This window comes from Paenibacillus dendritiformis, from assembly GCF_021654795.1.
Lineage (GTDB): Bacteria > Bacillota > Bacilli > Paenibacillales > Paenibacillaceae > Paenibacillus_B.
This window is the reverse complement of the sequence record NZ_AP025344.1, coordinates 115,343-173,013: the sequence shown is the minus strand read 5'-3', so window position 1 is coordinate 173,013 and position 57,671 is coordinate 115,343. Positions and strand designations below refer to the sequence as shown.

Below are 57,671 nucleotides of genomic sequence, written 5' to 3'. Positions count from 1 at the left end.
TTGGAAGCGTACCATTCGTTGGCGGCCTTCACCATCGCTTCGCCCCCCTGGGCACGCCATTCCGCGAGGAATTGATCATAATTGTCCAGCGGGTCCGCCCCGCTGATGAAGTTGATGAACGTGTCCTCCTGGAATTTGTTCAGCCGCTGCAGGTTTTTGGAGATGTCCGGAATCGGCGGCGCCGAGCTCATCGGATCGATAACGATCAAGCCCTCCGCATTTTTCTTGAAGGTGGCGAAATAGTTTTCCACAACCGGATTTTTCTTGAGGCGCGCCTGCCAATACGTCGGATAATTGGTCTCGTCCACGCCCGTCAGGAAGGCGCTTGCATTGCTGCGCTCGTCCGCGAACTTCGGCATAATCGGCGTGTACACCCCGTTCTCGAACGTATGGTGAACTCCTTCTTCCCCGATGGCAATGCCTTTGAAGATATCCTTATCGAACTTCAGATCGAGCCACTTGACGGCTTCTTCCTTATTCTTCGAAAACTTCGGCACCGCGATATAATAGTTGGTCGTATTGCCGGCCGATCCTACCCGCGCCACGCCCGCTTTGTCTTTCAGGACGGGCATGATCTCCAGCTTCGCCTCCGGGAAGTTTTTGGCCAGGGCGTTCACGAGATTCGGAGCGACCCACCATCCCGGGCTGTACATGGCCGCCTTCCCGCTCGCCATCTTCTCGATGGATTTGTCTGCCGTGTTGATGCCCCATTCCGAGTCGATCAGCCCCTCTTGGTACAGCTTGCTCATGAAGGCCAGGTACTCCTTCATCTCCGGCGCTTCGACGGAATGGATGATTTTGCCGTCCCGTTCCAACCAGGCTGTCGTCAAGCCGAATACGCTGGCGATGTCCGGATTCACGGGAGCTTTGCCGCCCGTCAGCGGGATCACATTCTTCTTCTCCTTGAATGCCTTCAGCACCGTGACGAGCTCGTCAAGATTGGTCGGCACCTTCAGATTCAGCTCATCGAGCCAATCCTTGCGCACGACGAGCGCATACGATGCCGCGCCATTGCCGCCGCCGGTCTCCGGGATGGCATACGTTTTGCCTTCATATTGCGCGCTGACCCACGAATCCGGCCCGATCACCTGCTTCATGTTCGTGCCGTACTTCTCGATCAGATCATCGAGCGGCTCCAGCGCTCCGGAAGACACGAGCTGGTAATATTGCGCGGGTGCCAGCTTCAAAATGTCGTACGACTCCTTGTTCGCCATAAGCAGGTTCAGCTTCTCGTCGGCGTTCTCCGCCGGCAGCATTTCGTATTTGACCGTATAGCCGGTCTTCTCCTTCAAATACTGGGCGACCGGGTCCCCGTTCGGCTCGAACCGATCGAAGGGCATCAGCTGGCGGAGCTGCTTGCCGTCCCCTTCCCCGCTTTCTGTCCCTTGGCCCGACTTGGCGCCGCTGCAGCCGATAAGCGACAATGCAGTGATGACCGCCACGGCCGAAATCCAAATCCGTTGACGCCGCATGAACATTCCCCCGTTCTTTTTTGTTCTTTTGCGCACGCATACGTGCCTAGACGTTCATTAACGCGGTTAACCTTTAACGGACCCAATTAACACCCCTTTCACGAAGTATTTCTGCAGAAATGGATAGACGAGCAGGATCGGCAAGGTCGCGACCAGAATCGAAGCGGCTTGAATCGCCTGCGGCGTCGAGTTCATGACAGCATCGATATTCGGCACATGTCCTCCATCCTGATAGGTGATGTTGGAGTGAATCAGCAGTTCCTTCAAGTAAAGCTGAAGCGGTTTCAAATCCGGAGAATTGATGTAAATCATGGAAGCGAAATAATCGTTCCAGAAGCCGACCGCATAAAAGAGCGCTATCGTGGCGAACACCGGCAAGGACAAAGGAACGGTAATGCGGAATAAGATCGTCAGATTCGATGCTCCGTCCATCTTGGCCGACTCTTCCAGTTCGTCGGGAAGCGATTCGAAGTAATTTTTAATGATTAACATGTTGAACACGCTGATCATGCTCGGCAGAAAAAGCACCCACAGCGTATCGATCAAGTTAAGCCGGTGCATAAGCAGATAGGTTGGAATAAGACCGCCGCTGAATAGCATCGTGAATACGTACATAAGAATGAAAATCTTCCGTCCGCGCAGCCGCGGCTTGGACAGAGGATAGGCGGCGATCGCTGTCATGACGAGCCCCAGAGCGGTTCCCGCCACCGTGATGATGACGGATACCATGAAGGCATTCATGAATTTGGAGTCGCTTAATACGTACGCATACGTGCCGAATTGAATATCGACCGGGAATAATGACACCCGTCCCGCCAGCACGGCCTCTTCGCCGCTCAGCGATTTGGCGAGCAGGTTGAGGAACGGGAACAGCGTCGTCCAGGACACGATGGCAAAAAAGAAATAGTTCAGCGCCTGAAAGATGCGCTCTCCCGCCGACATGCGTATCGCCGTCCGCACCCCTTTCGTCTTTCGTCCGGTTTTCATGCCAGGCCTCCTTTCTTCGTCAGTCGTCCCGCTGCGGCTGCCTTCCGCTCGGGCGCTCAGCCGTACCATCCGCCAGCGTGGCGCTCTACCAGATGCCGCGGTTCAGCAGGCGCCGGCTAAGAGAATTCCCGCCGACAATCAGAATGAAGCCGACAATGGAATCGAACAGTCCTACCGCGGCCGAGAAGCTGTAATTTTGTTCGCCGAGCCCGGTGCGGTACACATACGTCCCGATGACATCCGAGACATTATAGACGACCGGATTGTACATCACGAGAATCTGCTCGGTGCCGGCCTCCAGCATATGGCCGAGCCGCAGGATGAACATCAGCAAAATGACCGGGACCAGACCCGGCAGCGTTATATGCCAGATTTGGCGGAACTTGTTCGCCCCGTCGATTTTGGCTGCCTCGTACAACTGCGGATCGATGGAGCTCAGCGCCGCCAAATAGACGATCGTGCCCCAGCCCGCCTCCTTCCAGCCGGCCGTGCCGACGAGCAGCCAGCGAAAGACGCTGTTGTCGAGGAAAAATTTGATCGGCTCCCCGCCGAACCATTCAATCATCCGGTTGACAAGCCCTCCGTTGATGGACAGCAGATCCATGAACATCCCGCTGACGATAACCCAGGACAGGAAGTGAGGCATGTAAATAATCGTCTGCACCGGGCGTTTGAACCACATTTTCGTCAGCTCGTTCAGCAGGATGGCCAGCACGATCGGGAGCGGGAACAGAAGCACGATCTTCATCACCGAAATGATGAGCGTATTCCAGAACACCTGCGCAAACTTCGGCGACTGGAACAACCGCTCGAAATGCTGCAGCCCGACCCACGGACTGTCCGCGATGCCGCTAAAAATGTTGAAATCTTGAAAGGCAATGACGACGCCGTACATCGGGGTGTACTTGAACAAGAGCAAAAAAGCGATGCCCGGCAAAAGGGCGATATACAAGTCCCAGTCCTTGCGCACGTCGCTCCCCAGCTTGCGCCAGTAACGCTTCCTCTGCGGACGCGGAGCGGCGCCGATATCCGCGTTTCTTATCTCCATCCGGCTCCCTCCTTTCTTCCGGGCCCGTGCCCTATATCGACTGCGATGCATTCCTGTAATACTAGCGTAAGGGACGGCCGCCATCAGGAAAACGGGAAAGCCATGACTTCTTCTGGTAAATTGATGGCTATGCGCCGGGAGTGCCGCCTTGCCCGTTCCCCCGATGGCATTCTCCTCTATCCCCGCTTCCATTCACTCGGCGTGACTCCCCAATATTTGCGGAACACCTTCGTAAAATAACTGACATCGCGGAAGCCGGCAGCTTGAGCGGCATCATACACCCGCTTCCCTTGAAAGAGCGCCTCCTTGGCCCGCTCCATGCGGCGCTCCAGCACATAGGCGGAGAACGGCTGCTCCATCTCCTGCTTGAACAGCCTGCTCAAGTAAGAGGCGTTAATGAACAGCCGATCCGCCACCCCTTGCAGCGACAGCTCGCCGTGAAGCTCCCGCTCGATCAACTCCTTCACTTCCGCCACGAGCCGATTGCCGCCGCTCCGCCTGACCAGGCAGGATTGCGCGCCGATGCGCCGAATCGCACGCCGCATCCAGCCGCTCCATTCCTGCTTCGTACGAAGCTCCGATGCATGGTGGAACCATGCTGCGTCCTCCTGCATCACCTCATGGAGCGACCACCCCTGCTTGTGCATCCACGTAACGATCCACGACTGCAGCAGCAACATCTGCTCCTTGAGCGCCTCGGCCTGCTCGATGGCGCACACCTCGCCGATCCAGGCCCCCGCTGCCGCTGACGCCTGCTGCTCGTCGCCGATGCTCCATGCGATATCCAATTCGCGCATCCAGCGTTCGCCCTGGACTGCTGCCGCATCCGGCGGCGGAGTGAACCCGCCTTCGCGATACGGGATGACGAGGTCGCCCCCGTGCACGAGCCGTTGGCCCAGCGCGAACATCGCCTCCTTGTATAAGCGGGGCGCATCCTTCAACCCTCCATGCGCAGAGCTGATGCCAGCGCTGGCCGTCAGCTTGAGCGATGTCTTGATATGCTCCAGCATCGCGCCCGCTATGGCATGGATAGCGATGACCGCGTCCCCGTCCGCCGTGACGCCATCGCCGGGAGCATGCCGGAACAGAATGGCGATCGGCTTATCGACATCACGGCAGATCAAGGCCGAGCGGGCTCCCATCGAGCGGAGCGTCTCTTCGGCCACCTGGCCGACAGCAAAGTGAATCAACGCGGTATCCTCTCCGAATGCCCGCACCCGCTCAGGGGGCACGGGATCGGGCTCCATCACCATCACGGCATAGCGCTCGTCCGCAGAGAGCACGATGCCCAGCTCCGCCATCCGCAGGCGGAAGGCTTCGGCAGGCAGGCCGCCCTCCAGGCCCAGGCGCAGCGTGCGCTGCTGCAGCGCCGGCAGATGGGCCTGCCATTGCTGGCGCAGCGAGGCATAGTCATGCTTGCGCTGAATCTCCCGGCGGCGTTCCGCGACCGCTTCCGCGACCGCCCGCACAATCGCATCCTGGCCCGCCGGCTTGAGCAAATATTGCTTGACGCCCAGGGCAAGCGCTTCCTGCGCGTACGGAAAGTGATCATGGCCGCTCAAAATAATGGCCTTCACCTCGGCATTCCAGGCCATTGCCTGCCGCGCCAGATCAAGGCCGTTCCCGTCCGGCAGCTGAATATCGACCAGCAAAATGTCCGGACGCTTCACCTGCAGCCACCGCTTCCCTTCTTCCGCCGTCGCGGCCGCCGTCACGCCGGTTATGCCGGCCTGCTCCCATGGCATCAACTCCGTCAAGCTGTGGCGAAGCCGCGGTTCATCCTCGATGATTAACAAATTCATGCTGCTCCCTCCTGTCTTTCCCTCAAAATCCAAATCGCGAACGCTTATCCCCGCCGCTCAGGTGAAATGCGATTGCATTCTTCAGAACACCTTGCCGGCGATGCCGGGATCTTCCAGAACCCCGGGTCCAACAACCAGGCAGCAAGTCTTATCCCGTGCGCAGCTCCGTCTCGTCCGGCGCTCCCAGCGGCAGGACGAGCGTGACTGCCGTCCCCTCTCCAGGAGCGCTGTCTATCCGAATCTCGGCTTGCGGGCCGTAATTGAGGCGCATGCGCGCCGCGACGTTCCTTAGCCCATACCCTGCGCCCGCGTGCCCATCCGGCTGCGCCTGATGCCGATCGGGCTGCCGCAGCACCTCCGACAGCTCCCGCTGCAGCCGTTCCCGCGCCGCGGCCGTCATCCCCGCGCCCGAGTCGGTTACCGCAATGACCAGCGCCGGCCGCGAACCGGTATCCTCCAGCCGCGCCGCAATGCGCAGCACCGCCTCCCGCCCCGATTTCTCCACGCCGTGAATAATCGCATTCTCGACGACTGGCTGCACGAGCAGCTTGACGACGGGCAGCGCCTCCGTCCGCGGATCGATGTCGTACTCGACCCGAAATTGATCCATGAACCGCAGCTGCTGAATGCGGATATACACATGCAGATGCTCCAGGCTCTCCTTGACGGTGAGCACATCCTTGCCCTTACTGAGACTGAGCCGGAAAAAGCGGGACAGATTCAGCACCATCTCCGCGATATCCTCCGCCTCCGATTGCTGCGCCATCCAATAGATAGAATCCAATGTGTTGTACAGGAAATGGGGATGAATCTGCGACTGGAGCAGCTTCAATTCGGTATTGGCCAGTCTCAGGCTCTGCTCATAATGGTCCCGAATGAGATGCTGCTGCTTCGAGGCCATCTGATTGAACAGATCCGTCACAACGCCGAACTCGTCCCGCCGATCCGATTCGAGCCGCACGTCCAGATTGCCGCCGGTTATCGCCCGCATGCCGCGGGCAAGCTTCCGCAGCGGCGCGGCGATTCCGGTATAAATGCTGAAAGCCATAAGAACCGCAAGCACGATGCTGAGCGCGATGATGAACACGGCATAATGCTCCAGCCGGTAAGATTGCGCGAAGATTTCGCTTTTGGGCTGGGCCAGCGTCAGAATCCAGCCGTAATAGGGCGATACCGCGCGGATCAGCACTTGATCGCGCGCCTCGGCATGCGTGGCGTAGCTGTCAACCGATTCAGGCTGCCGGCTTGTCCCCGCAACCCATTTTCCATCGGCCGTATACAGATGCAGCTCGGACCGGGGCGAGGGGAGTAGAGAGCGGATATATTGCTGCAAGCGCGCCGTATTCAGGCTAATAATGAGCGCATGCCGCTCCCGGTCCGGATTATAAATATCCATCGATCGCACCACGGCCAGACTGTCGACGCCGAAGACTTGACCGAACGGCTTCCCTCCGCCGATGCGTTCGTCCGGCTGCATGAATACAATGCCCGTCCCCATTCCGTTCAGCGTCTGCCGCAGCCAGATGCGCTCATTCGCCCGATCGACAGGGAGAACGCCATGCGCCGTAGAGATGACGGCATTGGAATGGTCATGGTAGACGGCAATCTGGGAGAACATCGGATGAATGGACAGGAAATCGGAGAACTGGCGCTTCATGCGGGCGAAGGCCATCACCTCCCGCGGTCCCAGCACGCGATCGGCATGATTCAGCGCCGCGACGATCTCCGGATCGGTCGACAGCATGGCCGACACTTCCTCCACGTTTTGCAGCACGAGCTCGATATTGTCCATCAGCGCGTGCATGGCGCTCTCCGTCCGCGCCGTCGTCTCGGACAGCAGCAATTGCTGCGAGCGTTCATTCGAGAACCACCCGGTAAGCGTGAGCGGAACGAGAATGAGCACAAAATAAACGGTCAAGCGCCACTGAATGCGTTGGCGGAACCGACTAGAAAGCTCCCGGAGCATGAGTGCCACTCCCTTCCCGCAAAGGACCGGGCACATCGCCCACCGCTTCGCGGGCCGCCTGATTCCGGCTGAACTGGTACCACGCATTCGCCTCGCGCGTCATCTCTTCCCCGCCTTCGGCCAGCCACTCGGCCGCATACGCATCGAAATCGTCCAGCGGCCGCTCGCCAAGCACAATCTCGAGCAGCCGATCATTCTTCTTCGCCAGAAGCGGGGCATAGCGAGTCATCGCCGGAGTCGGAAGCGACCGAAACGCGTTCGGCATCACATGAGGGGCTATATGCCGAAGGTTATCGTACAAGCGATAATGCATGCCCAGCGAATCCAGCCGGCTTCGGATGTATCCGCTCTCGGGAATATCGGCCAGATTGGCGTACAGCCCCCGGTATTGATCCCGGTTATGCAGGCCCATATCCGTCACCCGCCTGCCATTCTTCCATGCCCACACTTCTCCTTCGAAGCCGAACTTCAGCGTGTCCCTCCCCTCGCCGGCGATGAAATTCAACAGCTGCAGCACCTCCACCGCGTGCGGACTCGCGGCCGGGATCACTTGGTAGGAACGCACCGTCGGCAGCCCATACGTACCGGCCCCGCCGGGTCCCTGCGGATACGGGAGCGCGATCCATTCCGCTCGCGGATCGCGCGCCTCGCTTTTCTCCAGCACGCCGCGAGTGTCATACCATGTCCCGGTGAATAACCCAATCCGTCCGTCTGCCACCTGCCGTTCCAGCCCGCGCTGCGTCTGAATCGGGAACAGCGGATCGACGATCCCCTCCGCCACCAGTCCGCGCATAAAGGCAAGGGCGTCTTTCATCTCCGGCAAAATATTGGAGTAGACCAGCTTGCCGTCACGTTCTACCCATTGATTCAGCTGCACGCCGAAGGCGCCGAACCACGGGGAGGATCGCCCGAAATCCTCAATAAAGCTGGTGCCGTATATATTGCGAATCCCGTTGCCCTCCGGATCGAATGCGGCAAAAGCCCGCATCACGGCGACTATCTCGTCAAGCGTCTTGGGCGGCGCGAGGCCAAGACGGTCCAGCCAATCTTTGCGGATGTACATCATCTCCAATCCTTTCGCTTCATTCAGACTCGGAATGGCATACACTTGCCCGTTGAAGGATACCTGCTCCCACACTTCGGCGGGAATTCGCTTTTTCAGCTGCGGAGCATAGCGTTCAATCAAATGATCGAGCGGAGCCAGCATCTGCTTGCGCGCATAATGCGAGACCCAATTCGGATCGGAAATGCTGATTAGATCGGGCGTGTGGCTCGACATCATCATCGCGCCGACCCGATCCTCGTAGCGATGCCACGGAGGGATAACGACCTCCACCTGGAGCCCCGTCTCGTCCTCGATATACGACAAATACGGGTTATCATTCTCTGTCCACGGCTCGGGGAACTTGATCCCGAGACTGTTCATCACGATGGTGATCGAGGGCCCTGTTCGATCCTGCCCGGGCTTCATCCACTCCACGTGGGAAGGATGGCAGCCGGCGAGCGACAGCGCCACCGAACAGCATATCCCGGCTGCCAAGATGAGCTTCCATCTCGCGCACATCGGCACCACCACCACCATTGTAAGCGCATTCAACACTTTTGCCATCGTGGTTCCCTTATACTCTTGCACTCCTCTCTCTCCTTTCTTATTGCTTAGATTCCCGGCCTCAATGCCGAAATATATACAAAAAGGGCCTATCAGTATGTATTTTCTGATAGACCCTTGTCCAAAGCTTATTCTACTCTTCTTCCGCCAACCGTTTCAAGCAGCAGGCTTGCTTGGTGGAAATGATACATCCTCTGCGATCCCGCTATTTGCAACTTTACATTTGTCAAGAATGTAAAGTTAAATTATACTAATACTATACACTTTACAGTACGAAACTAGGAGCAACCAACACGAAGCGGAGCGATGAACCCATGTCACATAAAACGAAAGTTACTCAGCAGCATATCGCCGACGCCCTGGGCCTGTCCCGGAATACCGTATCCAAGGCGCTGAACAACGATCCCGGTCTGCGCGAAGACACGAAGCGGCGCGTCCTGCAAAAGGCGGTCGAGCTCGGTTATATGAAGATTCATCATGAGTTGGCCTCCTCCGAGGCTTACGCCGCGGAGAATCGGCTTGTCGCGCTGCTGACCCATTCGGACTATATGGGCAATCCTTACTGGATGTCCTTCCTGAAGGGACTGAACGCGACGCTGAAGGAAGCAGGCTGCACGTTGACGATGACCATCGTCGATATGGAGGAAGAACGCCAGCTTCTCCTTCCGGGACTCTTCCACCAGCAGAAGCCGGCGGGAGTCATCACGATCGGGCCGTTCCTTCCCGAATACTACGAAATGATCGCATCTACCGGAACGGCATCCCTGTTCATCGATACCCATGCCGACTATAAGCCCGGCGACTTGAAATGCGATATTTTGCTGGCCGACAATAAGCATAGCGTGCATAAGCTGACGAGCAAGCTTATCGAGAAGGGCCACCGGAATATCGGCTTCGTGGGAGATATCGGCTCGTGCCTAAGCTACCGCGAGCGCTGGGAAGGCTTCCAGCTCGCGTTGCGAGAGCACGGGATGGAAGCGGATGAGGAATGCTGCATCATCAACCGCATGCAGCGCCATTATTACACCGAGGAGGAGCTGCGGGAAGCCTTCCGCGCCATGAAGCGGAAGCCGACGGCCTTCGTCTGCGTGAACGACGCTATCGCGCTGGAGATAATGACGGTCATACGCCAATCGGGGCTCAGCATCCCGGGTGATATCGCGTTGACCGGCTTCGACAATATCGCGGAATCGATCCTGGTGCAGCCGTCCCTGACGACCGTGCATGTCCCCAAGGAGGAAATGGGCATGCGGGCCGGCGACCAGATCGTATGGAGAATGGATCATCCGAAGCGGCCGCACGAGATGATTCGGCTCGACGTCGAGTTGATATGGCGGGAGTCGTAGGCTCCCCCTCTCCGAATATCAGTGCCGGCCTCCTCTCTCTCCGCATGCTTTGAAATGTAAACTTACATTCAATTCAAAATGTAAGTTAAATCAGATGGTTTTGTAGGATTTTTGATACAAAATGCACATTATCAACTTGACATTATGCCAAGTCTGGATTACTCTGAATGTAGGAAAAGGTTGTTTGCCCTGTGCCGTTTTCCGGCGCGGCGGCATACGCCGGCAGCAGGTGGTGACCGCCCAGGTCTATGATGGGTCCTTCCTGCCCAGACTGTAAGGGAGGGGCTGGAGAGCTTCGCCGGCCTGAAGGTGCATGTCTATCCACGCTGTACCATATTTCATCATGACATTATTTGCAAAGTGAGGAGTCACATCATGAGCCAATTGAAGATTCTCGGTCCGGATATCCCGAACATGCCGTGGGAAGAGCGGCCAGCAGGCCATAAAGAGGTGTTGTGGCGCTACAGCAACAACCCGGTCATCCCGCGTGATTTGCTGCCTAATTCCAACAGTATTTTCAACAGCGCCGTCGTTCCTTTCGAGGGCGGATTCGCAGGCGTCTTCCGCTGCGATGACAAATGCCGTTACATGCGGCTTCATGCCGGCTTCAGCAAAGACGGCCTGAACTGGGACATCAACCCGGAACCAATCAAGTTCCAATGTGACGATCCGGAGATCGGCAACTTCATCGAAGGTTACGATCCGCGCGTGTGCTGGATCGAAGACCGCTTCTATGTCACCTGGTGCAACATTTACCACGGGCCGACCATCGGAGTCGCTTACACATATGATTTCAAGACATTCCATCAGCTTGAAAATGCATTCTTGCCATACAACCGCAACGGGGTCATGTTCCCGCGCAAAATTAACGGCAAATACGCCATGCTGAGCCGTCCATCCGATACGGGCCATACTCCATTCGGCGATATCTTCTACAGCGAAAGCCCGGATATGGAGCATTGGGGACATCACCGCCATGTCATGGCGCCAATGGGCGGATGGCAGAGCAAGAAGATTGGCGCTGGCCCAATCCCAATCGAGACAAGCGAAGGCTGGCTGATGATTTATCACGGCGTGCTCAACTCATGCAACGGCTTTGTGTACGCATTTGGCGCCGCGCTGCTTGATTTGGAGCAACCATGGAAAGTCCTGTACCGCAGCGAGCCATACCTGCTGCAGCCGTCCACCCTGTACGAATGCGTCGGCGACGTTCCGAACGTTGCATTCCCATGCGCTTCGCTCGTGGATGCCGCTACCGGCCGCATTGCGATTTACTATGGCGCAGCCGATACAGTAACAGCAATAGCCTTCGGCTACGTAGACGAAATCATCGACTTCGTAAAAAACAACTCCCGCGTGGAGTAATCACGAAGCCATAACCAACTGCAACCGCAAAGATGCAATTGAACCTATGGTTCTGCCGCTTTCTTTGTAACCCCTATAAGACGCCCCCTGCGCGACGGTAACCGTCATGCAGGGGGCGTCTATTATTTCCTCAATTCAGTTGACCGAATCCGAAATCCAGCAGCTTGTGCGAATCCTTCCATACCTTATCGGTTGTGGAATGGAGCACGACGGCGATCAGATGGCGGCCATCCCGTACCGCCGACGACACGAGACAGTACCCCGCCTCATCCGTGAAGCCGGTTTTTATCCCCGTCGCTCCTTCATAATAATACTCGCTTCCTTTTTGAAGCAATTGATTCCGGTTGACCAATCCCGACACTTCGCCCTGCGCTCCTGCCAAGGCAGGGGTGACCTCCGCATACGTCGTGCGGACAATCGCGGCGAACTGCTTGTTCTTCATCGCCTCTTGGGCGATAAGCGCCAAATCATACGCCGAGCTATAATGATCGGGATCGTTCAGACCGTGCGGGTTGCTGAAATGAGTATTCCGCAGCCCCAGTTCACCGGCCCGTTCATTCATCAAGCCGACGAACACTTCCATCGCTTCATCGACGCTCATCTCCGGATCGCCGCTTGCCTCGCGTCCGATCTGAACCGCGATTGTTCGGGCCGCATCATTGCCGGAGGGAAGCATCAGCGCTTCAATCAACTGATACCAGGTAATCTGCTGACCGGGCTGCAATCCGGCCGTGCTCTCCCCCGGCTCCTTCAGGAGGACCTCCCTGCCCACTTCCACCGTCTCATTGCCCTGCTTTCGTTCCAAACCAAGCAGCGCCGTCATCATTTTCGTCGTGCTGGCAGGCGCCTTCCGTTCCTGATCATTTTTGAAAAAGAGCACCTTCCCCGTATCCTGATCAATCACGATCGCCGCCTCAGCTCCCAAATCATAATTCGCGAACAACCGGTACTCCGTTTCCGGACGCAATTCAGCCAGAGCGCTTTTCAAAAATTGCTTCACCCCCAAAGCCGCCGGCTGCGCCCAAAACCACACCCCTACAGCCATAACCGCTCCCAACAGCATCAACCGCTTCTTCTCAACTGCTTTCATGATTTATCTCACCTTCGCTCATTATCGTTCTTCGAATGATCCTCATTCTATAGAACGCCGCTTAACATAGTTGTAAGCAATAATGAACAAAACATAAGAAACTATGAAGAAAACATGAAGCCCTCCCCTCCGCGCCCTCAAAAGGGAGACATTTTCATGCAGACTCGGCCAGGATTACTTTTCTCGAAACTCCCAACCACTCAGGTTGCCCTCGCACGCCCAGTCGGTCAGGGGGCCGTTGCGGACCCTTATGGCCAATATCCCAGCCGCTCAGGGGCCATTGCAACTCCTTACGGTGAATATCCCAGCCGCTCAGGGGGCTAGTTGCAGCTCCTTATAGCGAATATCCCAGCCGCTCAGGGGGCCGTTGCGGACCTTATGGCGAATATCCCACCCGTTCAGGGGCCATTGCAACTCCTTACGGTGAATATCCCAGCCAGTCAGGGGGCTAGTTGCAGCTCCTTATAGCGAATATCCCAGTCGGTCAGGGATCCAGTTGCAGCTTCCTTATGGCCAATATCCTACCCGTTCAGGGCGCCGTTGCAGCTCCTTATGCTTAGTGTCCCAACCATTCAGGGTCATTTCCCCTTTTTGATGAACCTCCCAACTTCTCAGGCAAGGATGGTTAAACCAATGGTTTGCAAAAACAGGTCCCCGTTGTAGTTTTCTTCCGTTATGCCAAGAATCCCCTTGACATGGAAACATATGTTTGGTAGAGTCTAATTAGGAACATATGTTTGTTTTTTAGAATGTAAGTTTAGGAGGGAAAGGGATGAAAGCCTGGAGAAACGTGGGTTCGTTGGAGGAGTTGTTGGATCGGTTCCCTACCGATCATTCATGTATTCCTGCACTGTTCGAGCTGAAATGGCCTCATGGCTATCGCTGCCCGAACTGCCGGCATACCCGAGCCTATGTCATCCGGACGCGCCGCCTCCCATTGTACGAATGCAGCGCTTGCCAGCACCAGACTTCCCTGACTGCGGGCACGATTCTGGAAAGCAGCAGAACCTCTCTGCGGAAGTGGATCGTTGCGATATGGCTCGTCTCACGTCGAGATGCAGGAATCAACGCGGTCAGACTAAGCTCTCTTATTGAAGTTACCTACAAAACGGCATGGGCGATGCTCCATAAGATTCGAACTGCGATTAGCTGTGCTGATGAACAAGAACAGCTCGAATATAACGTTCATGGCTTTATCGCCTATTACGGAAGCAGCCGCCATTATTCCTGTTTCGAACTGACGGCACAGGAATATCCCCTGATCGTGGCAGCCGCCCTGGACTCCGATGATAAGGAGCAGAAATATAAAATGAAGATGGTCAACCGGCAGCACATGTCCGGCAAGCTATTGCTTCCTACAGGGTGCGATGAATTTACTGAACAACACGTATGTCCCCTGGCCGCCGCAGTTTCTATTATCCGTCAGCGGTTTCGGGTCAAGCACAATAGCCCCCTTTATACGGTATTCCGGCGAGCAAAACGTTGGCTGTGCGATACGTTCCGCGGGATAAGCGGGAAGTACCTGCAGCGCTACTTGGATGAATTTTGTTACCGGGAAAATGCAGCCGCCCGCCACGCAACCGGATGGGGCACTTTAGGCGAGATATGCTTTGCCAGGAACGGGGCGAGGGAACGTTATCTGAATCGGACGACCACATTACGGGGCCAATCTCATTATATGGCCGCTGCATAATTGATTCTCAAGGAAAGGGAAATCATGCTTCCAATTTTTCATAAAAGTTATTGGCTCTCCAGATCCGAAACGCAGTTGAAATCGGTATTTAGCATGGAAAATAATTCATGGGATGTAGTATCGTGATATATTTCGTTTTGCGGCTTTTGAGATGTTACTGGATTCTCCATTCTTCCTAAGGAGGCTGCGGTCCTGTTCACGTCTGGCACAGTGCCCGTTCCTTGCTATTTTGAATCACCAAAATTAAATGGCCTATTTTTTCCTGTCGTTCACACATACATACTCGCACATACTTTATCGATACTCGTTTTGCTTTTTCTAGGTAAGCTTTCCTTTCCCAAGCGACTTTTTCTTGACCGAGCTTTTTCTTGAACGACTTTTCCTGAGCGACGGGGATACCGATCAAAAGAAACGGAACACCGATCATCGATCAAAAGAAACCAATCATCGCTCAAAAAAAACGGATCACCGTTCATCGATCAAAAGAAACGGATCACCGATCAAAAGAGCATAGAAGCGATTCGTAGAAGCCATGAAGCTAAGGCACAATCAATGCCTCTCCATCTACACAAGTACGAACGCCCCCAAATCAATCAAAACAAAAAAGCAGCGCCCGCCGGCACTGCTGTGACCACACCTCGATCATCTTAGTCAGGTACATTAATTGCTCCTCCTTGCCCGGACAAGCCGTCTGCTTGGCTCTTATAAGCAGGAGCAGGCGGAGCGATTCGCGGAAGCTCGATAATGAACAGCGTTGCCTGAGGCGAGCTCTCGGCGCGGATAGTTCCGCCGTGAAGCTCGATAATCGTCTTGGCAATCGCTAGGCCGAGTCCGGAGCCGCCGGTTTTCTCGGATCGTGATTTTTCGACCCGATAGAAGCGCTCGAAGATATGCGGCAAATCTTGGCTCGGGATAGGGTCACCCGCATTTTTGACGGTAATCTCCACCTTGTCTTCATCTTGGCGAAGATGAAGCTCCACGACGCTGCCGCTGTATGCATAGTGCATCGCATTGGACAACAGGTTGTCGAACACGCGCACCAGCTTGTCGGGATCGGCGTTAACCCAGCATTTGTCCGTATTGCTGCTCATTTGAAGGGTCAGTCCGGCCTGCTCCATCGGGTAGCGGTAGTGAACGCACAACTGGCCAGCCATCTCAGACACGTTCATCGGCTTGGTCCGTAAAGTCATCCCGCCATTCATCCGCGTATATTCGAACAGATCGTTAATCATGACATTCAGCCTCTCGGCCTTCTCATAGGCAATATGAATATAATGCCGAAGCTCCACTTCATCGCGGTAACGGTCCTGCTCGACGAGCCCCAAATAACCGAGAATTGATGTAAGCGGCGTCCGCAAATCATGGGATACGCTCGTAATCAGCTCATTCTTCGTCCGTTCCGCCAGCCGTTCTTCCTCAATAGAGTTCTTCAATTGGTAGACCATGATATCAATGTTTTTGGCCAGACGCCCAATCTCGTCATCGGTCGTAATATTGCACCTCTGATCGAAATCCCCATCCGCAATATGCTGCACCGTCTCTGTAATCCGCTCGAGACTGCCGATCAGCTGGCGATTCAGAAGCACATAAAAGAGGATAAAGAGGATGATGCCCGCAATCACCATCGTCGGCACGACGCCCACCTCAAACGCCAAGAAATTGATGATGCGGTATGTGACAGGCTCCTTCAGCTCCCGTATCACGCCGGCGGCGAACATGAGCAATACAAGGCTCATAAAGGTAAGAAGCAGGGTCAGCGCAAACCTGAAGAGGAGCTTCCAACGGATGCTTTTAGCCCAATGCTTGTTCAATCTTATACCCTACTCCCCATACGGTCTGTATATATTTCTCGCCGTGGGCCTCCAGCTTGTCCCGCAGCTTGCTGATATGCACCGCTACTGTATTGTGGGAGCCGTTGAAGCTCTCCTGCCATACCCGTTCGTACAGTTCTTCCGCGCTGTATACTCTTCCTGGATTGCTTGCCATTACATAGAGGATCTCGAATTCCATCGAGGTTAAATGGATGGGCTGCCCGTTCACCCGGACGGAATGCGTCGCCTTGTTAATCTCAAGATCCTGGATGCGAATGACCCCGGCAGGCTCGGAGCCTGCCTGGATATGAGCGTTCAACTGATAAGTGCGGCGAAGAAGCGATTTGACGCGGGCCACCAGCTCCAACGGATTGAACGGCTTCACCATATAATCGTCCGCGCCGGTCATCAGCCCCATAATTTTGTCCATATCCTCCGCCTTGGCGCTCAGCATAAGGACCGGTATCGCCTGCTTTTCCCGAATCTTCAGGCAGACGGACATCCCGTCCAGCTTCGGCATCATGATATCCAAAATAACCAGATCCACCGGATCCCGCTCCAGCACCGACAAAGCCTCAACCCCGTCATGGGCCTTGAACAATTGGTAGCCTTCGTTCCGTAAATATATTTCGATTAAATCGGCAATTTCTTTATCGTCATCCACAATTAAAATGCGGGTCACGTTCGAACCTCCTCGCTATATTCGTGAACCTTTCGGCTTTAGCATAACAACATCAGAGGGCTGAATTCAAGCGTACCCGTGATTTGCCACAGCCCAATTGTATCTGTTCTTCGCTCCTTGGGAGCTTCGCTGCAGCGGATCAGTGATCCGGTACGCCCGTGAGACCGGCATCGTCAAGACGGAGCAATGGAGAGCCGCGTGGGCCTTGCACAAAAAAATCCCGTGTCACGCAAAGGGCGACACAGGATGGCGCTTCCAGACTCTTGTTTATGTCTTATTTTGCCGGAGCGCCTACCGCTTCCAGCCAAGCCTTCGCGATCAGCGCGTGGCCAGCCGGCGTCGGATGAACGCCGTCCGGAGCCCAGAATTGCGCTTCGCGACGGGCGGCCGCCTGCGCGAACAGACCGTCCAACGGCACATAGTAAGCGCCGTATTCCCGAGCAAGCCCGCGCACGATATGAATTTTCGGATCCAGATCCTCCCGCCATTGCGTCCGATCGGCCGCCACCGGCAGCACGAACGGCTCGACGAGCACGAGCTGCGCTTCCAACTCCTTCAAGGTTCGTTCAATAATATCGCGATACCCCGTCTCGAATTGCTCGGCTGTCGTCTCCTCCTGACGGGTATAGCGCCTCCAGCAATCGTTAATTCCGATGTAAATGCTGACCCATGTCGGCTTCAGCTTCAGGCAGTCTTCCTCCCAGCGCGCCTGCAGATCGCGGACCCGATCCCCGCTGATTCCCCGGTTCAGGAAAGAGACATCGAGCTGCGGGTACATGCTCTGGAACAGACCGGCCGCCATGAAGGCATAGCCTGTGCCCAGATGGGAGGACAATTCCCGCTGACGGCCCGCATCCGTGATGCTGTCGCCTTGAAAAAGAACCACATCTCCATCTTGAATCGTTCGCTTCGGTACTGAGCTACTCATCGAATCCCTCCATCGATTGGAATGACCATGTTCCACCGATGATGCGCATGATGGAACCCGCCCGTTCCGTCCTTGGCAATCATCATATACCCTACCTCCCCGTCTGTCCATACAAAAGGATCCACGAAATGTACGAATTCGGGAAAAATCGGTGCCTCCGAACGGCAAGCGGGAGCGGCCTTCCATGCGGAAGAGGGCGAGGACGAGCGCCATTCTGCTCGGGTGTATATAAGCCGTATCCTTCCTGCTCCTCTCAATAGCTTGGATGGCATCGAATCCGGCGCATTCTGCATACTATATTTTCAAGCCTAATTGCTGCGTCAGAGTAAAGCAATGGAGTTCTTGAGGTGCATTCATATGACAGGCTTACACAAAGGGGTGATAATGCGAATTTAACGCCTATAGAAGGAAAGAATGAATAATTCAGACACGGAATAACAAAAAATAATCACCACAATAAAAAAAATCATTTCCATTATAATAGGGCACATTTTAGGATAGAAGAACAGCACTCCGCATTCCGTTATGCCGGTTCGCCGGGTGAAGAGAGGTCCCTCGTTCATTTTCCATAAAACACGAACGTCCTCCTGACAAAGACAAAGCTCAAAAAACGAAAACACGTGCTGTCATTAGGATTAGGCCACGTCAGCTTTCCCTTCCTTACTTCTTCCATCGCCCAAATGTCCACATCTCGAAGACGAAAAAAGTGCGTATAATTGACAAATATTTTCTATAAAAAGGTTTTATAGCCATAAAAGAATAAATTAATGTAATGAAAATTTACACTAAGCGTCATATAATCTTTAACTATTTTATGAATTTCACAACGTTTGCTATTTCAAAATCCGCACATTCTCAGTATAATGTTTGAAAAGTGTTCCTATAACGCTTGAAAGGATGGGTGATGAGCCTTGGAAATGTTACAACGTGAACAAGCAGAAGTGCTAAACCCGTACGAAATCGTACAAAAGCAAATCGATGCGGCTGCGGCAAAATTACAGTTACCCGAGCATGTTACTGAACTATTGAAAAAACCGAAACGGGTATTATCGGTAAGCTTCCCTGTACGGATGGACGACGGTACGGTACGGATTTTTGACGGATATCGTTCCCAGCACAACGATGCTATCGGACCAACAAAAGGCGGCATCCGATTCCATCCGGACGTGACGCTGGACGAAGTCAAAGCATTATCGATGTGGATGACGTTCAAATGCGGCGTCGTTGGCCTGCCTTACGGCGGGGGCAAGGGCGGCGTCATTTGCGACCCTCGCCAAATGAGCAAAGGGGAAATTGAACGGGTCAGCCGCGCTTTCATGGAAGCCATCTCGGATATTGTAGGACCTGAACGGGACATTCCGGCTCCAGACGTATACACCACACCGCAGATTATGGGCTGGATGATGGATACCTACAGCAAGCTGCGCGGACATTATACGCCGGGCGTCATTACAGGCAAACCGATTATTATCGGAGGCTCCCAAGGACGAAATGCAGCGACGGCCCAAGGCTGTGTATATACGATTCAATCGGCGCTTCAGGACATCGGCCGTCCGATGGAGAAGGCGACGGTAGCCATTCAAGGCTTCGGCAACGCCGGTCGCATTGCGGCTCGCCTGCTGACCGACCTCGGCGCGACTATCGTAGCCGTAAGCGATTCCCGCGGAGGAATCTACGATCCGAACGGACTCGATCTCGACCGCGTCGAGCAGCTGAAGGACGAAGCGACGATTCTGGAATATGGTCAAGATTTCCACGTTTCGAACGAGAAACTGCTTGAACTGGACGTTGACATCCTCATTCCGGCAGCATTGGAAAATGTCATCACGAAGGAAAATGCCCCTCGTATCAAAGCCCGCATCGTGGCGGAAGCAGCGAACGGCCCGACGACACCGGAGGCGGACGCCATCCTGAATCAAAAAGGCTGCATCGTCATTCCTGATATTTTGGCAAATGCCGGCGGCGTAACCGTATCCTACTTCGAATGGGTACAGAACTTGATGAACTACTACTGGAGCGAAGAGGAGGTCCTCGACAAGCTGCAGACGAATATGGTCAAGTCGTACGAAGCGGTACGCGACATGGCCAATGAATACAATACGGACCTGCGTACGGCCGCATACATGATCTCGCTTCAACGCGTTACTGAAGCTATGCGCGCTCGCGGCTGGGTGTAATATATTGAACCGGCGCACGAAAGAGCTATCTTGCTGCAGAAATCGATCTGCCGCAGGGTAGCTTTTTTGCTGCCTCGCACTACTTTTCGGAGGCCGGAACGTCCATCCCGCTTGCCGGGGCTTGCATCTCCAATTTTCGGGTTTTCGGGCACATTTGGCACGCGGGAGCTATTTTCCTATAATAGGTTATACCGCATGAAGGATGACGCGCTTCAGGCTGCGTCGAATTGTGGTACATTCTCATCAAAAGGAAACGTATTCAACATGAACACCATGAAACTACGGACGCGGCGTCCGTTTCAAATGATTCGCGGGGTGCTTCAGGTCTGGAAATACGCCTATCGGCCCTTTCTTCTTTTTGAGCTGTTCTACAAACTGATGACAATCGGGTTGTTCATCCCGTTCCTGTCGATCGTGTTCAACAAAATATTGGAGATCGGCGGCTTCGGCGCCGCCGCTAATCACGATCTGCTGCGCTTCGTTCTGAGCCGGTACGGTATGCTCAGTCTCGTCCTGCTCGCTCCGGTGGCCATGATGCTGATTTATACCGAATTCGCCGTTCTTATTTACATCGCATATTACGGGATGCAAGGCAAAACGGTCCGGCTGCGCGCCGTCGTGCTCAAGGCTTTGTCCCGCCTTCCCGGGCTGTGGCGCATCGGGATATTCGGGTTGGCGATGTATCTGCTTCTGCTGTTCCCGCTGCTGAATATGGGCTTTGGCTCCTCGCTGCTGCCGAATGTCACGATCCCGAATTTCATTACCGGCGAGCTGATGAAGACCGGCACCGGGACGGCGGCGTTTGTCTTGTTTTTCACGTTCGTCGCCATTCTGAACCTGCTCTGCATCTATGCGCTGCCCATTCTTGTGCTGGAGGAATCGAACCGGTTCTGGCGCGCCTTCGCCAAGAGCGCACGCCTGTTCTGGAAGAGCAAATGGTCGATTCTCCGGGCCGTCGGCGAATGGGTGCTCGTATTCGCGCTGATCGTCGCCGTCTTCATCGCCCTCATCGCCGCGGGGATTGCCGTCCTTCCGGAGAGTCTGCCCGAGACGGCCATCGTGACGGTCGGCTTCGTCATCAGCTTCGGCATCTACGTGATGACGCTAGTAATGACGCCCCTGTTCATCACCGTCGTCACGCGGCTCTATGTCCGCTATGCCGGGAAGAAGCACATTTCCCTGGAGTCGGGGGAGCTGGATATTACTAAGGGCCACACCCGGGCGGAGAGACGTCTCTTCGCATCGCGGCATCGTCCGAAGCTGGCCCTGTTCGGCCTGCTGATGCTCATTGCGATCGGCTGGGGCGTCACCGTGCTGCTGACCGACTGGGGCGAGGCGAAGGATGAGTTCGTTATTATCGCCCACCGCGGAAATGTGAATACAGGAGTCGAGAATACGCTCGATGCATTCGAGGGGGCAGTCCAGGCCGGGGCCGATTATATCGAGCTCGATATTTTGCAGACGAAGGATCGGAAGCTGGCCGTTATTCATGACCATAATCTGAAGCGCCTCGCGCGGCGCAATGTCAACGTCTATGATCTGACCTTGGCCGAGCTGCAGGACATTCCGCTTTTCCAAAACGGTTATGCCGGACGCGTTCCTTCGCTGGATGAAGTGCTGGATGCGATGAAGGGCCGCATCCGCCTCAACCTCGAACTGAAAACGCATGGCTATGAGACGCCAGATTATGTCTCCGGCTTCATCGATACGATCCGGCGGCATCAAGCCGAGAACGAGGTTGTCGTGTCCAGCCTTGAATATGATCTGCTGCAAGAGGTGAAAGAAAAGGCTCCCGAGCTGAAGGTCGGCTACATTATTTACGCGACCTTCGCGCCGCTGAACCGGTTCGACGCCGACTTCTTCGTCGTGGAAGAGGCGTTTGTCACCGCTCGCCTGGTCGCTTCCGCCAAGCTGATCGGCAAACCGCTCTATGTATGGACGATTAACGACCCGGAACGGGCAGCCCACTTCTATTCTCTCGGGGTCGACGGCATTATTACCGACATCCCGAAGGAAGCCAGAGAAGCCGTCATGGAGCTCGGCGGGGAACCGGTCTTTTTGCTTACTCTGGATTAGCTGTGAGAACGCACAATCGCCTCCCTTCGGCCGTTCCGACCGGGGAGGCGATTGCTGTCAGGCCGCTGGGCAGCAGGCCGGACATTATGGATGCTTATTTACTGAGTCAGCTTTTCCCGCACGGAAGCCAGCTTCTGCCCAATCGATCCGGCCTTGTCGCGGCGATCATCGATTTTGACGACAGTCGATACCCGGGAAGCCCCGCTATGGAACGGGCTTTCATGGAGCGCGCGAATCGCCTCGAACAATCGATCCAGCGGCCCTTCGATAATCGTCCCCATCGCGGTCAGCTCATAGACAATGCCGTCGACCTGCCCGATCGCACGCTGCATATCGGCAACGTACGAGCTCAGGCTCGTCGACTCCGTCCCGATAGGAATGACCGTAATCTCGGCCAGCGCCATGACGCCACCCTCCCTTCTTCACGCTATTCTGGAGATCTTTTTATCCGTTCCAATGACTCCGCCAATATTTTAGCCGCTCAGTCCGACGACGCCCTGCTCCTCATCCAGGCGAATCCGTTCCGCCGCCGGATGCTTCGGCAGCCCGGGCATCGTCAGCACCTGGCCGGTATGAACGACGAGGAAGCCCGCTCCCGCCGACCAGCGAATATCGCGCACCTCCAGCGTGAACCCTTCCGGCGCTCCGAGCAGTCCCGGCCGATCGCTGAACGAATAGGGCGTTTTTGCCATGCATACCGGAAGCTTCGCCGTATCGAATCGCTTGAGCTCGCGCAGGGCCCGCTTGGCGGCCGGGCTGTAGACGACCTCGGAGCCGCGGTAAATGCGGGTGACGATCGCTTCAATCTTCGCTTCGATTGGCAGTTCGTCCTCGTACAGCAGCCGGAATCGTCCCTCTTCCTGAGCGTTGGCCAGCCGCACGACGGCTTCGGCGAGTGCTGCGCCGCCTTCTCCGCCTTTCGCCCATGCTTCGGACAGAATCGCCTCGGTCCCGATTTCGCGGCACATCCGCTGAACGGCCTCCAGCTCCCGCTCCGTATCGGCCGCGAACCGGTTCACCGCGACGACAACCGGCACGCCGAAGCTGCGCATATTCTCCACGTGACGGCGCAGATTGGCAAACCCGGCGGCGAGCGCCTCCGGCGATTCCCGCTCCAGTTGATCCTTAGCCAAGCCGCCGTTATATTTAAGAGCGCGCACCGTCGCGACCAGGACGACAACCGCCGGCGCCAGCCCGGTCTGGCGGCATTTGATATCCATGAATTTCTCCGCGCCCAGATCGGCGCCGAAGCCAGCCTCGGTCACGACATAGTCGGCGAGCTTCAGCGCATATCGCGTCGCCCGCACGCTGCTGCAGCCGTGCGCGATGTTCGCGAACGGACCGCCGTGCACCAGCACCGGGTCCCCTTCCATCGTCTGGACCAGGTTCGGGTAGATGGCGTCCTTCAACAGCACGCACATCGCTTCGACGGCTTGGAGCTGCGACGCGGTTACCGGCTCGCCCTCATAGGTATAGGCGACCACCATCCGGCCGAGTCTTGCCCGCATGTCGTCCATATCCTCGGACAGGCAGAGCACGGCCATAATCTCCGAAGCCGTCGTAATCATGAAGCCGTCTTCTCGCACGGCGCCGTTGCCGTCACCCAGCCCAACGACGATATGCCGCAGCGCCCGGTCGTTCATATCGACCGCCCGCTTCCAGACGATGCGTTCCGGCTGGATGCCGATTGCGTTGCCCTGATACAAATGATTGTCGATCATGGCCGCCAACAGATTATGGGCCGACGTAATCGCGTGAATATCTCCGGTAAAATGAAGATTGATGTCCTCCGCCGGAACAATCTGTGCGCGCCCGCTGCCGGTCGCGCCGCCCTTCATCCCCATACACGGCCCGAGCGACGGCTCGCGCAGCGCCGCCACCGCCTTCCGGCCGATGCGGTTCAGCCCCTGCGTCAGCCCGATCGTCGTCAGCGTCTTGCCTTCCCCCGCCGGCGTCGGATTCATGGCCGAGACGAGAATCAGCTTGCCGTCGGGCCGGTTCGCATTCGCCTCCCATACTTCCCGGCTCAGCTTCGCCTTGTATTTCCCGTAGAGCTCAAGCTGCTCCGCCGGCACGCCGATACGGGCTGCAACGTCAACTATTGGTCTCATCATACGATTACGCTCCCCCTGACTCCTGTCGATACCTTCATTATACATTTCCGTCCCGGACCAAGATATTCACAAATCCGTGACAAACCGTTGACGACGGCACGCGCTGTTACTCAAACCGTTGGACGGTTCCCTTAAGGTTCCGGCGTCCGGGCGCTTCGTCTCCCGCTAGACGCTGCACTGTTTTCCGTTCAGGTTCGGGCATTCGGGTGTCTCGTCCCTTCGAAGTTCTCGTCATGCTGACGGCAAGGTGTTCACGGACACGAATTTCAATTCCGTCATGTCCTGAATCGCATATTTGACGCCTTCCCGGCCGTAGCCGCTTTTCTTGACGCCGCCATACGGCATATGATCGGTCCGGAAGGTCGGGATGTCATTGATGATGATGCCGCCCGCCTCAAGCTCTCGGGCCGCCCGCATCGCATTGGCCAGATTCGCCGTATAAATGCCGGCGTTCAGGCCAAAATCCGAACGGTTCGCCAGCGCAATCGCCTCGTCCAGCGAAGCATAAGGAACGATGGACACGACAGGCGCGAAGGTCTCGCGGCAGGAGACGTCCATATCCGGCGTCACGCCGAGCAGCGCCGTCGGCATGAAGTAACCTCCCTCGCGCCGGCCCCCGCAGGCAACCCGGGCCCCCTGCGCCACGGCCGCGTTCACCCACGCCTCGATGCGCTCTGCTTCGCGCTCGCTAATCATGGCGCTGATGTCGGTCGCCTCATCCAACGGATCGCCGGCGCGCAGTTCCTGGGTTCGCGCCACGAACCGTTCGGTGAACTCTTGGCAGATCGACTCGTGCACATAGATGCGCTGGATGGAGATGCAGACTTGTCCGGCATAGCCGAAGGCCCCCTCCACGCAGCGCGGAATAATCGGCTCCAGCAGCACGCCGGGCTCGACGATGAGCGCCGAATTCGAGCCGAGCTCCAGCGTCGTCTTGCGCAGCCCGGCCTTCGCCTTCAGACGCGCTCCGACCTCCTCGCTGCCTGTAAACGTAATCTTGCGCACGCGCTCGTCCGCAACGAAGCGGTCGCCGACTGCGCGGCCGCTGCCTGTCACGATCTGCAGCGCCCCGTCGGGCAGTCCGGCCTGCCGGAAAATGTCGCCCATCGCGAGCGCGCTAAGCGGCGTCTGGGAGGCCGGCTTCAGCACGACGGCATTGCCGGCGGCCAGAGCTGGACCGAGCTTGTGCGCCACCAGATTCGCCGGGAAATTGAATGGCGTAATCGCGGCCACGACGCCGAGCGGTTCGCGCAGCGTGAAGCCGAACCGGCCTTCTCCGCCCGGCGCCGCATCCATCGGGATCGTCTCGCCGTAGAGACGCTTCGCCTCTTCGGCCGCGAACCGGTACGTCGTAATCGTCCGCTCCATCTCGGCGCGCGCCGCCCGAATCGGCTTGGCCGCTTCCCGGGCCAACTGCCGGGCCAGTTCCTCCCGGCGCGCGCTCATCTGCTCGGCCGCCTTCAGCAAAATATCGGCCCGCGCATGGGCGGGCATCGCCTTCATCTTCGCTGCCGCCCGCTGCGCCCCGGCGATCGCCTCCTCCAGTTCCGCCTCCCCGGCCTGGCTGATGCGGGCCAACAATGCCCCATCATAGGGGGCGAACAGCGGTGCGGTCTCCTCCGTCACCCTCCACTCGCCGTTAATGAACAATCCGTACGTCTCAACCTGCGTCATCGTTATCCCTCTTTCCAAGAACATCATAGCTATGTCCTTATTATACATTACCCTGTAAGGGGGCCGGTTCGGTATCGTCTTCGTCTCAAGAAATAGGAAGAGGCAGCGTGGACTAAACTATGCTGCTACAGCCAAGGGAGAGTCCGTCGTGGCCGGGCAATCACGGATTGGAGCTCTGGAATCGGCGGGCATTGCCGGATTTTTCCGCCAATGCCAACAGCCCGCGGCTCAGACAGGTCGGGGCATGCATCCGCTTCCGCTCGCCGGCGAATTGAATCTCGACAGCCTCCTCATCCAGGCTGACAATCTCGCCGAGTCCGAAGGCCGCATGCTGCACCTTCGTTCCGGCCCCGATCCCGCTCCATGTCCGAATCGCATCGGGGAGCGCCGGGGCCGTCCTTGCCTGCGCCGCGGACGAGGGCGCCGTCGGTGCCGGGCCCGGAGCTGCCGATGGCTGAAGCTTCTCCACATATGACACGAAGCGCGAGCGCTTGGCTTTCTCGCCGCCCCGCTCCCGATAGGACAGCAGCTCCAGATGGGATTTCGCCCGCGTCATGCCCACATAGAACAGCCGAACCGCTTCTTCCATCTGCGCGGTCTCGCCTTTGTCGTAACTGCGGATGTCCTCCTGCGACGGGATAATGCCCTCCACCAGATCAATCATGAACACATGCTCGAACTCCAGCCCCTTCGCGCTGTGAAACGTGGAGAACGTCACCGCGTTCGCGCCGCGGTTCCGCTTGGAGGAAGCCATGATCGACTCCAGCCGCTTCAAGCGCGCCGCGAAGTCCGGCAGCGTAGCGAGGCCGTCGGCGATATTGTCCAGCGTGTTCAGGATGCCGATAATATACTCCTTGCGGAAGCCGAACCGCTCGCATGTTTTCTCGACGGCCTTGTCATAGCCCAGCTTCGTGCGAATGACGCCGATAGCCGCCTGCGGGGTCATCTCCTTCAGCCGGGCGAAGGTTTCCTTGCTTTCCTGCAGCAGACCGACCTGGTAGTCTTTCAGCGGGACATGGCGAAGCAGATTGTCGAAGACCGATTCGCCGTTGTGAATGTCCTTCAATGCCGCCATTTGCTGCTTCGAGATGTACCCGTTGAACTTGAGATGGATTTTTTCCAAAAGATCAGGCCGCCGGTCGGTAAATGCCATCCGCATAAAATTCAGCACATCCTCGACCACCCAATGCGAGAAGAACCGGTTGTCCCCGTCACGGATAAAAAACGGGATGCCAGCGCGATCAAACTCATTCATAAGCGCAATCGAAGAAGAATTGTTGCGGTAGAGCACGGCCGTGTCCCGCAAATTGGCCACGGCGGACACGCGCTCCGCCACCCTTCTCGCCTGATCCTCGTATTCGGCGACCTCCGTAATGGCAATCGGGCGCTGCGGCGGGTTGGCCGTGAACATCTGCTTGTCATACCGCTGCTTGTTCTGCTTGATGAAGCGGTTGGCCACCTCGACGATATTGCGCGATGAGCGGTAATTCCGCTCCATTTTCAGAAGCTTGGCATCCGGGTATATTTGCCTGAATTGAAGCAAATAATCCGGTTCCGCGGCCCGCCACGCATAAATGCTCTGATCATCGTCAGCTACGACGCACAGATTCCTGTGCGGCTGCGCCAGCTTGCGGATGATCTCGTGCTGCACGAGCGAGGTATCCTGGCTCTCATCGGTCAAAATATAATCATAGCGGGACTGGTACCGCTCCAGCAGCTTCCGGTCCCGTCTGAACGCCTCATGGGCGACCGTCAGCATATCGTCGTAATCAAGCAGAAGCTTGTCCGTGCCCGTTCGCTTGAATTGCTCGTACTGCCGGGCGATATGCGCCGCCTTCGGCACGCTGCACGAGACGCGTTCCCACTGGTCCGGGAGAAGCAGCTTATTTTTGACATAGCTGATGTAGGTCGTCAATTCATCCAACTGATCATCGGCGACAGGTTCTCCTCCAATCGTTTTGTACAGCTCCCGGAGAATAAGCTTTTTGTGAAGAACCGGCATTCCCATCGGGGCTTCTTCCCGGTTCTCCAGATCGAGATCCCCTTCGATGATCCGGAAATCGGTGCGCGCATTCCGCAGATGCTCGCGAGTGACCGCGAACGCCAGACTGTGAATCGTCGAGAAATCGACGCTGCGGGCCGGCAGCTCGGGACATAGCCGCGCGAACCGATCCCTCATGTCGGCCGCGGACGCCCTGCTGAAGGTGATCGCCTTGATGCGTGCCGGATCCGACTTCTTTTCCGCGATAAGATACCCGATTTTCATTACGATGGTCGTCGTCTTCCCCGATCCGGGAGAGGCCAGCAGCAGCATCGGCCCGTCCGTATGAAGGACCGCCTCGGTCTGCACGTCATTGAGAACGATGCCCTCCCGCTGCTTGCGTGCCAAGAACCCTTCCTTTACTTGCATGGCCATACTATCCTTTCATTGGTTGCCTGTGGCTGCTCTCGGTTCGAGCCCGATGTTCTCCATTGTACATGTTATCCTCCCATGAAAAAAAGAGCCCGGGCATCCGGACTCTTCGCTGCAGGCACGCCCTAAGGCTGCAAATAAGCGGGAGGGGTTACGATTGACGGTTCATCTCATAATTGTTCTGGTGCATTTCCTTAATGAGATGCTGCAAAAAGTGCTGCTCCTGATGGCTTAGTCCGTGCTGGTTCTCTTGCAGAAGATACTGTTGAATATTGCGGCGCAGCAATTCATTTTTGCGTTCCAACATATGCTCGTTACTCAAAAATCGTCACTCCCTGCTGATTGGATTTACGCATTCCCAATCGATGCGTAAACGGCTTCTGTAAGTATACCGGATAAGGGCCTGTAGTTGAAAATGTCCTGAAAACGCCTCAGCCCGCCTCTCACGACCGGAAGCGCTCTGCTTGAAGCCTGAGCGCTTCCGCTTACAGTTATCCTCCGTCATGCTCGCAAATTCAGGCCTCTGGGCAATCCGCCCAAGCCCCTGCGGGGATTCACTCCCTTTCCTGCTGCCGGGCCAACTGCGCATAGATACCGACAATCTCCTCCAGCTTCATCCTCACAAGCCCGCTGGATGACGGCGCGACGAAATCGCGCACGCCTTCCACGACCGGATCGTCCTGGAACCCCCATTCCACTCCTCTTCGCCCGCTGTATGCCTCATAGACGCCTTTGCCGACGAAGCATACGGTCTGCGGGCGGTACGTCTCGATTTTGCGGCGCAGCAGCTTGCGCCCCTCCGCATATTCGGCCGCAGTGATATCCGCCGCCGTCGGAGTCGGCCGGGCGACGATGTTGGTGAAGCCGTAGCCCAGCTTCAGCAGTTCCCCGTCCTCCTCGGCCCGGTACAAGTTCGGGGTCAAGCCGGACCGGTACAGAATCGTCCAGAAGCGGTTGCGCGGATTGGCGTAATGATGTCCCGTCTCTCCCGAGCGCGGGCTTGGATTGAAGCCGACGAACAGCACGTCCAGGCCCCAGGCAAGATGATCGGGTATTGGATTCATAATTCCCGCCTCCTGTTCTTGTTCTACTTTTAGGGCAACGATAATTAACGGGATAAATAGTAAAGGGCAGCAATTAAGCGCTTGCTGGTTCCCGGGTCAATCCTATGCTTATAATACCTATGAATAGCATCAATTCAAACGCGGCCGATCCGGCGGAAAGAGATAGAGAAAAAAATTGACTGTACTTCTAGAAAATACATGTCTAACGACAAGGACGGGAGGATTCGCCATGCTGCTGCATCTTACCTATCTATCCGGGGGCCACAAGGTCACCGGTTATCTAAGCCTGCCGCCCGGATACCGCTTGGATCCGGAACGGCTTGGGCTCTGGCTTCGCGGCCACTTCGCGTGCCCGGAGCTTCCGCGCCCGGCGGAAGCGGCCTGCGGCTGGCCGCAGGAACGCCGGGACATGGCGGCGGGGCTCTGGCCGGCCCTTCTCTATTGCCGCGGCGGAATGGGCAAGTTCGGCCGCGTGCGGACACATTGGCTGGAGCAGTTCTCCAGCCATGGTTATATCGTCTTCGCCCCCTGCTACCGCGGCAACGAAGGGGGCGAAGGCCGGGACGAATTCGGCGGCGCCGATACGGAGGATGTCCGCGCCGCTTGGCGCATGCTCGCCCAATTGCCGTTCGTCGATGAGCGGCGCATCTCTATCATGGGCTTCTCCCGCGGAGCCATCAACGCGGCCAGGACGGCGGCAAGCGCCCCCGGCATCCACCGCCTCATTCTATGGAGCGGGGTCTCGGATCTGGCGCGGACGTATGAGGAACGGGTCGATCTGCGGCGCATGCTCAAGCGCGTGCTCGGAGGGACGCCCGCCCGGCGGGAGGCGGCGTTCCGCCTTCGCTCCCCGATCCATCTGGCGGAGCGGATTCGCTGTCCCGTCCTGCTTATTCACGGGACGGAGGATGTGCAGGTGCCTTTTGGCCATGCCGTCCGGATGCGGGACCGGCTCTCGGCGCTAGGCAAGGAGGCCGATCTGCATCCCTATCCTGGAGAGGGTCATTTATTCCCGCCCGGGAAGCACCGGGAAGCCGTGGGGCGGATGTTCCGCTGGATCGAGGAGACGAGGCCCTGACTTCGGCGCGCTGTCATACATAACCAGCCCATTCCCGGCGCACACTGCATTGTAGAAGCGTCTGTCGCCTCCTTCGGGAGAGGGAAGACGATGCTGCGAAAAATATAAGCCAAGTTGAGTCCGAACCGGATGCTTTCTTATATTTTATCAAAACGAATGAGGTGAATTCGCCATGGGTTACTCCGGCGTTCGTTTTTTGCTGCTGTGCTGCGCCGCATCATTACTATGGATCACCGCATCCTGCGCAAGGCCGAATCCGATTGAACCGCCCGGTCCGACGAGCACCGCGCTGCTGGACGGATCGCATATCGATGCGAGAGGCTACCGGCTGATTCCGCTGCGCGAAGCCGCGCATGCGCTCGGCTTGCGGATGGAGGATCGCGACCAGGTCGTGCGCATCGGTTATACCGACGTCATCTATGAGCTCTATCCGGGGCGCCCCGAAGCGCTGTCTTCCGGCCAGGCGGTCACGCTGCCGCAGGCGCCGGTCCGGCTCAAGGGAGCGCCGTTCGCGACCGTCGAATCCCTGTCCATGCTGCTCCAGGCTCCGGTGCAATGGAATCCGGAACGGCAGACCCTCGATATCGGAGCTATCCGGAATGCAGGACAGACGCCGGCGCCGCCTGCCGGAGGCAGCTCATCGCGCGGGCTCCATATGGCCGGGACGGGGGTGGACGCCCAAGCCTTGATTCAATATGCAAAGACGTTCCTGGGGGTCCCCTACCAATTCGGCGCCGCTCCTTATGAAGAATCGAAGAAGTTCGACTGCTCCTCCTTCACTCAGCATGTGTTCGCGCATTTCGGAATCAAGCTTCCGCGCGTGGCCCAGGATCAAGCCAAGCAGGGCTCTGCCGTCACCCGCGATAATCTCCAGCCGGGCGATCTGATCTTCTTCACCGTTCCGGGACGGTTCGAGGATGACCGGATTCCGGGACATGTCGGCATCTCTATCGGCAATGGCAAGTTCATTCATACATGGGGCGACCCGGGCGTCCAGATCAGCGATGTGGACGGGGGGCACTGGGGCTCCGTGCGCTTGTCAATCCGCCGGGTCCTCTAACCCGGAGGCCCGTTGCGTTCAGCCAGGCCGGACGAGGCGAAGTTCGTGCGATGTCAGATCTGCGGGAATCGAATGAAGAATAGTTGGGAATCTGCGGCCGGATCACGCTATAATGGATGAGATAATCCGGTGAGACGGAGGAGAAGCCGCGGGACAACCGCTGCCGCTTCCCGCACTCCGGGTTGACCTGAAGGCAAATGGGGGAGCGACGATGAAGCATTGGGGAAAAACCGTCGTATTTCTAGTGGTGGCCGCCGTCTTGACGCGGGTCATTCCGTTTTCTTCTTTCTTTCGCAATGTAGATACGCTCGTGCATGAGTTCGGTCACGCGATCGTCACCCTGCTCGTGTCCGGCAAAGTATTGTATATTCACTTATTCGCCGATCATAGCGGAGTCACGTACTCTTCCGCGGCAGCCCATTCGTGGCGCTTCATTCTTATCGCGCTGGCCGGCTATACCGTCTCGACGATGTTCGCGGTCCTGCTGTTCTACGGGTATGCCCGCGGCAAGCAGCAGACGGGATTAACGGCTATTCTTATCGTGACGGCCATCAGCCTGCTCTTCTTCGTGCGCAATGGCTATGGCGTCATGTGGTGCATCGGCTTCCTGCTCTTGACCGCCGCGATCTGCTTCTGTCCGTGGCCGTGGCTGCGGCAAGGCTATTATTTGCTCGTCGCCTTCATCGCCCTGGTCGAATCGGTTCTGGGCCCGGTGTTCCTGCTGATCCTGGCCGTCCAGAATCCGGGCCAGGCCGGGGATGCCGCCAATCTGGCGCGGCTGACCCCGGTTCCGGCCGCCTTGTGGGCGCTTCTGTTCACGGCGGTCGCCCTGCTCGGAGCGAGGGAATGCCTGCGGTTCTTCCTGCATCCGAAGAGAAGCCCCCGCTCCCGCTAACGGCGCCCGGTCCGCCCGGTCCGGTGCAGCTCCACTTCGCCTCACGCGTACGGGAAATCCCTGCGGGTACAAGCTTCGGGAGCTGCGGCAAGATGGAGGCCGCCCTCGCTTCGGCATAGGGCGGCCTCTTCTTATGCTTACATATTCAGCCGCGAGATGAATTCCTCCGCGGCGCTGTATCCCTGCTGCTGCAAATAATAGTTGTTGGCGGCCGCCTCGACCAGGCTGGCGACATCCCGTCCGGGCTGAAGCTGAATCTGGACGGTCGGAACCTTGACGTCCATATATTCCGTGAACCGGGGCTCCAGCTCCAGTTCGTTGTTCAGCTCGTTGTCCTTCCACTTCGTCAGCTCGATATCGAGCACGATGCGGGTCTCTTCCTGGAAGGCGCTGCGGCCATAGATGCGGGCGACGTTAATGAGTCCGATGCTGCGCAAAGCGAGGAATTCGCGCGTTTTGCCGTCGTGGGTGCCGATCAGGGTCTCCGGGTTCATCTTGCGCAGGACGACCGCGTCATCCGATACGAGGCGGTGTCCCCGGCGAATGAGCGTCAGCGCCGTCTCGCTCTTGCCGATGCCCGACTTGCCGCGCAGCAGAATGCCGATGCCCGCCACGTTCATGCACACGCCATGCACCTGAATCTCGGGCGCCAGCATTTTCGTCAAATAAGAATCAACCAGTCCGATGAACTTCGATGTCGTCATGGAGGTGCGGAGCAGCGGAATGTCTTCCCGCCGGCAATGATCGATCAAGTACGTGAGTTCTTCCTGATCCCGAGTAACGACAAAGCAAGGGGGATGGTATTTCACGACGTTTTTGATCCGGGCATCGCGCTCTTCCTCGGTCAGCGTATGAAGGTACCCGATCTCCTTCAGTCCAAGGACTTGAATGCGTTCCTGCGGGAAAAATTCATAGTACCCGGCGAATTCAAGCCCCGGACGGTGCACGCGCGTCTTGGAAATGGTGCGGTTCAGGCGGTTCCCGCCCGTCAGCACTTCAAGCTTGAACTTCTCCACGAGCTGTTGAATCATGACCGTTTTCATCTCATCACCTCATCGGATCCAATGTTCCTTATATTCTAACAAAAAGAAGAGCGAAAAACCCCTCCATCGTGAAATTTTTCACTACTTTATTTAGAAAAAAATGACTCGTTGGACCAAGAAGGAAAAAAGGAAACCCAGCCGTAGTTTTTCGCTGCAACGAGGACCCCCTTATTCTTAAAGCTTCAGTGGCCGAAAAACTGCAGGAATGCAGTATTCCCTTATGACGCTTACTTCGATAGAGGAATTCCTGCGCTATCCAGGCTGTTGGAAAACCCCTGTTTTTTGCGAAGGGGTGGAGATGGTCCATTTTCCTCATCCAAACTTTGGCTCTCAGAGCGTTTTAACTCGATTATTTCTACCGAGAGAAGAGATCCATCACAGGTGAAAAGTCCCATAGACTACTCAGTGGCCTGATTGTACGGGATCCAAGCGACCGCGTCGGATGCTGGGGCATCATTGGCTTCAGGAAGCCTTATCGGCCTGCTGGAAGCATCGTTGCCTCCCGGGTCTTGGACGTACGGAGGAAATTGCTGCTATTTTACAGGAATTTCGGCTTAATGAGTCCACATCCCGAGGAATTGCTGCAAATCTACATCATTTTAGGCCCTTTTGCTTCAAGCCGAAGCGAAATGGGGGAAATTCCTGTCATTTTGCAGGATTCCCTTTCTGGAATAGTCGTCCATATCGAATTGCTGTATTTCTGCAGGATTTCGCTTACCGAATCGGCGTGTCTGGAGAAATCGTGGAGTTTGGCGGATTTCGCCTGCCGGATGGGCGTGTCAAGTGGGTCATGACGCTGGAGGACCGATCAAAATATCATCGGGCCGTGTAACCAAGCGAAATAGGAAGCAATTCTAAGAACGCATCTTTTTTGTTGGACATGACTCCGATATAGGGGGCCTAGCCGTTTTTACATTAATTTCATAAAACATCAGCCAAATAGGCGTAAATTCCTGCATTAATGCAGGATCTCACTGCATCTTCCATCTTCCGCCGCTATCTTCCCGCCTCCAGCTTCATCCTCTTCGTCCCCTGTCTTTCCATAGATTTGGTGATGCTTCGGGTACGGGAAAACCTTTCCCCCGCATGCCAGGTTGTCTGGAAATCTTTGTGATGTTGCCGATATCACCATTATATTCGAAGTAATCGGGAGAGGGAGTCGCCTCTCGCTTCTAGGTTTCTATTTTCTGCATCAAATTGTATAATAATGTACGTTGAACAATCGTTTCTATGAGAATGGATTGAGAAAAGAAGCTCCGAACATTTACCATGATAAATTCCACATTTTCTTCTCGTAAAAACATCCATTTTGTTTTAATTTCTGGCGAACAAGTGGTACACTAAGTGTAAACGCAAACATTGGGTATGTCATTTTAGATATACTCATAGATTTGGCATAATCCGTAAGGAGGTCTAGCATTCATGTCGGCTGCAGAAGTTACTGAGAAGGAAAGGGTATGGAAGGATTACTATGGACCCAATCTCGGGTACATCCAGGAACAGTACGAGCAATACGTTAACGATCCCGAATCCGTCGAAGCGAATTACCGGGACCTGTTCGCCCGCTTCGGGCCGCCTCCTGCTTCAATCGGTTCCCAAGCAGCAGGAGCCGCTGCTCCGGTCGCGCTGGACGGAGACGGGTTAAATAAAGTCGTCTCCGCCGTCAAGCTGGCCGGCATCATTCGCACCTTCGGCCATCTGGCGGCCGATATCGATCCGTTGGGCATTAATCCGCCCGTGGATACCCGCCGCTTCGAGCCGGAGACCTACGGCTTGACTCGCGCGGATCTGGAAGCTCTGCCCGCCTCGATCGTGCTGAAGGAGGCGCCTGCCAGCGTCCGCACCTGCTGGGATGCGATCGAGCATCTGCGCGCGGTGTACACCCGATCCATCGCGTACGAATTCAGACATGTGCATGACGAGGAAGAATTGAAGTGGCTGCGCAGACATACGGAATGCCTCAACTCGCCGGAGCCGCTAACTCCGGCCGAACGTGTCGCTCTCTTGAAACGGCTCATTGAAGTGGAACAGTTCGAGACGTTCCTGCACCGCACATTCGTCGGGCAGAAGCGCTTCTCGATCGAAGGCACCGATGTTCTCGTGCCGATGCTGGACGAACTCGTCCGCACCTCCGCGGCCAACGGCACTCAGCATATCCTCATGGGCATGGCCCATCGAGGCCGGTTAAACGTGCTCGCGCATGTGCTGGGGAAGCCGTACGGCAAGATTTTCTCGGAGTTCCATCACTCTCCGAACAAGGACCTGTTCCCGTCGGAAGGCTCGATGGGCATCAACTACGGCTGGACCGGCGACGTGAAGTACCATCTGGGCGCCGATCGTTCCGTAACCGAAGGCAATACCGTGCGGACCAAGGTTACGCTCGCGAACAACCCGAGCCATCTGGAGTACGTCAATCCGGTCGTGGAGGGCTTCTCCCGCGCCGCTCAGGATGACCGCAGCCAGCCGGGCTATCCGCGGCAGGATACCGGCAAGGCCGCGACGGTGCTCATGCACGGCGACGCCGCCTTCCCGGGGGAAGGCATCGTCTCGGAGACGCTGAACTTCAACAAGCTGCGCGGCTTCCAGAACGGAGGCACGCTGCACATTATCGTCAACAACCGCATCGGGTTCACGACGAAGAGCGAGGACTCCCGCTCCACGCATTATGCCAGCGACCTGGCCAAGGGCTTCGAGATTCCGATTGTGCACGTGAACGCGGACGATCCGGATGCATGCATCGCGGCCGTTCGCATGGCGGTCGAGTACCGGAGCGTGTTCAAGAAGGACTTCCTGATCGATCTGATCGGTTACCGCCGCCACGGCCACAACGAGATGGACGATCCGGAAGGAACGTCGCCGTTCGTGTACCGCAAGGTGAACCAGCATCCGACCGTATATGCTCTCTATGGCGAGCGGTTGAAGCGGGAAGGCCTGGTCGACGACGCGCAAATTGAACAGATGAAGAAAGACTCCGAAGCCGTCCTGCAGCAGGCGTATGACAAAATGAAGGAGACGACCGACCGGGCGTACCGCCACAATACGGGCGAGCCGCCAAGCCGCTTGTCCGGCAACGGCACCGCCGTGCCTCTCGAGCAGCTGCGGGAGATCAACCGCGAGCTGCTGGTGGTGCCGGAGGGCTTCCAGGTCTATCCGAAGCTGCAGCGTATTTTGCAGCGCCGTGCCAACGCGCTCGACGAGGGCGAGAAGGTCGACTGGGCGCTCGCCGAGACGCTGGCGTTCGCGACGATCCTGGCGGAAGGGCAGCCGATCCGCATCACCGGGCAAGATTCCGAGCGAGGCACCTTCTCGCAGCGCCATCTCGTGCTGCATGACTATAAGACCGGCGATACGTTCTCGCCGCTGCACCGCATTCCGCAGGCGAAGGCCTCCTTCGCTATCTATAACAGCCCGCTGTCCGAGGCGTCCGTGCTCGGGTATGAATACGGCTATAATGTATTTGCGCCAGAGACGCTTGTTATCTGGGAGGCGCAATACGGCGACTTCGCCAATGCGGCGCAAGTCATTTTCGACCAGTTCATCGCTGCCGGCCGGGCGAAATGGAACCAGAAGTCCAACCTCGTCGTCCTGCTGCCGCATGGCTTCGAAGGCCAAGGGCCGGAGCATTCCAGCGCCCGTCTGGAGCGGTTCCTGCAATCGTCCGCCGAGCATAACTGGACGGTTGTCAATCTGACCAGCGCCGCGCAATACTTCCATCTGCTGCGCCGTCAGGCCGCGATCGGCGGAACCGATGACGCGCGTCCGCTCATCGTCATGGCGCCGAAGAGCCTGCTGCGCAACCCGCGTAGCGCGTCGCCGGGCCGCGAGTTCAGCGAAGGGCACTTCCATCCGGTCTGGGATGAAGCCGTGGAAGGACAGCAGCCGAAGAAGGTGGAGCGCCTTATTCTGGCGACCGGCAAGATGGCGATTGATCTGCAGACGGAACTGGAGACATCGGATGGGGATCACTCCTGGCTTCATATCATCCGCGTCGAACAGCTCTATCCGTTCCCGCAAGAAGAGATTGCGGCTATCATCGGACGCTACCCGGCCCTGAAGGAGATCGTCTGGGTGCAGGAAGAGCCGAAAAATATGGGTGCCTGGACGTACATGGAGCCGCGCATTCGCGAAGTGGCTCCGAACAAGGTGCCTGTGCACTATATCGGACGTCCGGAGCATTCCAGCCCGGCGAGCGGATATGCGGATGTCCATAGCTTCGAACAACGCCAAATCATTACCGAATCGTTGCATCGTTCGACAAAAACTAATTAACCTGGGAGGTTACGGTCGTGGCTGAAATCAAAGTGCCTGATCTTGGAGAATCGATATCGGAAGGAACCTTGCATAAATGGCTTGTCAAAGTAGGCGACACGGTAGGTCAAGGGGATCTGCTCGCCGAGTTGGAAACCGATAAAGTCAATCTGGAAATCAGCGCTGAAGAGAGCGGAGTCATTGAATCGATCCTGAGAGGGGAGGGCGAGAATGTCGCTGTCGGCGAAGTCATCGCCGTCATCGGCTCCGGAGCGGGAGCAAGCGCTCAAGCGCCGGCCCCGGCGGCTGAAGCCGCCCAAGCGGCTCCAGCAACGGAAGCGACTGCCGCCGAGAAGGAAAGCGCTCCGGCCGCAGCTCCGGCCGCAGCTCCGGCAGCGCCGGCCCCTGTGCCTGCGCCTGCTGCGGACAGCGGCGCATACTACGCGTCTCCCGCAGCTCGCAAGCTGGCACGGGAGAAGGGCATCGACTTGAACGGCGTGTCTGCGCGCGACCCGATCGGCCGCATCCAGCACGATGACGTGCAGGCGAATTCGGCTCGTCCGGCCGCAGCGCCAGCGGCGGCTCCAGCCGCGCCGGCGAAGCCCGCTGCTCCAGCTTCCGGAGCGGCTGGCGATTCGGCCAAGCCAATCGAGCGCCAGCGCATGTCCCGCCGCCGCCAGACCATTGCGACTCGCCTGGTGGAGGCCCAGCAGACGGCGGCCATGCTGACGACGTTCAACGAAGTCGACATGACCGCGATTCTCGATATCCGCAAGCGGCGCAAAGACGCCTTCAAGGAAAAGCATGATGTCGGTCTCGGCTTCATGTCGTTCTTCACGAAGGCGGTCGTCGGCGCATTGAAGGCTTATCCGCTGCTGAATGCCGAGATCGACGGCCAAGATATTCTCGTGAAGAAATTCTATGACATCGGCATCGCCGTCGCCGCGAAGGAAGGTCTCGTCGTGCCGGTCGTTCGCGACGCGGATCGACTCAGCTTCGCGGAGATCGAGCGCTCCATCGCCGAGCTGGCGACGAAGGCCCGCTCCAACTCGCTGGCGCTGTCCGATCTGCAGGGCGGCTCCTTCACGATTACGAACGGCGGCGTCTTCGGCTCCCTGCTGTCGACGCCGATCTTGAACGCGCCGCAGGTCGGCATCCTCGGCATGCACAAGATCCAGCTGCGTCCGGTCGCGATTGATGAAGAGCGTTCGGAGAACCGTCCGATGATGTATATCGCCCTCTCCTACGATCACCGCATCGTCGATGGAGCGGAAGCGGTCGGATTCCTGGTCAAGGTCAAGGAGATGCTGGAAGATCCGGAGACGCTGCTCCTCGAAGGATAATGCCGTATCACCAAGGGAATAGGTAGCTGAACAGCCGGCTCTGCGGAGCCGGCTGTCTGCATTCTCCGCTGCGCCGGGAGCGATCCGGTTGGCGGCGCGAAGCCCATGTGCCGCAATGCAGACATCCGGCCAACTCGCCCGCGCGCCCCTGCGGAAAATTGCTTTGACTTCCCCGAATCGGCGTGATAGGCTAATTTTGGAGAAATTGCGTAAGGAAAAAGATCGCATCACTCTTGCCCCTATGCGGCTGCCTGCAGGCAGGCCGCTTTTTCTGTATCAGGGTTGGAGCGATCAGCTTTCATTTCAGTTGGAACGGAGGTGCTCCGGTTGACGACAACCGTATTTTTCGCTTCGAAATCGTTAGGCGCTCTGACGGACAGCCAATTGCAGCGGATGCTGGACCGGTTCGGGCTGGGCCGGTTGCTTCGATCCGCGCCTACGGAGCACGGGGTCATGAAGCAGACGCTGTTCGTGACGTCCACAGCCGGGGAGTTCGTGCTGAAGGGCAATCCGCTCTATCCCGGACAGTGGGAGGAAGAAGCGTATTTTATCCGCCATTTGCACGCGAATGCTGGAGTCAAGGTGCCTTATCCCTATCTGATAGATGAAGCGGATGATATTTTTGGGTGGAGCTATGCGCTCATGCCTCGCCTCCCCGGACGGCATATTCACGATCCGGAGCTGCTGCGCCTGCTTCATCGCGAAGATGGGGCGACCATCGCGGCTCAGCTCGGGCACGCCCTGCGTGAGATGCACCGGTGGAAGGCAGTCCATCCTGGGGAATTCGATCCGGACAGCGGACATATTCGCCCGTTCGCCGGCTCCTACACGGCATGGCTGTACGGGATGATTCGCTATTGGCTCGACGACGCCGCGAAGTACTCTGTCATTACGGAGCGGGATAAAGCATGGGTGCAACAGCTCTTGGACGGCGCACAGGCGACGATGGACAGGCTGGACTCCCCCAGCTTCGTCATGGGCGATTTCAAGCCGGAAAACGTGCTCGTCCAGCAAACCGATCGAGGCTGGGAAGTGAGCGGCGTGATCGATTTCACGACGTCCTATTTCGGGGATGCCGCAGCTGACTTGCCGAAGCTGACGGCGCTGTATCTGGAACGGGGAGAAGCAGAGGAAGCCGCCAGCTTCCTGTCCGCCTATATCCAGGGGAGTTCCTTGGCCGGGGAGCACGGTCTGCTGCAGGAACAATGCCTGAACGACTTTCTGGAGCGGTTCCGCATCCATATGCTCCATCAGCGGCTGCTGCGCTGGGGCTGCGCTCATGCGATGAAGCAGATCGCCTGGGATCCGGCACTCTCCTTCTCCGCGTGGGCCGAGCCATATACCGAAGCGGCTGCAAGACTGCTTAGAGCGAGCAACGAAGAGCGAAGAACCCACCCGCGAAGCGAAGGAGAATGAGCATAACGAAAAAGAGCATGTGGATGACATGGACGGCGGCAGCACTCGCCGCGGTAACCCTCCTTGCGGGATGCGGCCAGGAGCGGCAGCCTGTGCCCGCAGCAGAAGAGGCGGCATCCGCTCCCGGCGGCATACCGCCCGCGCCCGGATCAGCGAGTCAGAGCATGCCATCGGAGCCCGGCTCCGCCGCTCAAGCCGCATCCATGCCTGCGGCGGCGCCGGAAACACCCGAATCGCCGGCGGCCCCGCAGGCGGAAGCCCCGCTGGATGCCTCGGCGTGGCTCGGCACATGGAGGTGGATAGAGTCGGATAAATATAATTCCGCCACCATCGAAATTAAAAGCGTCGATGAACGACAGATGGTCTTTTCCTTAATAGCTTTTCATGTAACCAATAGGAAGACGATGGATGGGTCTCACGGCAACATCGAGAACGGCGTGGCCGAGATGGCTGGCAATGAGGCGGTTTTTACGGATGCAGAAGATGAAGACTTTGAACTGCGCATGTCTCTCGCAGTTGATCATCTTACCGTAACAACCAATGAGGACTATAGTGCTTTCGGCGCTTTTGTCACCGTGGACGGCGCCTATGCGCGCTGGACCCCGGAGCCGGCCACTACCGACTGCCTTGTCGTGCCGGGACAATCGATCGGCAAAATCTCGCTCGGGATGACGCAGGATGAAGTCATTCGGCAATTGGGCCAGCCTGCGGCCGCGGAAGAGAACAGGATGATCTATCCAGCCTCGGAGGATGAGATCGTCCTGTATTTGGAGGAGCAGACCGTCCGGCAGATCGCCTTCTCTTCTCCGGCGTTCTCTACGGCGGAAGGAGTCAACACCGGCAATCACGCCGATTATGGCGATTTCTTTGCCCGTTCGGAATACCGGCAGCGCTACCTGCACCTTCGCGAGGACTGGATCGAAGGCGGACTCGCTTTCTTCACCTTCAACTCCGATGCGCCGGAAGGCGACACGGAGCACCGGCAGCAAGTCCGCGGTTATATTTACGAGGGTCAAGAAATGTATGAAGAGCCGCTTATCGGGGCGGAATGGAAGCCTGCCGGCCCTTGAATGGTTTTACGGTGTTCCGTCCGAATACGCCACCAGAACTTCCGTAATGATGATGACAGCCGCCATCAGAACGAGGATCGATGGCCCTTGGTATTTGGGGGAGCACCATTTTTTAATGGCGAAGTAACCGGCAAAAAATACGAGAATCATCCAGCGAACGGCATCGTATTTCGGCGTGGCCAGCAGGAAAAATCCGACAAACGCGGCGACCGCGGTATAGAACATCCATTTGATCCACACTAGTTGTACTCCTTCCAATACCGGTATTGAATATCCTTCTGACCGTTCGTGACGATGACCATGTTTTCGATTTTGCCCGTCTCGATATTCGTGCGGTAGATCATCGTCCGCGTCTCTCCGACATCAGGTACCGGGGGAATGTATTTGTCCAGGAAAAAAGCCCCGCCTGCGCCCGAGGCATGCTGAACCCATGGCTTGCTTCCCCGGGTCAACAAAAGGCCTACGCCATAGCTGGTCGCCGTTTTGGCCGCGGATCCCATAAAGTTCTCGAATTTGCCCGTTGTATGTTTTTGCTCCCAATATGTATATTTTGATTCGTCCTTCTCATAACTGACGACGTTGCCCTTGCGGTCGACCGAGATCATCGTCTTGTCGTTGCCCTCCTGCAGCGGATAGTTCACGACAACGGAATCGCGCGTCATCTTCGTCGTCTCTCCTCCCCCGAGGTAATCCGTTCTCTCCACCTCATCCGCATATTTGAGGTTGATAATATTCATTTTGTCATGAGCTTCCTGCATCAGATTTTTATCGCCCAACTCCTCCGCCTGCTTCAGAATGTCCTCATATTTCCGGTATTCCTTCACGTCTTCCTCGTCCCAGTCCTTGAATGGCTCTCCGGCGGAATCGGCGCCAGGCTGGGCTCCGGCCCCCAGCACGCTGCTTACGAACACCGCTCCGCTGGCCGCCATGACAGCCGCATTCACGAGGGCCTGAATTCCCCCGGTGGGAGAGCCGTCCCCTTCCCTGAACCGGCGGGCGATATCTTTTAATTCCAGCTCTATCTCCTGGAGCTTCGCCAAGAAGGAAGAGAATACCTGCTGAGACGACTGGAACTCGCTGTAGAAGCGGTTCTTCTCCATGCCCATCCACTGCGATTCCAGCGACTGGATGGCCTTTTGAAGGCCTTCCATTTGCGTTTTGGACAATCCGTATGCCAAGTGGAACAAGTTTGCCACATTATCGATTTGCTCCGGTTTGATCGTAATGCGCATCATGCATCCATTCCCTTATCTTGAATTTGATATGATTATAGCGAATCACCGCTCTCATTCCCAGCGAGGAATTTCCTAATTTTTTACTGGTATTCCGAAGCGCCTCCCGGGATATCTCCTCATTATGAACCATTCATCCCCTTTGCTGCCGGACCTGTGAATCGGGACTTACGGCTTAGCAGCCCGGCATAGTTTTGTTTTGACATTTCAAAAAAAAGGAATATACTTCTCTATAACAGGAGATGATCTGATGAATTTGAATACGCCCAAGTTCACTGCCGTCCCCCGCCGCAAGCTGGTGGATCAGGTGCTGGAGCAGCTCCATGACGCGCTGGTCAGCCATTATCGCCCAGGAGATCGGATGCCGGCCGAGCCGGAACTGATGGAGATGTTCGGCGTAGGCCGTTCGACGGTCCGCGAAGCCGTCAAGATCTTGGTACATGCCGGCGTGCTGGAAGTCCGGCAAGGGGACGGGACGTATGTCCGCTCGCTGCCCTCCGATGCGGGCTCGCTGGAACAACGGCTGCTCCGGGCCGAGACGGAGCACATTCGCGAGATCAGAAGCATGATGGATGCCCAGGCGGCCCGGTTGGCCGCGGAACGGCGCACGGACCAGGATCTAAGGCGGATGAAGCGGCTGCTTGAAGAACGGAAAAAGGCGTTGGAGGCGGGCAATTATGCCTCCTATGTGGATTATGATGTGGAGTTCCACTGTTCGATTGCAGAGGCAAGCCAGAACCCGCTGCTGCTCGATCTGTACCGGGCCTTTTCCAACGCGCTTCGTGGCGAGCTGAGCCATCTCATCGTCGGCACGAAGCATTATGAGGACCGGTCGGAATTGCATGATCAGCTCTACCAGGCGATTGCGGCCCGGGACGCCGATACCGCGGTGCGCTTGTCGCTGGCCAATCTGGCGCCGCAGGGCCGCCGCGGGAGCGAATAAATGTTCCCGACACAGAGGAGAGGAGAGATGTTATGGTCATTGATGTGCGCAATGTAACCTGGAAGAGGGACAACAAGACGATTCTGGATCGGGTATCCTGGGAGGTGAAGCCGGGAGAGCATTGGTGTCTGCTCGGGCTGAACGGATCGGGGAAAACGACTTTATTGAATATGATCAACGGCTATATCTGGCCGACTTCGGGAAGCGTCTCCGTCCTGGGCAAGCGGTTCGGCACCTTCGATCTGCGCGAGCTGCGCAAGCATATCGGCTGGGTCAGCACCTCCCTGCAGCAGAAGCTGTACGGGCACGAGACGGTGCAGAAGATCGTGCTCAGCGGGAAATTCGCCTCGATCGGCCTGTACGATGACATCGAGGAGGCTGACGAGGAGAAGGCATTGTCCTTGATCCGGCTGCTTGGCTGCGAGCGGCTGCTCGACCGCACCTATGACACGTTATCGCAGGGCGAGCGGCAGCGGGTGCTTATCGGCCGGGCGCTGATGGCGTCGCCGAAGCTCCTCATCCTGGACGAGCCGTGCACGGGACTCGATATTTTCGCCCGCGATCAGCTTCTCCATATGATTCAATCGATTGCGCGCGAGCCGGATGCCCCGACTCTCATCTATGTCACGCATCATGTCGAAGAGATTATGCCCTGCTTCAATAAAACCCTGCTCATTAAGCAAGGAACCGTGTTCTCATCCGGCAATACGGCCGATCAGCTGACCTCGGCCCATTTAAGCGAGTTTTTCCATGCGCGCATCGAGGTGCGGCAGGAGTTGGGCCAGCGCTACTCCCTTCAATTGCTTGACATGGAATAATACGCTTCCCCCTTTCACTTCAACACAACATTGCTTTTCAGCACAAAAGCCGACCTGCGTCGGCTTTTGCTTGCTTCCGCCCTCTCCTTGCCTCTGAAGGCAATTCCGGCTTGGCAGGACTTATACGAAAGGCGGATAATAGATGATATCCGGATCGTAGCGGCCTCCGTCATACGGATTCCCGCTCCAGGCGAAAATGACGATCTTGCCTTTGTCCAGCTCCCGTTCCAGCATCTCGGCATGCTGCTTCGAGACGCCCATAGACGTCATCTTGGCGCGCAGCTCGTCGCCATGCGAGCGGAACAGATTCGCGACCGCGGTGAAGACGCCTTCTTCCGCCACGCCGATCTCAGAGGCAGCCGCTTGTTCGGCGATATGCTCCGTCCGCTTCTTGTCATGGGCCAGCACGTACAGATGGTCTCGGTTATAGCCCAGATTGGCCAAATCCTGAATCTTCGCCTCGGCCTCCCTTGCCGTATTGACCGTGTACACCTTCGTCTGCTTGTTCATGTCGATTCCTCCTTCATGTTCTCTCCCTATCCAGTGAAGCAACTGCTTACCGTGTTCTTAACCGGCCGCCATGGTGATTAAACACCGGGTGAAGAAATGACATTCAGCTCGTGAGCACGGAGAAGCGGGGAATCGCAGGTCAGATAGTCGATCTTCGAACAAGGAAGTACGATATCAAGGCGTAAATCAAGGTAAGAGGCACCGTCATCGAGACTAGCTCCCAAGCGGAACGTATCCGGGTACTTCTGGCTCTCCTTGATGAAGCATACTTGGCTGAGCACCCGGTTATTCTCAAAGGGCGCCTCCCCGAACAAAACGGATGGAACCACTCGTCGGGAACAGTTGGGCCGTCATCAAATGCATAATCGTTGTCTTCCCGGCTCCATTTCTGCCCAGCAGCCCATATATTTTATCTTCCTCCATCACAAAGCTGACATTTTGAACCGCGTTCACATGTCCGTATGATTTGCTCAGCTCCCGCACTTCTACGACATGGCTCATCGCGTGCCCTCCCCTCTGCGAATCATATCGATCAATTGGTCTGTCGTCATACCCAGCTTCTCTGCCTCCCGGATCATCGTGACCACATATTGTTCGTAGAACCTCTTCTTGCGCTTTGCCAACAATAGGGCGCGTGCTCCCGCCGCCACGAACATGCCAATCCCTCTCTTCTTATACAGAATCCCTTCATCCGCTAACAGATTCATACCCTTGGCCGCTGTCGCCGGATTGATCTGGTAGAAGGAAGCGAACTGGTTTTTGGAAGGGACCGGCGATTCTTCCGGCAGCCTTCCTTCGATGATATCGTCCTCAATCCGCTCCGCAATCTGGACAAATATCGGACGATTGTCATCAATGAGCGAACTCATACTTCCCACCACCTAACTGGTTAATTAGTCGTGTAATCAGCTGTACACCTTAATATTCTTTCTGTCAATAATGGCATTTATAACAAAAAAACATGGTCCTGTGACGAAGACCATGTTCTATCGTTGCGCAGGTTTCCCGGCTGAAAAGGTAAAAAGGGCCCCGGCTTATTGCCGGAACCCTTGCTGCCTGCTTCCGTTAGAAAGCAGGATTGTATGCGCCGCACCCTAGAACGCTTAGAACTGTGCCACGACGCCCTGGGATGGAGCGGACAGCACGTTTGCCGCACGGCCGTCCGAAACAGTGAGGACGTAGATAATATATGTTTCTCCATTGACAAGAGGATTGCCATAAGCGTCTTTATCGTAGGAGTTCAGCGTAACCATGCCTTCTCCCGAAGGAGATACGGCTTTAGAGCTGTTTGCCCCTGCCCAATTCGCCTCATTCAGCGTAAAGCTGCCTGCTCTGTGGGAAGGCACTGCCATAACGGCATAGTTTGCAACGCCTCTCTCATTCGTCAGCTTGCTGAAATAGACCCGCAGGTCGCTTCCATTCATCTCCGCCGTTACGTTTGTCGCCGGAGATACGTATTGCGCCGACAAGACCACATCGCGGGATGGATCAGAGAGCGCATTGACCGAGCTGACCCGGCTATCGGCTACGGTGAGAACATAGAAGCGATAAGCGCTGCCGCTTGTAATGGCCTCTCCTCTCACATCGCGTGCGTTCTCTGGAAGAGACAGGCGAATCGTTCCGCCCTGCTTCGCCGCATAGGTGTAATATGGCGTATTGTTGGCATCCGCCAACCCAAACCTCTGATCCGACTTCACGGCCATCACGCGGTATTCCAGCACGCCATAATCATTGGACGGCGCGGTGAAGCTCACCTCGATATCGCGGGCCGTGCCGCTGTTGCCTGTGACATTGGCCGTTACGTTCGACACCGCAGAGACCGACGAGTTGCTTGTCAGCACGATTTCCGGAGAAGCCCCGGACAGCATATTCGCGTTATAGCTATTGTTGCTGACAGACAAGACAAACACCTTGTAGCCGATGCCATTTCGAATCGCTGCTCCATCAACGTCTCGTGCCGAGGAGGACAAAATCTGATCGATATTTCGGCCTGTCTTGCTTACATACGTATAGTTGTTGCTGGATACGTTGTTGGCGCGATACAAGTCGAAGCGGCTTGCATCGGCCGATCTCACGACCATGATCCGGTAATGCGAGATGTTCGCTTCATCCACTGCCCGGTTGAAGCTGACCCGCATATCGCGGCCGTCGTTATAATCGCCGACGTCGCTTGCGTTGACGTTGGTAGCCGGATACACCGTCGAGTTATTGCTCAACGTGATGATGTTCGAATAGCTGGACAACGTATTGGAATAACTGCCCGAGCCGACAGACAAGACGAACACGCGGTAGCTGACGCCGTTCCGAATCAGCGACCCGTCGACATCTCTCGAGCTGGACGAGAGCGTCACGCTCTGGTTGCTGCCATTGCGGCTCACATAGGTGTAATTATAGCTGGATACATTGTTCGCATCCCCTACCGTGAAGCGCCCCGCATCGGACGACTTCACGACCATGACGCGGTAATGGCTGATATTGGACTCATCCGCCGCGCGGTTGAACGTTACCCGCAGGTCGCGGCCATCGCCGTAATCATTGATGTCGTTAGCCTCGACATTGGTCGCGGCATACACGCCCGAATTGCTGGACAACGTAATGGCGCTGGAAGCATAAGACAATGCATTGGAGTAGCTGCCTCTGCCTACCGAGAGGACAAACACGCGATAGCTCACACCGTTCCGAATATATGCGCCGTCCACATCTCTTGCGCTGGAAGAGAGCGTCAAGCTAAGATCGCGTCCCGTCTTATTTACCCGCGTGTAATATGAGCTTGACACATTATTCGCATCCGACACCGTGAACCGGTCCGCATTGGATGTCTTCACGACCATGACGCGATAGTGATCAATCAACGACTCGTCGGAAGCCCGGTTGAACGTGATTCGCATGTCGCGGCCGTCGTTATAGTCGCTGACATCGCTGACCTGCACATTCGTTACCGCGTTAGCGATGGAATTATGAGACAGCGTAATCGACGAGGACGCGCCGCTCAGCACATTGTTAGAGCTGTACCCGTCATTCGACACCGCCATCACGAATACCCGGTAGGTCACGCCGTTGCGAATATAAGAGCCGTTGACATCCGTCAAGCTCGACGACAAGGTCGTCGTGATATTGTATCCGGTCTTCGACACTTGATAATAGCGGCTGGACGACAATTTGTTCGCTTCGGTCACATCGAAGCGGGTGTAATCCCGATCCGGCACGACGAATATGCGGTAGTGGCTCACCTTCGACTCATCGGAAGATCTCGTGAACGATACCTGAAGGTCGCGGCCGTCGTTATAATTGCTTACATCCGCCACGCTCGTAATGACTGGAGCGCCAACCGTGGTGCCCAGCGTAATCGTCGCCGTGGACGAAGAGAGCTGATTGGAATGACGATTCAAATTATTGCTTACGGACAAGACGAACACCGTATAAGGCACGCCGTTGCGAATTCTGTCTCCGGACGTATCCCGGGACGACGAACTGAGTGTCGTCGATAAGGTCGTGCCGGATTTGTATACCGTCGTATAGTTGGAGCTGGATACCGCATTCGCCGCGTTCAGATCGAAGCGATGCGCATCCTTCGACTTCACGACCATGACGCGATAGTTGGCGATATTGCTCTCATCGGAAGCCCTTGCGAAGCTCACGGACAGGTCTCTTCCATCGCCATAATCGGCGACGTCACGCGCCTGCACATTCGTGGCCGCATAGGCTGAATCGCCTGTCAGCGTCACGGTCTGGGAAGGCCGGGATAATACATCCTGGTTGCGCTTGCCTACCGTCAACACATACACGACATAGGATTGGTTCGCCCGGATAACATCTCCGTTCACGTCGCGGCTCCAGGAATTGAGCGTAATCGAAGGATTTCGGCCATACGTATCGACGACCGTGTAGTTATTGTCCGATACCAGACGAGCCCGCGCCAGCGTAAAGGACGATGAGTCCGAAGCCTTGACGACGAGAACCCGATAGTGATCGATATTCGATTCCTGGGACGCCCGCGTGAAGCTGACGTTCAGGTCGCTGCCGTTACCCGCTTGGCCGGTTACTTTGGCATTTACATTCGTTGCCTGATAGACTTGATCGCTTGGATAATCGTCCTGGTCACGATTACTCGTATTAATGGTAACGGTCTGCGTTCTGGAGTTCCACAGCACTTGCTCGCCCAACGCTTCGCTCACGAAGCGAACCGGAACCATCGTTCTTCCCCGGATCGTCTGGGCAGGAACCTCCAGAGTCACGTTCGAATCATTGATCGTGGCTATCTTGGAGCCAATCTTGAGGACCACGGTCGTACCCGCTTTGGTCGCGGTCACTGTCTTTGTTCTCTGGTTCCATCCTACCCTCGCATCCAACGCCTCGAAGATGGCCCGCAGCGGAAGCATCGTCCGCCCTCGAATCATCATAGGCGGTTGATCCGTCACTAGCTTGTCGCCATCGATGTACACACTGATCTGCGGGGCCGCCTGCACTTGCGCTTGAATGGCAAATGTAAACAACAAGGCAAATGCAATCAGCCCGGATAGTATCCTTTTCACAAGTTCATCCTCCATTTGTTGTCATTTCAAACCTCTGATATGTGTAACGCGGTTACTGAGGTAAATGTTTCTTCCTTTTTAAAAATATTTTCATTTTTGGTCAAATTATCGTTCAGGCCCCCTGATGCCTGAACGGTATGCAGGCCAGCATCTCCGGCTCGGCCTTCTATGCTTCAATAATCGTCAGCAGCGGCCAATGTTCACGCCATTGCTTCGCGTTCACCCGCGCCATGTAATAGACGGGATCGGGAAATGCCGGGCTCCGCCTGACGACCATCTGGAACAAGTCCTCCAAGCCGTGCGGATGAATCAGTTCTATCCGCCCCTCCCCATTCAGCCGCGCGCCTACCGCCGTAGCCGTCTCCGGCCACCGGCTCAGGGCATCGAAGGTGGATGCGTAAGGCGCCACCCCATTGCGGATATGCATTCTGGCCTGGTTTTTGACCGACCATTTTTCGTTCCCCGTACGCCTGATCAGTTCCTGCTCCAGCGCCACGTCCCGCTGCTCCGACAGTTCCTCCGGGTCATAGTAGACGACATCGATATCCTGATGCCGGCCCCGGTACTTGAATCCATGCAGCCGGTCCCATATATAATTGCGGATATATCCGGCGGCGATATAGCATTGCGGAAGCTGCAACTCTCTGACGATCCGCAAGTCAGCCATTAATTCCTCATGTTCTTGCAAATAATGAATCAGACGCTGGTCCAACACGGGGATTCCTCCTCTTTCGCAGGCGCTGGACGCCTTATTTTCTCCGGCCGATGTAGAGCAGATGGGAAGAGACGCCCAGGACATAAGGACAGGAAGCCATCTCATAGATCAGCTCCAACGCTTGGCGATATTCGTCTTCTCCGCGTGAACGCCAATAGTCGAATTGCTGCTCATTCATCGCCCCCGCGATGCTGGAAGAACCAAGGAGCTGCACCGTCTCGAAGCCGTGCGCTTCCATGAACGGGGCAATCTCCTCTATCCGGAAATAATACGCGCCGGTAAACCGCCCTTCATCCTGGTGATTGAAGATTCCCGTCTCCATGAAGCCACGAATCTGGCGGATGCTGTCATTCGGCTTCCAATGCTGGGGATGAAGGAGCGAATTCATCACATGGCGGACCACGGTTATCACCGCGACGAAGACGATGCCGCCCCGCTTGGTCACGCGGTACATCTCTTGCACGGCGGCATGCCGATCCTCTTCCGCCTGCAAATGATAGAGCGGCCCCATCATCAGCGACGCATCGAACTGCTCGTCGGCAAATATCCCCAGATGTCTGGCATCCGCTGCATAGAACCCTTGGAATTGCCCGGCTAGCCCCCGCTCTTCCGCCTTGTCCCGCGCGATCTCCACCAGTCTTGGGGCAAGATCGGTCAAGGTGACTTGATAGCCCGCTGCGGCTAATTCCAGAGCATATTTGCCCGGGCCCGCTCCATTGTCCAATAGATGCCCGCCAGGCGGCAAATGCTTGCGGATATGGTGCCAATTCACCATAAATTCGAGAGGCTCCCTGTCCAGGCGGCCCCACTCGTCAAACCCGTTATAATAATCGATAATTTTGTTCATGGCGCACCGCCCTTGTCTCTCCCCATCGCCAGTCCAGCGATCAGAGCTCGGTCCAGGTCGAGCGCACGTACCCGATCCGCATCCCGGCCCGCTCCATATTCCGGTGGCTGCCTGACAGGAAGGCGCATTGGCCCACGGCCAGGCTGCAATCGCGCCGTGCCGCCTCGGCAAGCCTGCTGCGCAGCAGACTCAGCTGCAAGCCCCGCCGCCGGTATTCGGGGAGCGTGGCCGCGAACGTGAAGGAAGCGATATCTCCCTTCACATGCATGACGCCGACAGCCGCTGGACGCTCCTCGTCATAGGCCATATAAAAGCTCCACCCCGGACGCTGATGAAGCACGCGATTGTTGGCCGCGACATGCGGGATGCCGTCATCCGGCAGTCCCGTCCCCCGGCAATGAATCATCGCGTATGTATCGAACTCCGAAGCCCCGATCTCTTCGATTCGAACCGCTCCCTGCGCAGGCTCCCGAATGGCGGCAGGAGGCTGCGCATACAAGGACGTATGGCTGCCCGACGGATACAACCCCCGCTCTGCCAGCGACCGGAGCACCTGTTGATCGGCAAGTCCGGGCACGACTTCGAATTGGGGTTTCCGATCCCGTTCCCGATAGAAGCGGATCATGTCGTCGATATGCCCGATATCGCTGCTCCGCAGCCCTTTGACCGTATTGAAGGAAGGCCATGGCATTGTCTTGCTGTAGAAGCAGACCGCATGCCCGAACTGCTCCACTTCCACGCCTTCCGGATTGCCCTCACGTTCCCGGATCGCATTCATCCGATCGGTCATATAATCGATTTCCGACCGTTCAATGGCTTGCATCATCTTTTCTGACGGATGTATGGCATTCATCCTCAAATGGTCACGCTCCGCTTACATATTCGCTCTGCAGAATGCTCATCTGGATAATGTCCCAATACTTGCCCTCGCGGTACAGCTTCTGCCGCAGCCGGCCTTCTTCCTTGAAGCCGCTCCCCTGATAGCAGCGAAGACCGCGCTCATTGAATTCGAATACCTCCAGCTCCAGCCGGTTCAGATTCAGCGTGTCGAAGGCGAACCGTTTGATCAAGGCGATCGCTTCCTTGCCGTACCCTTTGCCAAGATGCGATTTGCGGCCTATGACAATGCCCAGGACAGCGCAGCGGTTTTTCCAATCCAGCTTATGCAGATCGATCTGTCCGATATATTCAAGCGAATCCTTGTCGGCGATAATGAAGCCTTTGCTGCGGCTGTTTCCCTCGATCATCATTTTCAGAAAGCTCTCCGTGTCATGCAGCGTCTGCGGATAGGTAAAGATGTCGCTCAACGTATCCGTGATCTCCGGGTCGTTGACCCACTCCCGCATATACGGCAAATCTTCCATTCGATATTCTCTTAATATAATGCGCTCCCCTGCGATATGCGGCATTCGGATCATCCTTTCTGTCCGGGTTACGTACTTGGCATGAGCTCGGGCGGGCGCGCCGTCCCCGCCGCCTAGAAGGCCTGGTTCCGGATAATCGCCCCGATAACGCCTACGGCAATCCCGGAGCCGGTCAACCAGCGGGTACCGGACCGCTCAAGAACAAATCCAAGTTGAACTTGATGGTACTCGCATTTCGGAAAAATGTCCATAGCATTTACCACTTTAACCAAATTTGCGCTGCTTCCGAGAATATGAAAAAGCCTCCCCCGGGATTCCGGTCGTTCGTCCAGCTTATTCATCACGATCGGAATCGCCCGCGGAGCCGCCGATGACGAGCACATGCTTCATCCTCGCCTGACCTCCGTTCGCCGTATCTCTAATGAGCATCCGGGGCCGTGCCATCCGGGACACCGTCCCTTCCGCGCTACCTCTTCTTCCTCTTGATCGCATCCGCAACCCATGCCGCCCCGTACCCGATAATCAGCGCCAGGTCGATCCCGAACAGATACGTAAAAACATTAATGCAAGCCGTATTCGTATATTGATTCCACCATCCCCAGCGGTAAATGACCGAACCGGGACGATCCGGCGCGCCGCCCAGATTGCCAATCAACTGCTTGACATACAGCCACTCCAGCGCCAGAAGCGCCACTCCGAATAGGATAAGCACAAGAAGAGTAACAGCCTGATGGTGACCTCGCCGAAGCCCGCACGCGAAGAACCGACGCGAACCGATTCCGAGCATCACCAGAAATACGGCATACACCGGGACAAGAAGGCACAGCATCAACAGCGCCGGATTCCCGTTCCCGGACATGCCTCCACCCGGCCGCGGCCGAAGGGTGAACATATCGACCAGACCCACGCCGATCAGAGTCACGGCAAAGAGAAAGAGCAGCGCGGTGACAAAATACCGGCGGCGGGCTTGATATGCATCAGCCTCGGGAAGTGAACCATTCGCGTCATCCGGCCCCATGTTCATCCCCCGCTCCTTCACGTTGTTCCTGCGGACGTCTGAAGCCTTTGAACCGCATCTCCTGACAGGTCCTGCCCCGCGAGCGCCCGCTCCGGTTGAGGCGGCATAGACAGGATACCGGTATCCCGATACTCCGCAGTCGCCTCTTCCGATTCGCGAATCTCTCGATTCGCCCGAATGTTACGAACGGCCCGGCATCGATTGTTCCTTCATTACGCCCGCCAGTTCATAATAAGCGTCCCGCAGCCAAGGATGAAGCACCTTCAGCGTATCCCGACGCTCCCACAAGTAGTTGACATAGGCATAGGAGGCATGCTCGAGAGAGATCTCAAGCGCTTGCTCCACTTGCTCCAAATAGGGAGGCGTGCCTTCCTGATCCCATTCGATTTTGTCCGCGACGAACAGCACCTTGTCTATCATCGTGGCCTGCTTGCGGAGCGTCGTATGGCAGCCAACCGCATCCAATATATCTGGGTCGGTTACATGGAACAGATCCCGGGCCATCTGCCGCGACAGCTTCTGGTGAACAATCATCGGAAAGGCCTCTTCTTCCGGCAGCACTTCAATGCCAAGGGAACGAGAGAGGGGCACTCTGACATTGTTGGGATAGACCGCGCTTATATCATGGAGATAACCGGCGTACTCCGCAGCCTGTGAATCCAACCCGAATCGCTCCGCCAGACGGCGCGCTTCTTCCCCCACCCTCATGCAGTGCTCCGCCGTCCTTGGACAACCGTTCCTGACCAGAAAACGATAAACATCTTTGCCCAAATCGCCTGACAACGCTTCGACCTTTAGCTCAGCATAGACCGTATTCATATCCGCCTCCCCTTATATGCGCAGCGCCATGGCGCATGAAGCCATCCGATTTACACATGCTTGGATAATTGTGTATATTAAGCAGCTTCATCGTAACACAGAGGCGAAGCGAGGGGGTTAAAGATATATAAATATCTCATTGATTCTCTCTCATCCTATTGCGCAATATCATCCCCGGTCGCTGCGTCTCGGTCCGGCATTCTTGAATGAAGGCCAAGCCGATGTCTACATATGAACAAAAGGATGCGCATTGCACATCCCTGAAGTGAATGGACAACCGGGTCTATGTACCATGCTAGCGGCGAGCGGCGATCTCCACCTTCATCCGGTCCGGATCCTCGAAAAACACGGCATAATGACCGCTGCCCCCGGCATACGGATATCTGTCCGCATACAGCATAGGAATGCCTCTCTCCTCCAGCTTGAGGCGAAGCTCGTCAACTCGAGCCTTCGATTCCGCATGGAAAGCGATATGATTCAGGCCGGTCCGCTTGCGATGGTAGGGGAGATCAAGAAACCGGGCTTCCGTCTGTACGAATACGAGATAGGTGTCTCCCTGCTTCCAACTGATGCCTTCCGGCCATCTCTGGAATTCCTCATACCCCAGCTCCTTCAGCAGCCATCCCCAAAACGCGATGGATCGTTCCAAATCAGATACGTTGAACTCGACGTGATGCAGCATGCTTGCCTCCTGCTCTTTTGCCGCGCTAACATAAAACCCACCTTCCGGCGCTTGGCTTAGGCGGGTCTTCCCTGTTTCAACAGAACTGCGGCAGCTTGATATTTCTATATACATACTACTTCAAAATGAATATACGCACAAGCGTTCCCTTTTTTTCGGGCTGCAATATTGACCTTCCGGGATTATGCGCGACGACCATGCTGTACTCGTTCAAAAAGTCTCCTTACGTTACTTTTTTGTCCGTTCACTGGCTGTCCTAGCTTGATATAATCGGCATTCCGTAATCACTCGCTGATTCACCACCTGGGGGAAGTGCTTTGTCGAGGACAGCAGGCCCTCTTTGGCGTGGCGGTATTTGCTGCTCATATCCTGCAAGCTGATGCACGGAATGCCGATCAGCTTCAGCTCTTCATGCCGCACGACGACCGGCTCCATGTTCGGCAGCTTGTTCATGATTTGCATACTGGTCTCCTCCTGTTGATAGTCTTTGGACAACGACAACTATTGCGGCGGGATAAATGGAATTACATTAGACTTGTCCCCTGAAAGCTAACGATAACGTAAGTACGCCGATTCTACGAAATCACCTTCATCCTGCTTAGGGCGCTCGCTATAACAAGCCCTAGGAAAAAGCCCGTGACCGGGGCGACGACGATAATGCCGATGTAGTTCGCAATTGAGGCGGAGAAGATCTTGATTCCGGCGACCGCGATTGCCGTACCGCATACCACGATCCAATACTTCACCTTGGCGCTTTTCCGGACTCGAACAAAGCCGGTCCCGCACCGGACCTTGCTGAGCGCCAGAACAAGAAATAGCCCTTCGGCCAGCAAACCTATGATCGAAAGCCCATATTGAAGAAATTGGTACACCGGCGTTCCCATCATCATTTGTTCAAGCAACGGGCAGAGGCTTACAAATATTCCTGTCTCGTGCGTAAAGCCGTCCAATAACACATGAGCGTAGAATCCGATAATGACCGAGATCAAAAATACCGTCCAGCCGCGAATGCCTCCCAGCCTCCATGGCCGTACCAGTCCGTGCGCTTTTCGGTCCAGATTCCATACGGAGGGCAGATGACGCGCCAAAGGGGCTTTGATCAGGCAGTGGAACAACACCGCCAACAGTACGCTTAACGGGATCGCCTGCAGGAACAGGCCCAGCGTCGAATGGCCAATCGTCTGATAAGGCTCCAATGCAATGAAAAATTCAAAGTCGGGAGCCATGCTCCCCAAAATAAGGCCGGTCAAACTGAGATACTTCGGCTGCACCAGCTTCAAGGGCGCGGCATACAACGGATGTGCAAGTGTATACGGCATAACTTCCCTCACTTTTCTTGGGTTGATGATATTGGGCAGTTTCTCACGAGGGTCGCTCCGACATTAGGGGACATTCCACTGTTGGCCGTGATTTACAACTTCACATACTCATACCGAATCAAGCCGTAGTACCCGACAGTAAACCCACCCTTGATTTGATCGTAGTTGTCGGCAGCGACGGCCAACCCGAAGCTTGCCCCGGGCCCGTAACCATCCCCCGTATGCGACTGCTTTCCCTTCGGCGTTGAGGATTTCGGAATGGGATGATCCGCTTCATTGAAATAATGGCCGTAAACATCGAACACGCCCCAGCCTGCAAGAAGAACCGCAACCGCCAAATGCCTATTCGCTTTCGCATAAGCACCTCTCTTCCAGCGCTGCAGCCAATTTCATTTCCAAGTCGATCCTGCCCCGATAGAAGAGGACATGATCCGCGATTCCTTGAAGCGTGGCGGAAATGTCGGAGCCTTCTTGGGCAATGACAAGGATTGGTTTCTTTCTGCTATATCCATACCCAGCCTCAATCCCTAACCCTGTTCCCTTTTCACTGAACTCAATAAGAATAAGATCCGAGGAATCCATGATTTCGAATGTCTTCTGCATCAACTCCGCAGGCGAAAAGGATCGGCGCCCCCATTCCTCCACATCCCGGACAATACAACTTGCCTGATGCCCAAGTTGCTGCTCCAGCACGGAGAGGATTGATTCAATGACATGCCGGTTGGAAAAATCATCGACATATTTGATGCCGAAATAAATGTTCATCGTTCAGCCCTCTTTATTGCGATGCTTCGCCTTATTTCCTGTTACATACCGATTCTCCCGCTGATCTTCAACGGCAATCGCTTCATTCGGGTCTATCCTTGATTTCCTCGCACCTCATTATGTACAAGGTTGAAATCCGCTTCCTCCTCTGCCTTGCCACATATTGTAGTAGATTATGTAAAAATACTCAATTCGATCTCTCTGGCTATCGCCCTGCAAGAAAAAATGGAGAGACGGCCTCATGGCCGCCTCTCCGGACTTCGCTTCCCTTTTTTTTGCGATTCGCCGTTACCGCTATAATCATCGTATGCTTTTTTTACCCAATCGAACAGATAGGCACTGCCCCCATGATCGGGATGAAGCAGCTTTAGCAGCTTTTTCGACTGTTTCCGCACCTGCTTCTCATCCGCCTCTTCGGGCACGCCGATCAGCACATGATAAGACGCGGCTCCGGCCTGCCGATGCTCCCATGAGTTCGAGGAGCTGTCGCCATAAGAGCGGTTATACGATTGCTCCCGGCGCGGAGCCTGATCGGCCAGCTCGGACAGCTTGTGGCGCATGTGCTCCAACGTTGCCTCCAGCCGTTCCTCCTCGCGCGGAAGGCTGCCTTCCCAGAACTCGAATTCGAAATTCCTCA

Annotated in this window: 50 protein-coding genes and 1 pseudogene (2 of these 51 running past the window's edge); 15 read left to right on the top strand and 36 right to left on the bottom strand. The window is 56.3% G+C overall.

The genetic code is table 11. The features are described 5' to 3' along the window. The 6 genes from L6439_RS00805 to L6439_RS00780 all read right to left on the bottom strand — a co-directional run. Positions 1–1,472, bottom strand: partial view of an extracellular solute-binding protein gene (locus L6439_RS00805; RefSeq protein ID WP_213468571.1) — the 5' portion only. The gene continues 7 nt to the left of window position 1, outside the view; 1,472 of the gene's 1,479 nt are visible here — the first part of the coding sequence; its start codon is at positions 1,470–1,472; the stop codon falls past the left edge of the window. 66 nt (positions 1,473–1,538) lie between these two features. Continuing rightward, positions 1,539–2,459, bottom strand: coding sequence for a carbohydrate ABC transporter permease (locus tag L6439_RS00800; protein WP_213468570.1), 921 nt, complete (start codon positions 2,457–2,459; stop codon positions 1,539–1,541). 85 nt (positions 2,460–2,544) lie between these two features. Then, positions 2,545–3,507: an ABC transporter permease gene (locus L6439_RS00795; protein WP_213468569.1), complete on the bottom strand. Its 963-nt coding sequence runs from the start codon at positions 3,505–3,507 to the stop codon at positions 2,545–2,547. 176 nt (positions 3,508–3,683) lie between these two features. After that, positions 3,684–5,309, bottom strand: a complete 1,626-nt coding sequence (locus tag L6439_RS00790) for a response regulator (protein ID WP_213468568.1) — start codon at positions 5,307–5,309, stop codon at positions 3,684–3,686. 148 nt (positions 5,310–5,457) lie between these two features. Continuing rightward, positions 5,458–7,275, bottom strand: a complete 1,818-nt coding sequence (locus L6439_RS00785; protein WP_213468567.1) for a sensor histidine kinase — start codon at positions 7,273–7,275, stop codon at positions 5,458–5,460. Next, the gene (locus L6439_RS00780; protein WP_213468566.1) at positions 7,256–8,908 is read right to left on the bottom strand and encodes an extracellular solute-binding protein; all 1,653 of its coding nucleotides are present in this window, start codon (positions 8,906–8,908) and stop codon (positions 7,256–7,258) included. Before L6439_RS00780 ends, L6439_RS00785 begins: the two co-directional genes overlap by 20 nt. Positions 8,909–9,198: 290 nt before the next feature. Here L6439_RS00780 and L6439_RS00775 point away from each other — a divergent pair, with 290 nt between their 5' ends. Next, entirely contained in the window at positions 9,199–10,230 is a 1,032-nt protein-coding gene (locus tag L6439_RS00775) for a LacI family DNA-binding transcriptional regulator (RefSeq protein WP_213468565.1), read from the top strand. A gap of 375 nt (positions 10,231–10,605) precedes the next feature. Next, a complete protein-coding gene (locus tag L6439_RS00770) occupies positions 10,606–11,595 on the top strand; it encodes a glycoside hydrolase family 130 protein (protein ID WP_168180035.1) in 990 nt (329 codons plus the stop codon). 130 nt (positions 11,596–11,725) lie between these two features. Here the strand turns inward: L6439_RS00770 and L6439_RS00765 are convergent, their stop codons facing one another. Then, positions 11,726–12,685 carry a D-alanyl-D-alanine carboxypeptidase family protein gene (locus L6439_RS00765; RefSeq protein WP_213468564.1) on the bottom strand — a complete coding sequence of 320 codons (960 nt, stop codon included), beginning with the start codon at positions 12,683–12,685 and terminating at the stop codon, positions 11,726–11,728. 772 nt (positions 12,686–13,457) lie between these two features. Between L6439_RS00765 and L6439_RS00760 the strand changes: the two genes are divergently transcribed. Beyond that, on the top strand, positions 13,458–14,378 hold the full coding sequence (locus L6439_RS00760; protein WP_213468563.1) for a transposase: 921 nt from the start codon (positions 13,458–13,460) through the stop codon (positions 14,376–14,378). Positions 14,379–15,025: 647 nt separating this feature from the next. Here L6439_RS00760 and L6439_RS00755 read toward each other — a convergent pair. The 3 genes from L6439_RS00755 to L6439_RS00745 form a co-directional block, all read right to left on the bottom strand. Beyond that, on the bottom strand, positions 15,026–16,189 hold the full coding sequence (locus L6439_RS00755; RefSeq protein ID WP_213468562.1) for a sensor histidine kinase: 1,164 nt from the start codon (positions 16,187–16,189) through the stop codon (positions 15,026–15,028). Continuing rightward, positions 16,170–16,871 (bottom strand): response regulator transcription factor, encoded by a 702-nt coding sequence (locus L6439_RS00750; RefSeq protein ID WP_006679948.1) that lies wholly within the window; start codon positions 16,869–16,871, stop codon positions 16,170–16,172. The genes L6439_RS00755 and L6439_RS00750 overlap by 20 nt, the downstream gene beginning before the upstream one ends. A 274-nt stretch (positions 16,872–17,145) precedes the next feature. Continuing rightward, on the bottom strand, positions 17,146–17,799 hold the full coding sequence (locus L6439_RS00745) for an SGNH/GDSL hydrolase family protein (RefSeq protein ID WP_213468561.1): 654 nt from the start codon (positions 17,797–17,799) through the stop codon (positions 17,146–17,148). 917 nt (positions 17,800–18,716) lie between these two features. Between L6439_RS00745 and L6439_RS00740 the strand changes: the two genes are divergently transcribed. Continuing rightward, on the top strand, positions 18,717–19,976 hold the full coding sequence (locus tag L6439_RS00740; RefSeq protein WP_111155889.1) for a Glu/Leu/Phe/Val family dehydrogenase: 1,260 nt from the start codon (positions 18,717–18,719) through the stop codon (positions 19,974–19,976). A gap of 264 nt (positions 19,977–20,240) precedes the next feature. After that, positions 20,241–22,052: a glycerophosphoryl diester phosphodiesterase membrane domain-containing protein gene (locus tag L6439_RS00735; RefSeq protein ID WP_168180041.1), complete on the top strand. Its 1,812-nt coding sequence runs from the start codon at positions 20,241–20,243 to the stop codon at positions 22,050–22,052. A gap of 98 nt (positions 22,053–22,150) precedes the next feature. Here the strand turns inward: L6439_RS00735 and L6439_RS00730 are convergent, their stop codons facing one another. The 6 genes from L6439_RS00730 to L6439_RS00705 all read right to left on the bottom strand — a co-directional run bounded on the left by L6439_RS00730 (position 22,151) and on the right by L6439_RS00705 (position 29,317). Next, positions 22,151–22,456, bottom strand: coding sequence for an MTH1187 family thiamine-binding protein (locus L6439_RS00730; protein WP_168180042.1), 306 nt, complete (start codon positions 22,454–22,456; stop codon positions 22,151–22,153). Positions 22,457–22,525: 69 nt separating this feature from the next. Next, positions 22,526–24,163 carry a formate--tetrahydrofolate ligase gene (locus tag L6439_RS00725; protein WP_213468762.1) on the bottom strand — a complete coding sequence of 546 codons (1,638 nt, stop codon included), beginning with the start codon at positions 24,161–24,163 and terminating at the stop codon, positions 22,526–22,528. A 234-nt stretch (positions 24,164–24,397) separates the two neighbouring features. Next, positions 24,398–25,840 (bottom strand): aldehyde dehydrogenase family protein, encoded by a 1,443-nt coding sequence (locus L6439_RS00720; RefSeq protein ID WP_237096696.1) that lies wholly within the window; start codon positions 25,838–25,840, stop codon positions 24,398–24,400. A 160-nt stretch (positions 25,841–26,000) separates the two neighbouring features. After that, positions 26,001–28,250, bottom strand: a complete 2,250-nt coding sequence (locus L6439_RS00715; RefSeq protein ID WP_213468560.1) for an ATP-dependent helicase — start codon at positions 28,248–28,250, stop codon at positions 26,001–26,003. A 154-nt stretch (positions 28,251–28,404) separates the two neighbouring features. Beyond that, entirely contained in the window at positions 28,405–28,575 is a 171-nt protein-coding gene (locus L6439_RS00710) for a hypothetical protein (protein WP_168180046.1), read from the bottom strand. 232 nt (positions 28,576–28,807) lie between these two features. Then, positions 28,808–29,317, bottom strand: a complete 510-nt coding sequence (locus L6439_RS00705; protein WP_213468559.1) for a mismatch-specific DNA-glycosylase — start codon at positions 29,315–29,317, stop codon at positions 28,808–28,810. Between the two features lie 229 nt (positions 29,318–29,546). Between L6439_RS00705 and L6439_RS00700 the strand changes: the two genes are divergently transcribed. The 3 genes from L6439_RS00700 to L6439_RS00690 all read left to right on the top strand — a co-directional run bounded on the left by L6439_RS00700 (position 29,547) and on the right by L6439_RS00690 (position 32,350). Beyond that, the gene (locus L6439_RS00700; protein ID WP_168180048.1) at positions 29,547–30,395 is read left to right on the top strand and encodes an alpha/beta hydrolase family protein; all 849 of its coding nucleotides are present in this window, start codon (positions 29,547–29,549) and stop codon (positions 30,393–30,395) included. Between the two features lie 172 nt (positions 30,396–30,567). Next, positions 30,568–31,455 (top strand): C40 family peptidase, encoded by an 888-nt coding sequence (locus L6439_RS00695; protein ID WP_213468558.1) that lies wholly within the window; start codon positions 30,568–30,570, stop codon positions 31,453–31,455. A 211-nt stretch (positions 31,456–31,666) separates the two neighbouring features. After that, positions 31,667–32,350, top strand: coding sequence for a M50 family metallopeptidase (locus L6439_RS00690; protein ID WP_213468557.1), 684 nt, complete (start codon positions 31,667–31,669; stop codon positions 32,348–32,350). Positions 32,351–32,487: 137 nt separating this feature from the next. Here L6439_RS00690 and hprK read toward each other — a convergent pair whose 3' ends face one another. Further along, positions 32,488–33,393, bottom strand: coding sequence for an HPr(Ser) kinase/phosphatase (gene hprK, locus L6439_RS00685; RefSeq protein WP_168180051.1), 906 nt, complete (start codon positions 33,391–33,393; stop codon positions 32,488–32,490). Positions 33,394–33,950: 557 nt separating this feature from the next. Here hprK and L6439_RS00680 point away from each other — a divergent pair. The 5 genes from L6439_RS00680 to L6439_RS00660 all read left to right on the top strand — a co-directional run bounded on the left by L6439_RS00680 (position 33,951) and on the right by L6439_RS00660 (position 41,470). Next, a complete protein-coding gene (locus tag L6439_RS00680; RefSeq protein WP_213468556.1) occupies positions 33,951–34,187 on the top strand; it encodes a hypothetical protein in 237 nt (78 codons plus the stop codon). 628 nt (positions 34,188–34,815) lie between these two features. Then, entirely contained in the window at positions 34,816–37,662 is a 2,847-nt protein-coding gene (locus tag L6439_RS00675; RefSeq protein ID WP_213468555.1) for a 2-oxoglutarate dehydrogenase E1 component, read from the top strand. Between the two features lie 17 nt (positions 37,663–37,679). After that, on the top strand, positions 37,680–38,984 hold the full coding sequence (gene odhB, locus L6439_RS00670; protein ID WP_213468554.1) for a 2-oxoglutarate dehydrogenase complex dihydrolipoyllysine-residue succinyltransferase: 1,305 nt from the start codon (positions 37,680–37,682) through the stop codon (positions 38,982–38,984). A gap of 327 nt (positions 38,985–39,311) precedes the next feature. Continuing rightward, positions 39,312–40,400: a phosphotransferase family protein gene (locus L6439_RS00665; protein ID WP_213468553.1), complete on the top strand. Its 1,089-nt coding sequence runs from the start codon at positions 39,312–39,314 to the stop codon at positions 40,398–40,400. Next, positions 40,397–41,470, top strand: a complete 1,074-nt coding sequence (locus L6439_RS00660) for a hypothetical protein (RefSeq protein ID WP_213468552.1) — start codon at positions 40,397–40,399, stop codon at positions 41,468–41,470. The genes L6439_RS00665 and L6439_RS00660 overlap by 4 nt, the downstream gene beginning before the upstream one ends. A 6-nt stretch (positions 41,471–41,476) precedes the next feature. Here L6439_RS00660 and L6439_RS00655 read toward each other — a convergent pair whose 3' ends face one another. Both L6439_RS00655 and L6439_RS00650 read right to left on the bottom strand, forming a co-directional pair. After that, entirely contained in the window at positions 41,477–41,710 is a 234-nt protein-coding gene (locus L6439_RS00655) for a hypothetical protein (RefSeq protein ID WP_168182279.1), read from the bottom strand. After that, complete coding sequence (locus L6439_RS00650; protein ID WP_168182280.1) at positions 41,710–42,705, bottom strand: WXG100 family type VII secretion target; 996 nt, start codon at positions 42,703–42,705, stop codon at positions 41,710–41,712. Before L6439_RS00650 ends, L6439_RS00655 begins: the two co-directional genes overlap by 1 nt. A 247-nt stretch (positions 42,706–42,952) precedes the next feature. On the opposite strand from L6439_RS00650, the gene L6439_RS00645 reads away from it, so the two are divergent. Then, complete coding sequence (locus L6439_RS00645; RefSeq protein ID WP_168182281.1) at positions 42,953–43,645, top strand: FadR/GntR family transcriptional regulator; 693 nt, start codon at positions 42,953–42,955, stop codon at positions 43,643–43,645. A 32-nt stretch (positions 43,646–43,677) separates the two neighbouring features. Then, positions 43,678–44,463, top strand: a complete 786-nt coding sequence (locus tag L6439_RS00640) for an ABC transporter ATP-binding protein (protein ID WP_168182282.1) — start codon at positions 43,678–43,680, stop codon at positions 44,461–44,463. Positions 44,464–44,583: 120 nt separating this feature from the next. On the opposite strand, the gene L6439_RS00635 is transcribed toward L6439_RS00640, so the two are convergent. From L6439_RS00635 to L6439_RS00555, 17 genes and pseudogenes are all read right to left on the bottom strand, one after another. Then, positions 44,584–44,973 carry a YflT domain-containing protein gene (locus tag L6439_RS00635; protein ID WP_168182283.1) on the bottom strand — a complete coding sequence of 130 codons (390 nt, stop codon included), beginning with the start codon at positions 44,971–44,973 and terminating at the stop codon, positions 44,584–44,586. Positions 44,974–45,194: 221 nt separating this feature from the next. Next, a pseudogene (locus tag L6439_RS00630) lies at positions 45,195–45,474 on the bottom strand (ATP-binding cassette domain-containing protein); the annotation flags it as partial. Continuing rightward, positions 45,471–45,842, bottom strand: a complete 372-nt coding sequence (locus L6439_RS00625; protein ID WP_213468551.1) for a GntR family transcriptional regulator — start codon at positions 45,840–45,842, stop codon at positions 45,471–45,473. The pseudogene L6439_RS00630 and the gene L6439_RS00625, both read right to left, overlap by 4 nt. Positions 45,843–46,076: 234 nt before the next feature. After that, positions 46,077–49,505, bottom strand: a complete 3,429-nt coding sequence (locus L6439_RS00620) for a copper amine oxidase N-terminal domain-containing protein (protein ID WP_237096695.1) — start codon at positions 49,503–49,505, stop codon at positions 46,077–46,079. A gap of 166 nt (positions 49,506–49,671) precedes the next feature. Then, a complete protein-coding gene (locus L6439_RS00615; RefSeq protein WP_213468550.1) occupies positions 49,672–50,220 on the bottom strand; it encodes a nucleotidyltransferase family protein in 549 nt (182 codons plus the stop codon). 34 nt (positions 50,221–50,254) lie between these two features. Then, positions 50,255–51,067 carry a class I SAM-dependent methyltransferase gene (locus L6439_RS00610; protein ID WP_213468549.1) on the bottom strand — a complete coding sequence of 271 codons (813 nt, stop codon included), beginning with the start codon at positions 51,065–51,067 and terminating at the stop codon, positions 50,255–50,257. Between the two features lie 40 nt (positions 51,068–51,107). Next, entirely contained in the window at positions 51,108–51,920 is an 813-nt protein-coding gene (locus tag L6439_RS00605; RefSeq protein ID WP_213468548.1) for a GNAT family N-acetyltransferase, read from the bottom strand. A gap of 10 nt (positions 51,921–51,930) precedes the next feature. Then, positions 51,931–52,476 (bottom strand): GNAT family N-acetyltransferase, encoded by a 546-nt coding sequence (locus tag L6439_RS00600; RefSeq protein WP_168182288.1) that lies wholly within the window; start codon positions 52,474–52,476, stop codon positions 51,931–51,933. A gap of 68 nt (positions 52,477–52,544) precedes the next feature. After that, complete coding sequence (locus L6439_RS00595) at positions 52,545–52,682, bottom strand: Rossmann-fold NAD(P)-binding domain-containing protein (protein ID WP_213468547.1); 138 nt, start codon at positions 52,680–52,682, stop codon at positions 52,545–52,547. Between the two features lie 215 nt (positions 52,683–52,897). Next, positions 52,898–53,455 carry a hypothetical protein gene (locus L6439_RS00590; protein WP_168182290.1) on the bottom strand — a complete coding sequence of 186 codons (558 nt, stop codon included), beginning with the start codon at positions 53,453–53,455 and terminating at the stop codon, positions 52,898–52,900. 174 nt (positions 53,456–53,629) lie between these two features. Further along, a complete protein-coding gene (yqeK, locus tag L6439_RS00585) occupies positions 53,630–54,268 on the bottom strand; it encodes a bis(5'-nucleosyl)-tetraphosphatase (symmetrical) YqeK (protein ID WP_168182291.1) in 639 nt (212 codons plus the stop codon). Positions 54,269–54,563: 295 nt separating this feature from the next. Then, complete coding sequence (locus L6439_RS00580; protein ID WP_168182292.1) at positions 54,564–54,950, bottom strand: VOC family protein; 387 nt, start codon at positions 54,948–54,950, stop codon at positions 54,564–54,566. 228 nt (positions 54,951–55,178) lie between these two features. Beyond that, on the bottom strand, positions 55,179–55,412 hold the full coding sequence (locus L6439_RS00575; protein WP_213468546.1) for a hypothetical protein: 234 nt from the start codon (positions 55,410–55,412) through the stop codon (positions 55,179–55,181). Positions 55,413–55,525: 113 nt separating this feature from the next. After that, positions 55,526–56,269, bottom strand: coding sequence for a DUF4184 family protein (locus L6439_RS00570; RefSeq protein ID WP_168182293.1), 744 nt, complete (start codon positions 56,267–56,269; stop codon positions 55,526–55,528). Between the two features lie 92 nt (positions 56,270–56,361). Continuing rightward, positions 56,362–56,574, bottom strand: coding sequence for a hypothetical protein (locus L6439_RS00565; protein ID WP_213468545.1), 213 nt, complete (start codon positions 56,572–56,574; stop codon positions 56,362–56,364). A gap of 37 nt (positions 56,575–56,611) precedes the next feature. Beyond that, a complete protein-coding gene (locus L6439_RS00560) occupies positions 56,612–57,034 on the bottom strand; it encodes a nucleoside 2-deoxyribosyltransferase (RefSeq protein ID WP_172879146.1) in 423 nt (140 codons plus the stop codon). A 239-nt stretch (positions 57,035–57,273) separates the two neighbouring features. Beyond that, positions 57,274–57,671, bottom strand: partial view of a molecular chaperone DnaJ gene (locus L6439_RS00555; RefSeq protein WP_237096694.1) — the final stretch only. The gene runs 463 nt beyond the window's last position; 398 of the gene's 861 nt are visible here — the last part of the coding sequence; its start codon lies off the right edge, out of view — the gene reads right to left on this strand; the stop codon is at positions 57,274–57,276.

Bases quoted from the DNA above. Each gene is read 5' to 3' on its own strand.
- L6439_RS00800 (WP_213468570.1), bottom strand. From the start codon at position 2,459: ATGAAAACCGGACGAAAGACGAAAGGGGTGCGGACGGCGATACGCATG.
- L6439_RS00795 (WP_213468569.1), bottom strand. From the start codon at position 3,507: ATGGAGATAAGAAACGCGGATATCGGCGCCGCTCCGCGTCCGCAGAGG.
- L6439_RS00790 (WP_213468568.1), bottom strand. From the start codon at position 5,309: ATGAATTTGTTAATCATCGAGGATGAACCGCGGCTTCGCCACAGCTTG.
- L6439_RS00785 (WP_213468567.1), bottom strand. From the start codon at position 7,275: ATGCTCCGGGAGCTTTCTAGTCGGTTCCGCCAACGCATTCAGTGGCGC.
- L6439_RS00775 (WP_213468565.1), top strand. From the start codon at position 9,199: ATGTCACATAAAACGAAAGTTACTCAGCAGCATATCGCCGACGCCCTG.
- L6439_RS00770 (WP_168180035.1), top strand. From the start codon at position 10,606: ATGAGCCAATTGAAGATTCTCGGTCCGGATATCCCGAACATGCCGTGG.
- L6439_RS00765 (WP_213468564.1), bottom strand. From the start codon at position 12,685: ATGAAAGCAGTTGAGAAGAAGCGGTTGATGCTGTTGGGAGCGGTTATG.
- L6439_RS00760 (WP_213468563.1), top strand. From the start codon at position 13,458: ATGAAAGCCTGGAGAAACGTGGGTTCGTTGGAGGAGTTGTTGGATCGG.
- L6439_RS00745 (WP_213468561.1), bottom strand. From the start codon at position 17,799: ATGAGTAGCTCAGTACCGAAGCGAACGATTCAAGATGGAGATGTGGTT.
- L6439_RS00740 (WP_111155889.1), top strand. From the start codon at position 18,717: ATGTTACAACGTGAACAAGCAGAAGTGCTAAACCCGTACGAAATCGTA.
- L6439_RS00735 (WP_168180041.1), top strand. From the start codon at position 20,241: ATGAACACCATGAAACTACGGACGCGGCGTCCGTTTCAAATGATTCGC.
- L6439_RS00730 (WP_168180042.1), bottom strand. From the start codon at position 22,456: ATGGCGCTGGCCGAGATTACGGTCATTCCTATCGGGACGGAGTCGACG.
- L6439_RS00725 (WP_213468762.1), bottom strand. From the start codon at position 24,163: ATGAGACCAATAGTTGACGTTGCAGCCCGTATCGGCGTGCCGGCGGAG.
- L6439_RS00720 (WP_237096696.1), bottom strand. From the start codon at position 25,840: ATGACGCAGGTTGAGACGTACGGATTGTTCATTAACGGCGAGTGGAGG.
- L6439_RS00715 (WP_213468560.1), bottom strand. From the start codon at position 28,250: ATGCAAGTAAAGGAAGGGTTCTTGGCACGCAAGCAGCGGGAGGGCATC.
- L6439_RS00705 (WP_213468559.1), bottom strand. From the start codon at position 29,317: ATGAATCCAATACCCGATCATCTTGCCTGGGGCCTGGACGTGCTGTTC.
- L6439_RS00700 (WP_168180048.1), top strand. From the start codon at position 29,547: ATGCTGCTGCATCTTACCTATCTATCCGGGGGCCACAAGGTCACCGGT.
- L6439_RS00695 (WP_213468558.1), top strand. From the start codon at position 30,568: ATGGGTTACTCCGGCGTTCGTTTTTTGCTGCTGTGCTGCGCCGCATCA.
- L6439_RS00690 (WP_213468557.1), top strand. From the start codon at position 31,667: ATGAAGCATTGGGGAAAAACCGTCGTATTTCTAGTGGTGGCCGCCGTC.
- hprK (WP_168180051.1), bottom strand. From the start codon at position 33,393: ATGAAAACGGTCATGATTCAACAGCTCGTGGAGAAGTTCAAGCTTGAA.
- L6439_RS00680 (WP_213468556.1), top strand. From the start codon at position 33,951: ATGAGTCCACATCCCGAGGAATTGCTGCAAATCTACATCATTTTAGGC.
- L6439_RS00675 (WP_213468555.1), top strand. From the start codon at position 34,816: ATGTCGGCTGCAGAAGTTACTGAGAAGGAAAGGGTATGGAAGGATTAC.
- L6439_RS00660 (WP_213468552.1), top strand. From the start codon at position 40,397: ATGAGCATAACGAAAAAGAGCATGTGGATGACATGGACGGCGGCAGCA.
- L6439_RS00650 (WP_168182280.1), bottom strand. From the start codon at position 42,705: ATGATGCGCATTACGATCAAACCGGAGCAAATCGATAATGTGGCAAAC.
- L6439_RS00645 (WP_168182281.1), top strand. From the start codon at position 42,953: ATGAATTTGAATACGCCCAAGTTCACTGCCGTCCCCCGCCGCAAGCTG.
- L6439_RS00640 (WP_168182282.1), top strand. From the start codon at position 43,678: ATGGTCATTGATGTGCGCAATGTAACCTGGAAGAGGGACAACAAGACG.
- L6439_RS00635 (WP_168182283.1), bottom strand. From the start codon at position 44,973: ATGAACAAGCAGACGAAGGTGTACACGGTCAATACGGCAAGGGAGGCC.
- L6439_RS00625 (WP_213468551.1), bottom strand. From the start codon at position 45,842: ATGAGTTCGCTCATTGATGACAATCGTCCGATATTTGTCCAGATTGCG.
- L6439_RS00610 (WP_213468549.1), bottom strand. From the start codon at position 51,067: ATGAACAAAATTATCGATTATTATAACGGGTTTGACGAGTGGGGCCGC.
- L6439_RS00605 (WP_213468548.1), bottom strand. From the start codon at position 51,920: ATGAATGCCATACATCCGTCAGAAAAGATGATGCAAGCCATTGAACGG.
- L6439_RS00600 (WP_168182288.1), bottom strand. From the start codon at position 52,476: ATGCCGCATATCGCAGGGGAGCGCATTATATTAAGAGAATATCGAATG.
- L6439_RS00595 (WP_213468547.1), bottom strand. From the start codon at position 52,682: ATGGACATTTTTCCGAAATGCGAGTACCATCAAGTTCAACTTGGATTT.
- L6439_RS00590 (WP_168182290.1), bottom strand. From the start codon at position 53,455: ATGAACATGGGGCCGGATGACGCGAATGGTTCACTTCCCGAGGCTGAT.
- yqeK (WP_168182291.1), bottom strand. From the start codon at position 54,268: ATGAATACGGTCTATGCTGAGCTAAAGGTCGAAGCGTTGTCAGGCGAT.
- L6439_RS00580 (WP_168182292.1), bottom strand. From the start codon at position 54,950: ATGCTGCATCACGTCGAGTTCAACGTATCTGATTTGGAACGATCCATC.
- L6439_RS00575 (WP_213468546.1), bottom strand. From the start codon at position 55,412: ATGCAAATCATGAACAAGCTGCCGAACATGGAGCCGGTCGTCGTGCGG.
- L6439_RS00570 (WP_168182293.1), bottom strand. From the start codon at position 56,269: ATGCCGTATACACTTGCACATCCGTTGTATGCCGCGCCCTTGAAGCTG.
- L6439_RS00560 (WP_172879146.1), bottom strand. From the start codon at position 57,034: ATGAACATTTATTTCGGCATCAAATATGTCGATGATTTTTCCAACCGG.